Annotated in this window: 40 protein-coding genes (1 of these 40 running past the window's edge); 19 read left to right on the forward strand and 21 right to left on the reverse strand. The window is 61.3% G+C overall.

Annotation, left to right across the window (positions count from 1 at the left end):
- Nucleotides 1-246: 246 nt before the first annotated feature.
- The 6 genes from pdeM to ACYQ1A_RS18530 form a co-directional block, all read right to left on the reverse strand.
- The gene (pdeM, locus tag ACYQ1A_RS18505) at nucleotides 247-951 is read right to left on the reverse strand and encodes a ligase-associated DNA damage response endonuclease PdeM (RefSeq protein ID WP_499364371.1); all 705 of its coding nucleotides are present in this window, start codon (nucleotides 949-951) and stop codon (nucleotides 247-249) included.
- A gap of 6 nt (nucleotides 952-957) precedes the next feature.
- On the reverse strand, nucleotides 958-3567 hold the full coding sequence (locus ACYQ1A_RS18510; RefSeq protein WP_499364373.1) for a ligase-associated DNA damage response DEXH box helicase: 2610 nt from the start codon (nucleotides 3565-3567) through the stop codon (nucleotides 958-960).
- A complete protein-coding gene (locus ACYQ1A_RS18515) occupies nucleotides 3564-5225 on the reverse strand; it encodes an ATP-dependent DNA ligase (protein WP_499364375.1) in 1662 nt (553 codons plus the stop codon). Before ACYQ1A_RS18515 ends, ACYQ1A_RS18510 begins: the two co-directional genes overlap by 4 nt.
- On the reverse strand, nucleotides 5222-6256 hold the full coding sequence (locus ACYQ1A_RS18520; RefSeq protein WP_499364377.1) for a ligase-associated DNA damage response exonuclease: 1035 nt from the start codon (nucleotides 6254-6256) through the stop codon (nucleotides 5222-5224). The genes ACYQ1A_RS18515 and ACYQ1A_RS18520 overlap by 4 nt, the downstream gene beginning before the upstream one ends.
- A 290-nt stretch (nucleotides 6257-6546) precedes the next feature.
- Entirely contained in the window at nucleotides 6547-9228 is a 2682-nt protein-coding gene (locus ACYQ1A_RS18525) for a bifunctional diguanylate cyclase/phosphodiesterase (protein ID WP_499364378.1), read from the reverse strand.
- 118 nt (nucleotides 9229-9346) lie between these two features.
- Nucleotides 9347-9763, reverse strand: a complete 417-nt coding sequence (locus ACYQ1A_RS18530) for a hypothetical protein (RefSeq protein WP_499364379.1) — start codon at nucleotides 9761-9763, stop codon at nucleotides 9347-9349.
- A 440-nt stretch (nucleotides 9764-10203) separates the two neighbouring features.
- Here ACYQ1A_RS18530 and ACYQ1A_RS18535 point away from each other — a divergent pair, with 440 nt between their 5' ends.
- Complete coding sequence (locus ACYQ1A_RS18535; RefSeq protein ID WP_499364381.1) at nucleotides 10204-10698, forward strand: hypothetical protein; 495 nt, start codon at nucleotides 10204-10206, stop codon at nucleotides 10696-10698.
- 76 nt (nucleotides 10699-10774) lie between these two features.
- Here ACYQ1A_RS18535 and ACYQ1A_RS18540 read toward each other — a convergent pair whose 3' ends face one another.
- The 3 genes from ACYQ1A_RS18540 to ACYQ1A_RS18550 all read right to left on the reverse strand — a co-directional run bounded on the left by ACYQ1A_RS18540 (nucleotide 10775) and on the right by ACYQ1A_RS18550 (nucleotide 14796).
- Complete coding sequence (locus tag ACYQ1A_RS18540) at nucleotides 10775-13123, reverse strand: AbfB domain-containing protein (RefSeq protein WP_499364383.1); 2349 nt, start codon at nucleotides 13121-13123, stop codon at nucleotides 10775-10777.
- Between the two features lie 345 nt (nucleotides 13124-13468).
- Nucleotides 13469-14086, reverse strand: a complete 618-nt coding sequence (locus ACYQ1A_RS18545) for a PEP-CTERM sorting domain-containing protein (RefSeq protein WP_062223424.1) — start codon at nucleotides 14084-14086, stop codon at nucleotides 13469-13471.
- Entirely contained in the window at nucleotides 14083-14796 is a 714-nt protein-coding gene (locus tag ACYQ1A_RS18550) for a PEP-CTERM sorting domain-containing protein (RefSeq protein ID WP_499364387.1), read from the reverse strand. Before ACYQ1A_RS18550 ends, ACYQ1A_RS18545 begins: the two co-directional genes overlap by 4 nt.
- 393 nt (nucleotides 14797-15189) lie before the next feature.
- Here ACYQ1A_RS18550 and ACYQ1A_RS18555 point away from each other — a divergent pair, with 393 nt between their 5' ends.
- From ACYQ1A_RS18555 to ACYQ1A_RS18570, 4 genes are all read left to right on the forward strand, one after another.
- Nucleotides 15190-16086, forward strand: coding sequence for a transporter substrate-binding domain-containing protein (locus ACYQ1A_RS18555; protein WP_499364389.1), 897 nt, complete (start codon nucleotides 15190-15192; stop codon nucleotides 16084-16086).
- A gap of 150 nt (nucleotides 16087-16236) precedes the next feature.
- The gene (locus ACYQ1A_RS18560; protein WP_499364392.1) at nucleotides 16237-16848 is read left to right on the forward strand and encodes an NUDIX hydrolase; all 612 of its coding nucleotides are present in this window, start codon (nucleotides 16237-16239) and stop codon (nucleotides 16846-16848) included.
- Nucleotides 16849-17016: 168 nt separating this feature from the next.
- Nucleotides 17017-18114 carry an acyltransferase family protein gene (locus tag ACYQ1A_RS18565; RefSeq protein WP_499364394.1) on the forward strand — a complete coding sequence of 366 codons (1098 nt, stop codon included), beginning with the start codon at nucleotides 17017-17019 and terminating at the stop codon, nucleotides 18112-18114.
- 80 nt (nucleotides 18115-18194) lie between these two features.
- Nucleotides 18195-19073: a polysaccharide deacetylase family protein gene (locus ACYQ1A_RS18570; protein WP_499364395.1), complete on the forward strand. Its 879-nt coding sequence runs from the start codon at nucleotides 18195-18197 to the stop codon at nucleotides 19071-19073.
- 101 nt (nucleotides 19074-19174) lie between these two features.
- Here ACYQ1A_RS18570 and ACYQ1A_RS18575 read toward each other — a convergent pair whose 3' ends face one another.
- Together ACYQ1A_RS18575 and ACYQ1A_RS18580 are read right to left on the reverse strand one after the other, a co-directional pair.
- A complete protein-coding gene (locus ACYQ1A_RS18575; protein ID WP_499364398.1) occupies nucleotides 19175-20332 on the reverse strand; it encodes a Fic family protein in 1158 nt (385 codons plus the stop codon).
- 181 nt (nucleotides 20333-20513) lie between these two features.
- Entirely contained in the window at nucleotides 20514-27674 is a 7161-nt protein-coding gene (locus ACYQ1A_RS18580) for a galactose-binding domain-containing protein (RefSeq protein WP_499364400.1), read from the reverse strand.
- 780 nt (nucleotides 27675-28454) lie between these two features.
- Between ACYQ1A_RS18580 and ACYQ1A_RS18585 the strand changes: the two genes are divergently transcribed.
- The gene (locus tag ACYQ1A_RS18585; RefSeq protein ID WP_499364404.1) at nucleotides 28455-31292 is read left to right on the forward strand and encodes a DUF3857 domain-containing protein; all 2838 of its coding nucleotides are present in this window, start codon (nucleotides 28455-28457) and stop codon (nucleotides 31290-31292) included.
- Here ACYQ1A_RS18585 and ACYQ1A_RS18590 read toward each other — a convergent pair.
- On the reverse strand, nucleotides 31289-32227 hold the full coding sequence (locus ACYQ1A_RS18590) for a LysR family transcriptional regulator (RefSeq protein WP_062225320.1): 939 nt from the start codon (nucleotides 32225-32227) through the stop codon (nucleotides 31289-31291). The two genes, ACYQ1A_RS18585 and ACYQ1A_RS18590, sit on opposite strands and share 4 nt — an antisense overlap.
- Before the next feature lie 95 nt (nucleotides 32228-32322).
- On the opposite strand from ACYQ1A_RS18590, the gene ACYQ1A_RS18595 reads away from it, so the two are divergent.
- On the forward strand, nucleotides 32323-33030 hold the full coding sequence (locus ACYQ1A_RS18595) for an SDR family oxidoreductase (RefSeq protein WP_499364408.1): 708 nt from the start codon (nucleotides 32323-32325) through the stop codon (nucleotides 33028-33030).
- Here the strand turns inward: ACYQ1A_RS18595 and ACYQ1A_RS18600 are convergent.
- Nucleotides 33027-33596, reverse strand: a complete 570-nt coding sequence (locus tag ACYQ1A_RS18600; protein WP_499364410.1) for a DNA-3-methyladenine glycosylase I — start codon at nucleotides 33594-33596, stop codon at nucleotides 33027-33029. The genes ACYQ1A_RS18595 and ACYQ1A_RS18600 overlap by 4 nt on opposite strands.
- A 550-nt stretch (nucleotides 33597-34146) precedes the next feature.
- Between ACYQ1A_RS18600 and ACYQ1A_RS18605 the strand changes: the two genes are divergently transcribed.
- Together ACYQ1A_RS18605 and ACYQ1A_RS18610 are read left to right on the forward strand one after the other, a co-directional pair.
- On the forward strand, nucleotides 34147-34689 hold the full coding sequence (locus tag ACYQ1A_RS18605) for a hypothetical protein (protein ID WP_499364413.1): 543 nt from the start codon (nucleotides 34147-34149) through the stop codon (nucleotides 34687-34689).
- Nucleotides 34690-34918: 229 nt separating this feature from the next.
- Complete coding sequence (locus tag ACYQ1A_RS18610) at nucleotides 34919-35122, forward strand: cold-shock protein (protein ID WP_053936430.1); 204 nt, start codon at nucleotides 34919-34921, stop codon at nucleotides 35120-35122.
- A 60-nt stretch (nucleotides 35123-35182) separates the two neighbouring features.
- Here the strand turns inward: ACYQ1A_RS18610 and ACYQ1A_RS18615 are convergent, their stop codons facing one another.
- On the reverse strand, nucleotides 35183-35569 hold the full coding sequence (locus tag ACYQ1A_RS18615; RefSeq protein ID WP_499364418.1) for a PilZ domain-containing protein: 387 nt from the start codon (nucleotides 35567-35569) through the stop codon (nucleotides 35183-35185).
- Between the two features lie 378 nt (nucleotides 35570-35947).
- Here ACYQ1A_RS18615 and ACYQ1A_RS18620 point away from each other — a divergent pair, with 378 nt between their 5' ends.
- Both ACYQ1A_RS18620 and ACYQ1A_RS18625 read left to right on the forward strand, forming a co-directional pair.
- Nucleotides 35948-36571, forward strand: coding sequence for a trimeric intracellular cation channel family protein (locus ACYQ1A_RS18620; RefSeq protein ID WP_499364420.1), 624 nt, complete (start codon nucleotides 35948-35950; stop codon nucleotides 36569-36571).
- Nucleotides 36572-36586: 15 nt separating this feature from the next.
- Nucleotides 36587-37066: a GNAT family N-acetyltransferase gene (locus tag ACYQ1A_RS18625; RefSeq protein WP_499364422.1), complete on the forward strand. Its 480-nt coding sequence runs from the start codon at nucleotides 36587-36589 to the stop codon at nucleotides 37064-37066.
- On the opposite strand, the gene ACYQ1A_RS18630 is transcribed toward ACYQ1A_RS18625, so the two are convergent.
- On the reverse strand, nucleotides 37029-37490 hold the full coding sequence (locus tag ACYQ1A_RS18630; protein ID WP_062224625.1) for a PaaI family thioesterase: 462 nt from the start codon (nucleotides 37488-37490) through the stop codon (nucleotides 37029-37031). The two genes, ACYQ1A_RS18625 and ACYQ1A_RS18630, sit on opposite strands and share 38 nt — an antisense overlap.
- Before the next feature lie 193 nt (nucleotides 37491-37683).
- On the opposite strand from ACYQ1A_RS18630, the gene ACYQ1A_RS18635 reads away from it, so the two are divergent.
- Nucleotides 37684-38589: an endo alpha-1,4 polygalactosaminidase gene (locus tag ACYQ1A_RS18635; protein ID WP_499364425.1), complete on the forward strand. Its 906-nt coding sequence runs from the start codon at nucleotides 37684-37686 to the stop codon at nucleotides 38587-38589.
- A gap of 145 nt (nucleotides 38590-38734) precedes the next feature.
- Nucleotides 38735-39424, forward strand: coding sequence for a siderophore-interacting protein (locus ACYQ1A_RS18640; RefSeq protein WP_062224623.1), 690 nt, complete (start codon nucleotides 38735-38737; stop codon nucleotides 39422-39424).
- A 15-nt stretch (nucleotides 39425-39439) separates the two neighbouring features.
- Here ACYQ1A_RS18640 and ACYQ1A_RS18645 read toward each other — a convergent pair whose 3' ends face one another.
- The 3 genes from ACYQ1A_RS18645 to ACYQ1A_RS18655 all read right to left on the reverse strand — a co-directional run bounded on the left by ACYQ1A_RS18645 (nucleotide 39440) and on the right by ACYQ1A_RS18655 (nucleotide 42457).
- Nucleotides 39440-39997, reverse strand: a complete 558-nt coding sequence (locus tag ACYQ1A_RS18645) for a GNAT family N-acetyltransferase (RefSeq protein ID WP_499364427.1) — start codon at nucleotides 39995-39997, stop codon at nucleotides 39440-39442.
- 59 nt (nucleotides 39998-40056) lie between these two features.
- Nucleotides 40057-40833: a class I SAM-dependent methyltransferase gene (locus ACYQ1A_RS18650; protein ID WP_499364429.1), complete on the reverse strand. Its 777-nt coding sequence runs from the start codon at nucleotides 40831-40833 to the stop codon at nucleotides 40057-40059.
- Between the two features lie 154 nt (nucleotides 40834-40987).
- On the reverse strand, nucleotides 40988-42457 hold the full coding sequence (locus ACYQ1A_RS18655) for a catalase (RefSeq protein ID WP_499364431.1): 1470 nt from the start codon (nucleotides 42455-42457) through the stop codon (nucleotides 40988-40990).
- Between the two features lie 358 nt (nucleotides 42458-42815).
- Here ACYQ1A_RS18655 and ACYQ1A_RS18660 point away from each other — a divergent pair, with 358 nt between their 5' ends.
- From ACYQ1A_RS18660 to ACYQ1A_RS18670, 3 genes are all read left to right on the forward strand, one after another.
- On the forward strand, nucleotides 42816-43169 hold the full coding sequence (locus ACYQ1A_RS18660) for a YkgJ family cysteine cluster protein (protein WP_062225462.1): 354 nt from the start codon (nucleotides 42816-42818) through the stop codon (nucleotides 43167-43169).
- A gap of 94 nt (nucleotides 43170-43263) precedes the next feature.
- The gene (locus ACYQ1A_RS18665; RefSeq protein ID WP_499364434.1) at nucleotides 43264-45870 is read left to right on the forward strand and encodes a hybrid sensor histidine kinase/response regulator; all 2607 of its coding nucleotides are present in this window, start codon (nucleotides 43264-43266) and stop codon (nucleotides 45868-45870) included.
- A 174-nt stretch (nucleotides 45871-46044) separates the two neighbouring features.
- Complete coding sequence (locus tag ACYQ1A_RS18670) at nucleotides 46045-49290, forward strand: ATP-binding protein (protein WP_499364436.1); 3246 nt, start codon at nucleotides 46045-46047, stop codon at nucleotides 49288-49290.
- 45 nt (nucleotides 49291-49335) lie between these two features.
- Here the strand turns inward: ACYQ1A_RS18670 and ACYQ1A_RS18675 are convergent, their stop codons facing one another.
- Together ACYQ1A_RS18675 and ACYQ1A_RS18680 are read right to left on the reverse strand one after the other, a co-directional pair.
- Nucleotides 49336-49659 (reverse strand): hypothetical protein, encoded by a 324-nt coding sequence (locus ACYQ1A_RS18675; RefSeq protein WP_062224654.1) that lies wholly within the window; start codon nucleotides 49657-49659, stop codon nucleotides 49336-49338.
- A 115-nt stretch (nucleotides 49660-49774) separates the two neighbouring features.
- The gene (locus ACYQ1A_RS18680) at nucleotides 49775-52081 is read right to left on the reverse strand and encodes a PAS domain S-box protein (RefSeq protein ID WP_499364439.1); all 2307 of its coding nucleotides are present in this window, start codon (nucleotides 52079-52081) and stop codon (nucleotides 49775-49777) included.
- A gap of 495 nt (nucleotides 52082-52576) precedes the next feature.
- Between ACYQ1A_RS18680 and ACYQ1A_RS18685 the strand changes: the two genes are divergently transcribed.
- Entirely contained in the window at nucleotides 52577-55168 is a 2592-nt protein-coding gene (locus ACYQ1A_RS18685; protein WP_499364441.1) for a pectate lyase-like domain-containing protein, read from the forward strand.
- Nucleotides 55169-55273: 105 nt separating this feature from the next.
- Nucleotides 55274-55783, forward strand: coding sequence for a GNAT family N-acetyltransferase (locus tag ACYQ1A_RS18690; RefSeq protein ID WP_062225427.1), 510 nt, complete (start codon nucleotides 55274-55276; stop codon nucleotides 55781-55783).
- Between the two features lie 15 nt (nucleotides 55784-55798).
- On the opposite strand, the gene ACYQ1A_RS18695 is transcribed toward ACYQ1A_RS18690, so the two are convergent.
- Nucleotides 55799-56749: an NAD-dependent epimerase/dehydratase family protein gene (locus ACYQ1A_RS18695; RefSeq protein WP_499364444.1), complete on the reverse strand. Its 951-nt coding sequence runs from the start codon at nucleotides 56747-56749 to the stop codon at nucleotides 55799-55801.
- A gap of 98 nt (nucleotides 56750-56847) precedes the next feature.
- On the opposite strand from ACYQ1A_RS18695, the gene ACYQ1A_RS18700 reads away from it, so the two are divergent.
- On the forward strand, nucleotides 56848-57671 hold the 5' portion of the coding sequence (locus ACYQ1A_RS18700; protein ID WP_499364446.1) for a LysR family transcriptional regulator. 82 nt of this gene lie beyond the right edge of the window; 824 of the gene's 906 nt are visible here — the first part of the coding sequence; the start codon lies at nucleotides 56848-56850; its stop codon lies beyond the right edge, outside the window.

Consider the following 57671-nt stretch of genomic DNA (forward strand, 5'->3'; position numbering starts at 1 on the left):
TTTGGCGAAGCAAAGAAAAGTAACGTGCTCCCGGGCACCCCCGGGTATCAAACATGCGCCGCAGGCAAGGCGTTTAAGGTTTGTTCGGCACTTGCCGAACATCTAAAATGCGCCGCAGGCTAAGCGGTAAAGGGTTTACGAGGCGCAAGCCGAACATCAAAACATGCGCCGCAGGCTAAGCAGCTAAGGGTTTGTTAGGCACCAGCCCAACTGCGGCCAATCAGAACATCAAACCCGCGCTGCAACCTAACCCACCCCCACCCCAAAAACCCGCCCCCCTCCCACCACCCAAACCCGCGCCCGCGCATCCCGTGGCATGGTCCAGCTGCCGGTAAATTCGCCAAACGCCGGCAAGATCCCCCCGCGTTCACCAAACCAGAAACACGCCAGCCGCATCCGCTCGCGCGCGCCGCCGTGCAAGGTGATGGCAGGATGCACATGCCCGCACAAGCCATACATACCGTCCGGCAACACCACATCCGGCTCGTGGCACAAGCCCAGCCCCGCCACACACCATGGCTCGTTGACCACCTCCACCCGCAAGGATTGCGGCGGGTCGCCCGCGCGCAGATCGTGGTTGCCGCGCACCAGCACCAACCGCAAGGCGGGCCAGCGCGCACGCCAGACTGCCAGCGCCGCCAGTACTTCGGGATGCCGTGCCGAGCGGGCATGTAAAAAATCGCCCAGAAACACCAAGGTCTCCACGTCGGCGGCCAACACGTGCAGCATTTCGTCCAGCCGGGCCAGATTGGCCTGGGTAGTGCCGTGCGGCACCGGCTGGCCGAGCGCGCGATAGGCGGCTGCTTTGCCAAAGTGCACATCCGCCACCAGCAGCATTTTTTGTGCAGGCCAGAACAGGGCTTTTTGCGGCAGCAGCCATACCGTTTCGCCCGCAAGCTGCGTGCTGACGGCATGGGCCTGGCTTAATCGGGTTACAAGCTCGGCAGGCAAATCAGCTTATCCACGGTTATGGCCAAACACCCGTTTGGGGCGGGCGCGGCGGCCGCCGCTGCGGCTTTGTTTTTTGGGCATGTCAGCCGCCATAAACATGACTGCCGCGTGCGCATCGATGGCGGGGTCGGCCACGCCGCTGGCCGCGCGTTCCAGCGTGGCCACCAGGCGAGCGATGCGGTCGGCCAGTTTCTCCGACGACATACTCTCGCGAAAGCGCTCAATCAGCAGCGGAAAACCCAAAGGCGTTGGCCGAGCCAGTTTCTGGATATCGAGCCTCTGCAACTGCATATGCCGCAGCGTCTGTTGCAGCCGCACCGTTTCCAGTTCTTGCCGCAACACTTCGGTTTGTGCCTGCGTCAGCAGCAGGTTGGCCGGATCGTGTTTGCGGAAGACTTCATAAAACAGGCTAGACGATGCCTGCAATTGCCGCGCGCTTTTGCCGCCGCCGCTGCCGGGATGACCCTGGAACACCAGGCCAGAAATCCGGGCAATTTCGCGAAAGCGGCGTTGCGCCAGTTCGCCTGCGTTCAGGCTATGCAGCACGTCTTCCAGCAGATGTTCGTCGCTCAACAATTGCGGCGTCAGCAGTGCGGGCCAGTCGACGTCGGCGCTGGTCAGCAATTCAAAGCCGTAGTCATTCACCGCAATCGAAAAGGTGGCAGGCTGCAGTTGCCCCACACGCCAGCCCAGCAAAGAGGCCAGGCCCAGATGCACATGGCGTCCGGCAAACGGGTACAGAAACAGATGGTTGCCTTCGCGCGAATGCCAGACTTCCGCCAGCAAGGTGCTGCGGGTGGGGATGGCGGACCATTCTTGTTGCACCTTGAGCAAGGGGGCCACCGCCTGCATTTCCGGGCCGAGCAATGTCCCGGCTGCCGCGTGTTCCAGTTGCTCGACCATGGCGTCGGCCAGTTCAGTCGAGAACGACATGCGGCCCCCGTTCCAGCGCGGCACCGCGCCTTTGGATTTTTTGGCCAGGCGCACCAGCGCCGTCATTTCGTGAACGCGGATCAGCTCCAGCATGCGGCCGCCAAACAGAAAGGCGTCGCCGGGGGCCAGCCGCGCAATAAAGCCTTCTTCCACCGTGCCGAGGCGTTTGCCGCCCATGTATTGCACCACCATGCTGGCGTCGCTGACGATGGTGCCGATATTGCTGCGATGGCGTCGTGCCAGTGCCGCGTCGGGCACGCGCCAGATGCCGTGTTCGTCCGGCTCCACGCGGCGATATTCCGGATAGGCCGTGAGCGCGCTGCCGCCCTGGCGGACAAAGCCGAGCGCCCATTCCCATTCCGGCGCCGTCAGCGTGCGATAACTCCAGGCGGTGCGCACTTCGGCCAGTAATTCGGGCGGGGTAAAGCCGGTGCCCAACGCGATGGTGACCAGATGTTGCACCAGTACATCGAGCGGTTTGTCCGGCGGCAAGCGAGTTTCGAGGTGGCCGGTGGCAATGGCGTGGCGCGCTGCGGCGGCTTCGACCAGTTCCATGCTGTGGGTCGGCACCATGGTCAGACGCGAAGTGCGGCCAGGTTGATGGCCTGAGCGGCCGGCGCGTTGCAATGCGCGCGCCACGCCCTTGGGCGAACCGATCTGCAACACGCGTTCCACCGGCACAAAGTCGACGCCCAGATCCAGACTGGAGGTACATACCACCGCCTTCAACGCGCCCGCTTTCAGGCTGGCTTCCACCCAGTCGCGGACTTCGCGGTCCAGCGAACCGTGATGCACCGCAATCAAACCGGCCCAGTCCGGCCGCGCATCCAGCAGCGCCTGATACCAAAGCTCGGCCTGCGAGCGCGTATTCAAAAACACCAGGGTGGTGCCCGCGTCCTCAATGGCTTCGATCACTTGCGGCAACATGGCGATGCCAAGGTGACCGGCCCACGGAAAGCGCTCCAGCTTGGGCGGCAGCAGCGTATCGATCAGCAAGGGTTTGCCGATATCGCCTTGCACCACGCGGCCGGGGGCGCCGGCCAGCAACACCTCGCGTGCCAGATCGATATTGCCCAGCGTGGCCGACAAACCCCACACCTGCAGTTGCGGATTAAGTTTGCGCAGCCGCGCCAGCGCCAGTTGCAATTGCACACCGCGCTTGTTGCCGATCAGCTCGTGCCATTCGTCCACCACCACCATGCGCGCACCGGCCAACGCGTCTTGCTGCGTGGCTTTGCTCAGCATCAGCGTCAGGCTTTCCGGCGTGGTGATCAGCGCAGTGGGCAGGCGACGTTCTTGCGCGGCGCGTTCGCTGCTGCTGGTGTCGCCGGTGCGCAGCGATAGCGTCCAGTCCAGCTGCGCGCTGTCGATGGGCTCGGCCAGCGCCTTGGCGGTGTCGGCGGCGAGGGCGCGCATCGGGGTAATCCAGATCACCGTCAGTTTGGGCGCGGTCATGCGCGTGGGTTTAAGTGGCGAAGGTTCGATCTTTTTTGCGCCAAAACGCGCCAGCGCCGCCAGCCAGATGGCCCAGGTTTTGCCCGAGCCGGTGGAGGCATGCAGCAGGCCCGAATCGCCCGCGATGATGCTTTGCCACGTGGCTTGCTGAAACGGAAACGGCGTCCAGCCGCGTAAAGCAAACCAGGCGGCCGGGTCAAACGCCGAAGTGGAGGCGGGCGCGTTCATGCCATGCTCGAGGGTGGCCGCGCCGGCGTCAGCAGTTCTTGCAGATCGGCCAGCGTATTGGCTTCTTGCAGCGGTTTGTCGTGCCGCCAGCGCAAGATGCGCGGAAACCGCACCGCCACGCCGCTCTTGTGGCGTGAGCTGGCGGCGATGCCTTCAAAGCCCAATTCAAACACTTGCGACGGGGTTATCGAGCGCACCGGGCCAAATTTCTCCACCGTGGTTTTGCGTACCAAGGCGTCGACCTGGCGTATCTCTTCATCGGTCAGGCCCGAATACGCTTTGGCAAACGGCACCAGCATGCGGTCGGGCGCGCCCATGGGTTTGTCCCAGACGGCAAAGGTGTAATCGGTATACAGATTGGCGCGGCGGCCGTGGCCGGCCTGGGCGTAGATCAGCACGGCGTCAATGCTGTAGGGGTCGACCTTCCACTTCCACCAGGTGCCGACATCCTTAGTGCGGCCAACGCCGTATTGCGCCGCTTGCGCTTTCAACATCAAGCCTTCCACGCCCAAGGCGCGGCTTTGCGTGCGCAGTTCGGCATAGGCGGGCCAATCAGGCGCCAGCAGCAAGGGGCTCAGGCTGAGGGCGGGCGCGTTACAGGCCGCCACCACTTCCTGCAATTGCGCGCGCCGTTCCCGCTGCGGGCGTTGCCGCCAGTCCTGACCCTGCCATTCCAGCAGGTCATACGCCAGCAATACCACCGGCGCTTGTTGCAGCACGCGCGCAGTCAGATTCTTGCGGCCGATGCGTTGTTGCAGCAGGGCAAACGGCGCCACCCGGTCTTGCAGCCACACCACGATTTCGCCATCGATGACGGTGCCATCGGGCAAGTACATGCCCGCCGCGGCCAGTTCGGGAAAGCGATCGGTCACCAGTTCTTCGCCGCGTGACCAGACCCAGGCTTCGCCCGCGCGTTTGACCAGTTGGGCGCGGATGCCATCCCATTTCCATTCTACTTGCCAGTCGCTCGCCGGGCCGAGTTGTTCGGCCATGACGTCCAGTGGCTGGGCATAGGCATGCGCCAGAAAGAAGGGGTAGGGCTGGCCGCCGCGTGCGCCGCCGGTTTCGTCGGGCGGCGCCACCAGTGCCAGATAATGTTCGGCATCCGGCGCCGCCTGGCCTGCGGTGTAGCCGACCAGGCGCTGAGCCACTTCTTTGGGATCGAGCTTGCCGATCTGCGCCAGTGCCCGCGTCACCGTGAGCCGCGATACGCCGATCCGCAAACTGCCGGTAATCAACTTGATGCTGACCAGGCGTTGCCAGCGATCCATGGCCTGCCACATTTCTCGCAGCGCGGCTTGTTGTTGCGGCGGGCTAAGCAAGCGCAGCGCCAGCAATTGCGTCATGGTCTGCGCCAGAGGCACGTCCGTGGCGTGTGTGGGCGGCGGCAGCACCAGCGCGATGGTTTCGGCCAGATCGCCGACGGCGTGGTAACACTCATCAAACAACCAGTCGGCAAGGCCGGACATCGTTTGCGCCAGTTCGCGCAGCAAACGCGTCGGCACCAGCTGGCGCGGTTTGCCGCCCGCCAGAAAATACACCGCCCATGCCGCGTCAGCGGGTGGCGCGTTGCGTAGATAGTCGACCACCGCCGCCAGGCGGGCGTTGTTGGCGGTCATGCCGTCCAGGCTTTCGTACAGCGCGGCAAATTGCTTCATGACGCCCCCTCTGCCGGAGCGGCCGCATCATCGCTGGCCGGTGGGGTGTCGTCCTCGTCGCCGTATTCTGTCTTGAAAATCTGCGCATTCAGCCCCTGGTCGCGCAGATGGCGTACCAGCACATCGGTCGAGCCATGCGTGACATACACGTTCTGCGCACCGGTTTGGGCAATGGCCCAGTTCAGGCCGGGCCAGTCGGCATGATCAGACAGGGCAAAGCCGCGCTCGATGCCACGGCGCCGCCGGTTGCCGCGCACTTGCATCCAGCCGCTGGCAAAGGCTTCGGCGTAATCGGGAAAGCGGCGTAACCACGTGCTGCCACTGGCCGACGGCGGCGCCAGGATCAGCGCGGTGCGGGCCAGCGCCCGGTCTTCGACGTCCCCGGCGTAGCGGGTCTCAGGCAACTGCACGCCTTGCTCGCGATACATGCGGTTCAGCGGTTCGATTGCGCCGTGCATGATCAAGGGGCCGATCGCAGGATCAATACTGGCCAGGATGCGTTGGGCCTTGCCAAAGGCGTAGCAATACAACACCGATGGCCGTCCTTGCGCTGCATTACTGCGCCACCAGGCGTTGACCTGATCAAACAATTCGGTGGGATCTTGCCAGCGATAGATAGGCAGGCCAAAGGTGGATTCGGTGATAAAGGTGTGGCAGCGCACCGGCTCAAACGGCAGACAGGTGGGGTCGTACTGGGTTTTGTAATCGCCCGAGGCCACCCACACTTCGCCCGCGTATTCCAGCCGCACTTGCGCCGAACCGAGCACATGCCCGGCCGGGTGCAGACTGAGTTTGACGCCGTGGTGCAGCAGCGTCTCGCCATAGGGCAGGCCTTGCACATTGATCTCACCCAGGCGCGCGCGCAGGATGCCCAGCCCGGCTTGTGACGCCAGATAATGCGCATGTCCCCAGCGCGCATGGTCGGAATGGCCGTGCGTAATCACGGCCCGTTCTACCGGCCGCCATGGGTCGATATAAAAATCGCCAGGTGGGCAGTACAAGCCTTCGGGGCGTGCGACCACCAGGTTCATGAGCGGGCTCCTGAAGTGGGCGGGCAAGCACAACGGAACGGGGCGTGCGGGGCAGCGATAGTCATGCTTGCATGCTAACCAGATCGCGGGTTACAGCCTGACGGCGATGCGCGCAACCGCGCTGCGGGATAGTGCGGGAAATGGTGACGGACGATTGCCTACATGGCCTGGTTTGCGTCGGCATAGGGTGGTCGAGACCCACCAGACACAGCCGTCGATCCCGTGCCGCGTTGTTCTTGGCCGGCCGCTTTGGGGGGGGGGTCTAGACCCACCCTATGCGAACTGGGCGGTCATGCTTGCCAATGCTCGATTGGCTCGGGGCGGCCGAACAGGTAGCCCTGGCAGACGCGGCAGCCGGCTTCGGTCAGAAAATCCAGTTGCGCCTGGTTTTCTACGCCTTCGGCGATCACCTGCAAGCCTAACGACCGGGCAATGGCGACGATGGCGCGCACAATGGCGGCGTCGTTGGCGGAGGTCATCACATCGCGCACAAACGATTGGTCGATCTTGATCTGGTCCAGCGGCAGCCGTTTCAGATAAGACAGCGAGGAGAAGCCGGTGCCAAAATCATCGAGCGAAAAAGTGACGCCCAGCGCACGGATGGCGCGCATGCGTTCGACCACTTCGTCGACGTTTTCCAGCACCACGCTTTCGGTCAATTCCAGCTGCAAGCGCGCTGGATTGGCGCCGGATTCCTGCAGCGCCTCGCGCACGCGCTCGACGTAATCGGGCTGGTGAAACTGGCGCGCGCTCACGTTGATGGCAATCTTGAGATCGCGTTTGTGCGGGTCGGCGGCCCAGGTGCGCAACTGCTGGCAGGCGGTCTGCATCACCCAGTAACCGAGTGGAATAATCAAGCCGCTGTCTTCCGCCACCGGGATGAATTGCGCGGGCGAAACGGCCTGATGCTGCTCGGGAAACCAGCGCACCAGCGCTTCGGCACCAATCAACCCCTGATCCAGATGCACCTGCGGTTGGTAGAACAGCCGAAAGCCATTGCCATGCAGGCTGTGGCGCAAGGCGGCTTCCATGGCCGAACGCGCATTGATGGACTCTTGCATCGCCGGGCTGAAAAACCGCACCGCATTGCGTCCGGCGGCCTTGGCCTGATACAGCGCGACGTCGGCTTGTTTCAGCAAAATGCTGGACTCCACGGCATGATCGACAAACACCGTCACGCCGATGCTGGCGGTGCTGTGATGGCCCACTTCTTCGTCGAGGATGGAATAGGGCTGGTCGAGGATGCTGCGGATCTGCTCGGCATAGGCTTCGGCTTGCAACTCGGCGCCGGCGCGGTCGCCGCCCAGCATTTCCAGCAACACCACATATTCATCGCCGCCCAAGCGGCTAACGGTATCGCGCGGGCGTAAACAGGACTGGATGCGCTCGGCCACCGCCACCAGCAAACGGTCGCCCACGGCGTGGCCTTGCGTATCGTTCAGCACCTTGAAGTTATCCAGATCCAGAATCATCAAAGCGCCCAGCTCGCCGGTGTCGGCGCTATTGGTCAGTGCCTGTTGCAGGCGGTCCATCAGCAGGCGACGGTTGGGCAAGCTGGTCAGCGGGTCAAAGTAGGCCAGATGACGGATTTGCGCTTCGGTGGCTTTGCGTTCGGTAATGTCGCGCACCACCAGTTGCAGTATCGGGCGGCCGTCCAATTCCAGCGCGTTGAGCAGGATTTCGGTGGGGAAAATCACGCCGTTGTCCAGCCGCTTGAACAGCCATTCAAAGCGCACGCTGCCTTCGCGAAACGCAGTTTTGACCAGCTCACGCCCGCGCTCGAAAGCATCCTCGCCATTGGCCTGGGTGGGCGCCCAGTAATCGCGCATGGTCAGCGCCTTCAGTTGCTCGGCACTTTGCGCACCCAGCATGCGCAAAGCGGCGTCGTTGCAATCGATGATGTGGTCACCGTCGCGCAGCCATACTGCATCGCCGGTGGCGTTGTACAGCGTGCGAAAGCGTGTGCCGGAGCGCTCGGCTTCTTCTTTGCTCTGGCGTAGTTGTTCGATGGTGGCAAGCTCATTGCGGCGGCGCCGATACGAGTTATTGGCCGCGCCCAGCGTGATCAGGGTAAAGCCGCAAGCCAGCGCCAGACTGACCTCCAGTTCGCGATACCAACCGGCCAGATAATCCTGGGTGGCTTCGCCGACAAAGATATACAGCGGCTGACGGTCCACACGGCGAAAGGCCATGCGCCGGCGCACGCCATCCAGCGAGACCACCGTCTCGTAAGTGGCGCCGTCCGGGTGGAGCCGCACCATATCGGCGGTGGCTTGCGATACCGTGGTGTTGCCCGCCGTTGGATTGCCATCACCGACTTCCGGAATCCGGATCCACAAGCGCATTTGCGTATCGCGCAGGGTAATCAAACCGTGCTCGCCGATATCGAGCGGCACAAACAATTCGCGAAAATACGCCAGCGGCAAAAAACCGGACACCACACCGGCAAATTCGCCCTGGGGCCCGGTAATGCGCCGCGCCACCACCATGCCCCAGGTATGGGTAATACGGCTGATCAGCGGGTCGGAAATGACCACGGTTTCAGGCGGTGCCACCGCCAGTTGCTGGAAAAACGGTCGGTCGGCCGAATTAAGCGGCGTTTTGCCGATGGCGCCCTCGGTGTATTGCAGCCGGCCGCGCGCGTCGCTGATGCGGATGCCGTCCAGTTCGGGGCTGAGACGATGTTGCTGGCGCACCCAGTCGGCCAGATGGGGCCACTCCAGTTCGCCGCGGCGTAATTGGCCTTCTACTTCATGCGCCACGGCAAACAGGCTGACGTCGATTTTCTTGAGCGTGCCGGACACGCTGATCGACAGCGTCTGCGCCAGGTTCTGCGTGGAAAGTATGGTCTGGCGTTCATATTGCAGATGGCTTTGATACAGCGCGGCGCCCACCAGCAAATAGACAAACGCATTCATCAGCAGTACGCCCGCAACCAGCCTGATCACAAACGAATTGCGTGCGCGGGTCATAGGCGGGGCGGGCCTTTTTAATAATGGCAATGATGTGTTTTATAGCCGCTGCGAGCGCGCGCGGCGCGTGTTTCCCGCAGAAGCACGCACCGCCTTGTTAACAAAATGCCCATCGCACTTATTGGCCGTTCAGATCGCCTCGGGTTGAACCCCCGTTACCCGGTTGCAAAGTGGCCGGATTAGCGCCGCCCTCGATGCCATTGGTGGCGCCGTTATTGATGGTCGGCGTGCCGCCACTGGTGCTGCGGCCTGGCACCATATTGCTGGTGTTGTCGTTATTGGCCGGGCTGGCGTTCAGATTGCTGTTGCCGTTGGTGGCACCCGGGCTGTTGGCCGCGCCTCCGCCGCCATTGGCGGTGCCACCCACATTGGTGTCCAGCCGTTGCTGGGTCTGACCATTGTTGGTGCCGGCCGTGGAGTTATTGCCAAGGCTGGCGCCGTCTTGCGGTGCCGGAGGCGTGCCAGCGGCCATGGCGGTGCCGCACAACAGCGCGGCGCTACTGAGCAATAGTTTGATGGTGTTTTTGCCTTGCATGATGTGACTCCCGTGTTGGTAGTACGTGTAGCCATGCTGGCACCGGCCGGGTGCACACTGAATAAGCCTGCGCCCGACTTGGCTGTCGGCCGATCAAAAAAACCCGGGCTAGTCTGGCGCACGCGGCAGTCAGTCGCTGCCGCGTGATGTGTCCCGCTCCCACCGATAGCGCCGTGTGCGCTGGCGCATTGCATTTAAAGCGGCATTTAAAACGCATTTGTTGGCGGATAAATCGGGAATTGTGTTTTAAAGAGGACAATGGCAAATGTGTTTCTTGATTTGTCCATGACGTATCTGGCAATGTCAGCGCGTGATTGCAAATACAGGTCAGGGCATCGGATCAGTCGAATTCCAGTGGGGACTGGAAAAAGCAGTATCGGCCGATTCGGTGCGTATTTGCCTTTGCATGCACCAGTATGGACATAACAAGGGGATCAGCAATGAATAAAGTGGTGATCGCAGTCGCGTTATGCGTGGCAGGGGGTGCTTATGCCTACGTCAGCAGTAAAAAAGTATCCGGGGATGGGGTTAAAGAATTCTATAAAAATGATTTTGACAATACGGTGCAAATGCAGACCGATGCCTTGTGCAATGAATATGCAGACAGCTTTGAAGGTTTGAATGTGAGCGAGCAATTCGGCCAGAAAGTCAGCAAGGCCGAAACCTGCGATACGCAAAAAAAGACTTTTGAAGCGATCCGCAAACAACGTGACGCCAACAATGGCGCGGGCGCTATCGCCTACAAGGTGGATATCAAATCAATAACGCTCAGCCAGGATGAACGTTCTGCCACGGTTGAGCTGGCGTACACGTTTAATATGGTGCCGGTCATCAAATCCAGCGGCACGCGTAAAGACGTTATCGAAAAAGTGGATGGGCAATATCAGATTGTGCAATCAACTGATTCAGGCCAGACAGTTTACGGTTCGCAATAAAGCGTTGCTGGAATAAAAAAAACCGGCGCAATAAAAACGATTGCGCCGGTTTTTTATTTAGCTGCGGCAAAGCAGATTAATTGATCACAAAAGTTGCATCCGATTTATCCAGCGCGGATGAGCTATTGAGGATCGGCTCGCTGTATAGCAATGAATCGCGATGGCGCATGAAATTGCCCGGATAGTTATACGATTCAAACGAGATATTGCCCGGATCAGCCCAACCCACGCGCGGCCGCCAGGTGGCATCGGCTTTGAATAAATCGGTGCCGTCATTGGCATCTTTCCAGACTTCGCCATTGCGATGGCGCAAATACTGGCCCGGATAATTAATAGATTCAAACGACACCGCCAGCGGATCGGCCAGACCTGGCACCATACGCCATTGTGAATCGGCGGCCGGTGTCACATTCGGATCAATGCGGGCGCGCGAGTTTTGATGGCGTATGAAATTGCCGGCGATATTGCTGGCGCCAAAGCGCACGCTGGCCGGGGCAAATGCCGGGGCTATCACCGACAGGGCGCGTCGGCTCATGCTGGCGCTGGACCATGTCACGTGCATATTGGACGCGCCGGTGCCATGCACATATTCCACCGTCACCGGGTAATTGGTGTTGGCGCTTAAGGCGATGCTGCCCTGGCTGGTGCTGCGGCCGGCACTGGTCTTGTTGATCACCTGCACATTGTTGATCCAGACCCGCGCGATATTGTCGCTATCGGCGTACACGGTGAAGGTTTCGCTGCTGGTGGGGCGCAAGGTGCCGGTCCAGCGGATGGCGTAATTGGTTTCGCTCACCCCGGCCGAGGCATCGGGCGATGCCGTGCCGCGTTCGGTGTTCAAATCGAAATCAATTAACGGCGTAATCGAGGTCTTGATTTGCGTGGCGAAATTGCCATTGAAATAGGTCACGCCAAACACCGGCATATTGGCCTGCGCGCCATTCAACGCCACCACATCAGCCACTTGCCACGGATGTCCATCGGGATAAACGATGCCGTGGAAAGGCGTGGTCGGTTCTGCCGCACCCTGCGGACTACCCCAGGGAAAACGCGTGTTGGTCCGGCCGATGCCCAGTTCCCACATGATGTAGCCGGTGCCGCGGCCACCGTAATTGGTCACGATACCGGGCACGCTCTGGCTGCCGCGATTCATGCTTTCGGAATTGAGTACGGTGCTGCCATAGGGGCCGGGATAATCGCCGCCATAAGGGTGGAAAGAAAAGAAATCCGAAAAATACGTGGGCTCCGACATCTGCACCGTTGGCGACCCCACCGGGATGCTGGTGCCAGTGTCTTTGATGGCGATGCGGGCATCGTTCATCAAATCGCGCGATTGATCGGGCAAATCGCCGGTACAACCGGCTTCATTAAGTTGTTCCCAGAAGATAATGCGGTTGTCGTTGAGATGCGCGTTGACCACGTCCTGCACATATTGGCGGATTTGCGCCTTGTAGCTGGCGGGATAAACGTTTTTGATGGCGCGGCCTGGCGATTGCACCCAACGGCTGTTATGAATGCCGGGAACCGGCGCGCCCTGAGCGCCTAATGCCGGTTGCCGCACACTGCCGTCGGCATTGGTGCCCCAGCAATCATCAAAGAAGATGGGCGAGACCTTGATGCCGCGCCGATTGGCAATTTGCAGAAAATTTTCCAGCTTGTTGAGCAAGCCGGCTTTGTCGTTTTCCCACAGCAGATAGTGCAGATAAATCGCCACGGTATTGATGCCATAAATCTGCGCATACGCCAGCTCTCTATCCACGATGGCCGAGTCGTACGACTGCCACCACTCGATGTAATTAACCGCATTGGTCGGCGTATAAACCGCGCCTTTCACGCTGGAGAAATTCCACGTGGGCACGGTCTGGCTGCCGTTATCGGTGATGCTGACATTGCTGAAGGTGGCGTTGGTGCCCATGACCCGTAAACCGGCCGCGCCGTTCAGATAGGTGTCATCGGCCGCGCTTAGTACCTGCACGTTATTCACGAACACTTCGATGCGCTTGCCCGCCGTCACCAGTTTGAGGTGATACGCGGTATTGGGATTGATGGTGTAGGGATACGCGATCATCTGCGTCCAGTTATTGTTGGCGCGGCCTAATACCACGGTGTTCTTTTGCGTATTCAGGCCCACGTAATAGCCGGAATACGCATCGGTACCGGTAGCCAGATTGCTGGCATGAAAAATAAAGCCGGCGTCGCCATTGGCGCCCAAGGCAATATCGGCCTCCATGGTTGAGCTTTGATAACTGGTGCCTGCCTGTATGGCCTTGTTGCCGAGACCGGCATCCACGGTGTGCGTGCTGCCGCTATGCGACCAGTTGCCTCCGTAATTGGTCCAGGTGTCGGCATAGGCCGGTAGCGCCAGCAGTAGCGCCGTGGCGCCCCCCGCCAGCGCCTGCAAAGCGCGGTTGTATCGATTTCCCATCTTGTTGATCTCCTCCAGCGGCCCGCCGCAGCGGGCAGGGTTGGATGCCGTTGCGGGCATCCGCTTCTTGCACCGACTTCTGCCGCACGCTGCGCGGCCGTAGTGCAAGCGGAGCTAATAATATCTATAAATGCAGAAAAATATTAATTACGCGCCGACGGGCTGCGATGAGATTTTTTTGACGTCGCGCCTTGCAAATCCTGGCGTGGCATTGATGCTATGCAGCAATTGCGTTCCGGCTGCGCACGGTTTTTACCGGCTTAGATTATTAATATTATTATCTTTGCGGGCATTAAAAAGCCGGGCGGGGCGGCCCGGCACGCTGCAACAATGTGGTGCTGCAGATCAGGGTTTGCGCAAATGGCTGCGCCGGCGGGCAAACACCGCCACCGCGCCTATGCCCAGCAAAGCCCATGTCGCTGGCTCCGGTACCGGGGTGATATTGAGCGCGTCCAGCAAATAGCCCTGGCCTTTAAAGCCGAATGACAGCGGTGTGAAGGCCAGGGTATCGACCGGCTGATCAAAGCCACTGCTGGCGTAATACCAGGCAAAGTCCGGATTGGCCGCGCCGAAATCGTAAGTGGCAGTGGCGATTTTGATGCCGTTGCGGTAACCATCGATTTGCAGACCGTCCGCGGCAAAGCCGTAGTAACCGTCGACCACCAGGGGAGCGACTTCGGCGCTGGCAAAAATAAACGGCGTGAGCCCGCGCAGGGTCTGCACCGGTCCACCCCAGTAAAAGTTATTCGACAGCGCCTGAGTACCGCTCGGAAACGGAACATAGTCGGCAGAGGCCGTCACCGTGCTGAAGAACCCGTCGATTTCCAGCCCCTGATAAGTGGCGGGCTGGCCCATGGTGCTGCCGGTATTGGGCGAAACAAAGTCACTGAAGGTAATCAGTTGCGCCTGCACCGAGGCGCTGGCGGCGCAGGCCAGCAGGCTGGCGATCAATAGCGGTTTCATGGGCGGGCTCCAGCAAGGTGACGCGGGCGGCGCTGACGTGCGCATAGCCCCACTGCGCCCAGCAATAACAGGGCCCAGGTTTCGGGTTCGGGCACGGCGGCGGCGGCGAGCGGGGCGGGCACGATGGGCGTCAAGCCCAGCTTGTCGATCAGCCAGCGCTGCCCCAGCCCGGACGAAACGATATCGATGCGTGTGAGCGCGCTACTTGCAAACGATGCAGCCAGCCAGTCAAACGAGGTACTGCTCAGGTTGAAGCTATCGCTGCCGACCAGGGTATTACCGTTGTAACCATTAAACGTAATGGTGGAACTGACAAACGCGCTGCCGCCGTAATCGGGGGTAAAGGCGGCCGCCTCGGCCCCGGTAAAATAAAACGTGCCGTGCGCGCCGGTGGTCTCGTCCGGCACGGTCATCAGGCTGAAGCTGGAATTGAAATATCTGGCGTTGATCAGGGCGTAGGGCGAGGACGGAAACGCCAGCGCGGCGCCATAAATACTGGCGTAATCCGCCTGCGAGATACTGTTGACCTGGGTGTAGTTGGTGTCCCAGAACTGACTATTGTTGCTGTCGTCCACGCCCGCCAGGATCGAGTAAACCTCGCCCAGCGGTGCCGCGCCTTGCAGATTATTGGGCTGGTCGGGAAACGTGAGCGCCTGCGCATAAGCGCCCAGGCACAACAACGCGCCGGCCATGAAGTGGGCCTTGAACATGTAAACCTCCTCGGTGGTTGCACACTGAGCGGGGGGTCTTTTTGTTCGGATAAGGCTGTTTGCTTGCGCAAAAATTTAAGTTTGAATTAAGTTTTGGGCAAGCAAAAACCTACCGGCGGCACCCGCGTAATGCGCTCGCTGCACGCGCGTTCGCTTTGCGGGTCAGCGACCCTGCGGCGGATTTACCATTTGGTCAGCTATGCAGGTTGCATAAACTACACACTCTGTTACCGATCATCGCCGCGCAACGGCCCAAAGCCGCCGTTTAAAACGAACCAGGGCTAATCGCAATCAACCGGGCAGAGCCTTTGTGCGTTAATACGTCGCCGTGCTCGCGGCCGCATCACCGTTATGCCCGCAATAACAAATAACTTGTGCCTGAGGACTTACCCCTTGTTGATCCATTCCACCGTTTATCGCGCAGTGGGCGCTCTGGCCATGAGCCTGGCGTTTGCGCTGCCTTCCGTGGCGCATGCCGACACGCTCGATACCATCAAAGCTTCGGGCGAAGTCAAAATCGGCTATCGCGAATCGTCGCTGCCGGTGTCCTATCTGCCCAAGGGCCAGACCGAGCCGACCGGCTTTGTGGTGGCACTGTGCAAACAGATCGTCGCGACCAATATCAGCGAAGCGGTCAAAAAGCCGGTCAAGATCAAATGGGTGCCGGTCACCGCGCAAAACCGGCTGACGCTGCTGAAAGACGGTTCGATTGATATGGAGTGCGGCTCGACCACCGTGACGCAAGATCGTCTGAAGCAGGTCGATTTTTCGCTGGTCACCTTTGTGACCACTTCGCGCATGGTCAGCCTGGCCAGCACCAATGCGGCCTCGCTCAAAGGCCTGGCAGGCAAGACGCTGGCCGTAAAGAAGGGCTCCAGCCACGTGGACCTGATCTCGCGCATGATCGCCAACGTCAAGGTCATGGAAGTGACCGATGCCAAACAAGGTATCGAAGCCGTCAATGCCGGCACCGCGCAGGCTTATCTGGACGATGAGGTGTTGATCCAGAGCGCGATCCGCAAAGCCGATCTGGATATCAAATCGTTTGCCTTCAGCACACCGTTTTCGGTTGAGCCGTACGGCATTGCCTTGCGCAAAAACGATGAAGCCTTTGGCAAGCTGGTTAACGCAGGGCTGCGTGGCACCTTTAACCGCTCTGAAAAAGCCATCGCCATGCTCGAAACCTATACCAACGAACTGGGCATTCCGGTCAACAACCTGACCCGTGATGCCATCCGTAGCCCGAGCAAATCACGCCAGTGCAGCTTGCTGGAACAAAGCGGCTGCTAAAGCAATAGTCCGCGCCGTGATCGACGGGCCGATCAGATCGTGTAATACGATTTGATCGGCCCGTTTTGCTTTCTGGTGGCTTGCGTTGCTGGAACGTTTTTATGCGATGCTTGCCCGAACCCTGAACGCCCCGTCGCAAGGACCCCGCGCATGAATGAATACGTAGAGCAAACCCGCCGTCTGTTGGCCATCGCCCAGACCGGCTTGCACTTTGCCACCGACAAATTTGATCAGCAGCGTTATCGCGAGATTGAACAGATTGCGCACGCGCAACTGGCGCAGTTGGCGGATCGCCCGACCGAACAGATCGAAAAACTGTTTGCGCACGAGGACGGCTATGCCAACCCCAAGCTCGATGTCCGTTGTGCGGTGTTTGACGCGCAGGGCCGGGTGCTGCTGGTGCGCGAGGCGGCCGAGGGCCTGTGGTCTTTGCCCGGCGGCTGGGCCGATGTCGGCTCCACCCCGGCCGAATGCGCCGCGCGTGAAGTGCTGGAAGAAAGCGGCTATCGCGTGCGCATTACGCGGCCGTTGGCAATCTGGGATATGCGCAAACATCCGCACGCGCCGCAGTTATTTCATATCTGGAAGCTGGTGTTCCTGGGAGAGATTGTGGAAGCGGGCGAGGGCGACGGGCTGGAAACTGACGGCGTCGGTTTTTTTGATCTGGCCGAACTGCCCGCGCTCTCGACCGGACGCATATTGCCGCAACAGTTGCAGCAACTGGCCGAATTGAGCCGTCTGGGCGGTGTGGTCTTCGATTAGTGCAGTGCAACATAGGGTTGACAGTACACCCGTGTTATCATTCATGCGTTGTAAGAATATGATCACATAGTCTGCATTTTGTTCTTACAGATATGGAAACTCAGATGTGGCAGTATCGCTGCCGTTTACAGGCATCGTCCCTGCCCACCCGTGAGAAGGTAACGCCCCATGAAACTCGCTGACGCCGCGCGCGGTAGAGACAACAACCTGAATCTGATCCGCCTGATTGCGGCATCGTTGGTCATGGTCAGCCATCAAGGCGCGATCGTGGGCGTTAACGCGGCGCCCGGCATGGATTGGCTGGGCATGACGTGTGGTTCGATTGCCGTCGATGTGTTCTTTTTGATCAGCGGCTTTCTGGTCACCGCCAGTTTGTTCAGTCGCCAGGATGTGGTCGATTTTTTCTGGGCGCGGGTGCTGCGCATCTATCCCGCATTGTGGGTCATGCTCGGGATTACCGTGCTGGTGATCGGCCCCGCGCTGGGCACCTTGTCGAGCGGTGCGTTTCTGAGCCATCCCATGACCTGGCAATACGTATTGCATAGCGGCACGCTGGTGGATGGCGTGGCGTTTTCGTTGCCGGGGCTGTTCAGCACGGTGCCTATGCACGATGTGGTTAACGGCTCGCTCTGGACCATGCCGTATGAACTACGCATGTATGGCGTGCTGGCCTTGCTCTGGGTGGTACTGATGGTGGCTGGTGCGCAGCGGCTGGCCCTGCTGCGGAAAGCGGTGGTGGTGTTTGGCGTGCTGGGCATGGCGTTCTATATCTTTATGCATTTCCATGCCATCGAGGCCGACAAGACCGCCAATCCCTTGTACCGCTTTTTTGCCTTGTTCTTTACCGGCGCTGCTTTCCAGGCGCTCAAGCAGCGCATTTATTTGTCCACGCCTGCCTTTGTTGGCGTGTGCGCGGTGTTGCTGCTGTCCTTGATCCACGTCGAATCGTTCTTTGTGGTGTATACGCTCAGCGTGGCCTATATCGTGTTTTACCTGGCCTATATACCTGGCGGCTTTATCCGCAAGTACAACGCCTTGGGCGATTACTCGTATGGCATCTATATCTACGGCTTTCTGATCCAGCAATGCGTGGTCGATCTGATTCCGGATATCAGCATGTACCAGGTCAATCTGGTGGCGTGGCCCATCACCCTGGTGTTGGCGGTGTTGTCCTGGCATTTGCTGGAACAACACGCGCTTAAACTGAAAACCCACTGCGTGCGTCTGAGCCGACGCGTGCTGGGGCGGCATGAGGCAACGGCCTGAATCTGGCCTGGCCGTGGCGTAGGGGCAGCACATCGCGGATAATCGCGGCCCTTGTCCGTGCTGAAGATGTTGCCGAATTCATGTTCCGATTTTTGTTTGCCCTATGCCTGGGCCTTGCCAGCGCGGCCCACGCCGCCCCTGCGCCGGTACGCTTTATCCTGACCTTCGACGATGGCCCCAGCTTGTGGCGCAGCGCGCCCACGGCGCGGATATTGCAGCAACTGCAAGACAATCCGGTGGTGCCGCAGATCAAAGCCGTGTTTTTTGTGCAGACTGCGCATCCTGATCACGGCGGCAGCGTGGCTGGCCAGGCGCTGGAACGGCAGAGTTGTGCGCAAGGCCATGTGCTTGGCGTGCATTCAGGTTCGCCGCGCGGGCATATTCCACATACGCTGATGGCGCCGGAAGAACTGCTGCAGTCGCTGCAGCAAGGCATCCGCGATATCGAGGCGCAATGCGGCACGCAAGCGGGCGTGGTGCGGCCGCCCGATTGGGAATTCAACGACAGCACGCTGGCCACTTATCGTCAGGCGGGCCTGGCCATGCTGCAGACCGATGTCAGCGCCAACGACGGCAAGATCTATGGCTGGAATATCAGCCTGCGTCGGCGCAGCCATATGCATGACTCGCTGGCCGTGGTGCTGCAGGCCTGGCAGGCCGGCAAATTGCCGGAGGTGGCCGGGGTTACGCCGGTGATTGTCGCTTTCCACGACGTCAACCCGTATACCGCCACACATATGACCGAGTACTTGCAGATTCTGGTGGAGGAGGCCAAAAACGTCGGCCTGCCGCTGGATGCCACCCCGTTCTATACCGATACCGCGCAATTACGCAGCGCCACACTGGCCCGCGCTAACGGGCCCGGTTATGTGTGCGAAGGCGCCTCGCGCAGCGTAACCTGGCGCGAGCGTCTGTTTGGCGCGCCCGCCTTGATGAAGAAAGGCTGCCTGCCTGACTAGCGTCTGGCCACCATCCGGCCCCGGCACGCACACCCACGGCGCGTGCCGGTCACCGGGGAGGTCGGCGTCTCCGGCATGGCCCACCCGCTGGACCCACCTTGCTAACAGCGGCTGAGCCATTGGTTTTCAAATGCGGGCTGTAGCGTGCGCTGTGCGGTTTCGATGTACTGGCTATGCGTGGCGCGGACGGTGACGCTGGCGTCGGCAGGCGGCGGCAGATTATTGATCAGTTGCACGATGGCCTGCAGGATGGTCTGCGCCTGGTGGTCAATAAAGTAGGTCAGATCGTATTGGTCGGTTTCGGTGTACTGATAAGCCAGACCATATTGTCTGGGCCGTGCCTTCAATTGCAGGCTGATCGAGATATAGCGAAACCAGCGGTAGCGCTGCTTGAGCACAAACCAATAGAACAAGGCGCGCGCGGTGCGGCCGTTGCCATCGCGAAACGGGTGCTCATACGCCAGCATAAAGTGCAACATCATCGCCTTGACCACGTGATCAATCTCCAGCCCGGTGGCGTTCAGCAGCTTGATGCTGTGATCGGTATTGGCAAAGTCGCACAAGGCCTTCAGCCGTGCGGGCAGCAGCCTGGCTGCGGTCGGGCGATAGCTGCCTTCCGGGTCGCCGACGTCGATGTCATCCGTGCTGCGTAACACGCCCGGTTGCACATCGTTGCCGTGAGTGCCCACGGTGGCGATGCGGTGCAGCCGCAATATCAACGCCAGGCTAAGCCGCTCATCGCGCAGTTGTTCTACTTCGCGCAGCAGCATCAGGTTGTTGAACACCATTTGTTCGTCTTCCGTGCTCGGGCTGCGGCCTTCGGCCAGCATTTGTTCGGCCTGGGCGCGTGTGGTGGCGGCGCCTTCAAGTTGCGCGCTGCTGATGGCTTCTTCTTCATCCCACGCCAGGTCAGCGTGATCGGCGGCCAGCGCGGGCCAGCGGATGTTTTCGTGGGCCACCAGTTGATTGATGCAGTTGATCCGCCAGAGCAAACGCGGGTGCAGGCACCAGGTAAAGGGCTGGCCGTTTTGCGCCCGCAAGGGCAACACCTGACTTTGCAAGGCCCGTTTGAAGCGGATGGCTTGCCACACGTCGCGCGCTTGCGCGCGCGGCAGCCGCCACTTGAGTTGGCACCATGGCAGATAGCGGCCCTGCGCATCAATGATCTGGTGCTGCGCCAGCCACTGCGGCCAGTCCGGCAGAGTCTGCAAGCGGGTTAGATCAAGCGGTGGTGCGGCTTCGACGCGGGGTTTGCTCATGCTGCGAGGGCCTCGGATTTCAGAAAGTGACGATGGTTCAGTCGCCAAAATAGCCCTGTCCCCCCGGGGCCGGTCAAAGGCATTACTGGGCTGGCACAAATAAAAAACCGGGTCCACTGAGGGTGGACCCGGTGATTACTGCAACAGCAAGTACCGTTGGTTTATGAGAGGCGTGCCCGCCTTACCAGCCGATGCCAAACACCATATGTTCCGGCGTGGGCGACATGATGGTCGAGCTTTGATCCGACACGTCGTCATAGGCAAAGCCGTACGCCAGACCGCCCACGCTGTGGCTATGCCAGAACTTCGCATAGAAGTTGGCCGGGGCCGCGCTATACCACGCGGACGGGGTGGCCCACTTGCTGCTGTCTTGCATGATGTGGCGGTTAAACGCCGCGCAAATCTGGGCTTCAAGGGCCAGCTCGACCGAATTGCCGGTGGCCAGCGTGCCTTTGCCTTCCAGAATGTCTTGCGTGGTGGGTTTGCTGACGTTGTACGTGCCACCCTGATACGCGCCGTTGCCCAGATTGACTTCGGTAAACACCAGCGTATTACCTTGCACGCGGCCGCTGAAGCGACGGCTGCCGCCCCACATGTCCACGGTAAGCGTGTTGCTGGTGTAGTAGGTCCACATCTGGTTTACATAGCTGTCAAAGTAGTTACCGTTGGCCTGACCGACATCGAACGTCGACTTGCCCGGCGCCATGATGCGCGGCAGGGCAGGGGTCGGCGTATGGAACTCGGCCGGGGTCTGGCTCACGTACTCGTTGTACAGCGCCGACACCGATTCGGTGATGCCGGTTTGAGCGTGGAATGTCTGGTTGGCGCCGTACACATCCAGCAGCAGCGGCACGCCGAATTCATCCACCTGGGTGGTGTTGATCCACAAACCCGTGGTGTTGTAGGTGAATTCATACCAGTCAAAGTTAACGGCGATATTGGGGTCGGTCGGGTTCAACGGATTGGGCCCGGCATAACCGATATTGCCGTTTACATCGCTCAGTACCTTCAGATAAACCGGTTCGCCCAGCGAGATGAAGACACGGCCGGAATCCATCTTCGGCAGTTTCAGCAACTTGCTTTGCGCCAGCGTGAAGGCGTAGTTGGGATAGTTGACGCCATTCTTGATCAGATGGCCGTTTGCATCGTTATCGGCCACTGCAGCATGGGTTAACGTTCCGTCCGGCTTCAGCCAACTGAACACGCCGCTGGCCGGATCGCGACCCAATACGGTCACATAGATCTGGTCATCGCGCCATGCGCCTTTGGTGTTGTTTTGCAGCTCGGTGCCCACAAAGCCCGGATAGACCGTGTACGCCGGATTGCTCGTACCCGTGCTGCCCGAATAGACCTCGAACTCCCACAAGGAATAGCCGTATTGCGTGGCGCGCTGCGTGCCATACATGCGCACATAACGGGCCGTGGTGCTGGCAAAGCTGAGGTCTTCCACGCCGCCTTTACCGGCGGTTTGGGTATAGACCGTGCTCCAGTTGGCCTCATCGTTCGAGGTCTGGATCTGATACGCCTTGCCGTATGCGGCTTCCCAGCGCAACACCACGCGGCCCACGGTTTGCACCGAACCCAGATCGACTTCAATCCAGCCCGGATCAACAAAGGCCGAACCCCAACGCGTGCCGCTGTTGCCATCGACGGCGTTAGTGCCCGCCAACGTGGCTGCGTTTTCGCTACCGCTGACTTTCACCACCTTGTTCAGCGCAAGATTGACGCTGGCATCGGCGGTGGTGGCGGCGGCCGTGCTCTGGCCGCTGCCCAGCGTGCTGCTGCTGGTGGCGGTGCTGGCCGGGGCGGTGCTGCTGCTGGACGATGTGCTGGTTTTGCTAGCGCTGACGCTGGTGGCTGCGCCGGTCTGGCTGGCGGGCCCGAACACCTGGAATTCCCACAGCGAGTATCCGTACTGCGTGCCGCGCGCCGTGCCATACATGCGCACGTAGCGGCCAGATACCGTGTTGAACGTCAGGGTTTCAGTACCCCCCGCGCCATTGGCCTGGGTGTACGCCGTGGTCCAGTTGACGTTGTCGGTCGAGACCTGAATCTGATAGGCCTTGCCGTACGCGGTTTCCCAGATCAAAACCACCTTGTTGATCGATTGCGTGCTGCCCAGATCGATCGTCACCCACGACGGGTCTACCACCAGCGAGGACCAACGGGTGGTGGTGTTGCCATCCGCCACATAGCTGGCATCCGAGAACGCCGGGTTTTCGTTGCTGCTGGCCGTGGCGGTATGGCCCAGCGCCAGGTTGGTGCTGCCGCTACCGCTGCCGCCAGTAACGGTTAACAAGGCCTGATTGCTGGTGGTCTTGTTGCCGCTGCTGTCGGTGACGATAACGGTAAACGCCGCGCCATTATCGGTGGCGGCAAGGGCGGGGGTGGTGTAGCTGGCGCTGGTCGCGCCATTGATCACCGCACCGTTCTTGAGCCACTGATAGGTCAACCCACTGCCCGAAGCCACCACGCTAAACGTGGCGGTCTGGCCCACTGCGGCGGTTTTAGCGGCCGGCTGCGTGGTAATGGCCGGGCCGCTGGCGGCGCCATACACCTCAAACTCAAACAAGGAATAGCCATATTGCGTGGCGCGCGCCGTGCCATACATGCGCACATAGCGGCCCGATACGGCGTTAAAGCGCAGGTCTTCCACACCACCCACACCGGCCGATTGCGTATAGGCCGTGGTCCAGTTGGTGTTATCGGTGGACACCTGAATCTGATAGGCCGTGGCGTATGCCGCTTCCCAACGCAGAATCACGTGGTTAACCGATTGCACCGAACCCAGGTCAACGCTGATCCAGCCCGGATCAACAAACGTCGAAGACCAACGGGTGTTGACCGCATCGCCATCGAATGCCGCGCTGGCCGGGTTGACCGTTGCGTTTTCGGTGCTGCTGGCGCTGGCCGGGCGGTTGAGCGCCAGGTTGACGGTACCGCTGCTGCCGCCACTGGTGACCGTCAGCGTCACCGTGCTGCTGGTGGTGCTGCCGCCCGCTGCATTCAACACCACAACCTTGTAGGTCGCGCCATTGTCTGCGGTGGTGGTAGCCGGCGTGTCATAGGCGCCGGTGGTGGTGGTAGCGACCAGGCCGCCGTTCTTGTACCACTGATAGCTGGTGGCACCCGATGCCGTCACCGTAAAGTGCGCGCTTGCGCCCACGGCCACCGTCAGACTGGTGGGTTGCGTGGTAATAGCCGGACCGGCAATCGAAGTCCCTTGCGTGCACAACGCCCATCCCGGGAAGTTGGTGGCCACGCCGATATTGGACGTACCCGTTGACGACACCCAGTACGCATACGTGCTGTCTTGCTCGTAGCTGGTGGAAGTCCACGTGTTCCATGCGGCCGGGAAGGCGCAAGTGGAGGCATTGGCGCCAGAAATCGCCAGCGCTTCGTCCTTGGTCGGCAGACGCCAGCCACCGCCCATATTGGCGCAGTAAGCCGTTGCCAGCGGTTGGGTAAATTGCGCACCCGAATCGCTGAGGGTGTACTGCTGGCGTTTCCAGGTCAGCCCGGTGACGTTGTCTTTCACGGTGGCCGGATCGATCACCGTATAACGCTCGCTGGCATTGCCGCAATTGGCGCCGTTGTACACCTCGAACTCGTACAGCGAATACCCGTATACGGTGCCGCGGGTCTTGCCATACATGCGGATATAACGTGCTTTCTGGGTGGGGAAGGTAAAGTCCTCGACGCCACCCGCGCCCGCATCCTGGCCGTAAACCTTGGTCCAGTTGGCGTTGTCGTTGGAAACCTGGATTTCGTACGACGAGGCAAAAGCGGCTTCCCAGCGCAGGATGACGCGGTTAAACGTCTGCACCGAGCCCAGATCAACTTCAAACCACGACGGATCAACAAACGCCGAGCCCCATTTGGTGGTGGCGTTGCCGTCCACCGCATTGCTGGCCGGGTTGCCGGCCTGGTTCTCGTAGCTGCTGGCGGTCGCCACCTTGTTCAGCGCCAGATTAACGCCCGGGGGCGCCATCTTCAGCGTGACGGCTGCGCTGGTGACGCTGCCGGCCAGGTTGGTGACGGTCACGCTGTAGCTGCCCGCGTCACTGTTTTGTACCGCAGCGATGCTGAAGGTGGCGCTATCACCGCCAATGGCCGCGCCATCTTTCATCCACTGATAGTGGAACGGTGCGGAACCTGCCGCCACCACGGTAAACGTCGCAGGTTGGCCGGGGATGGCCACCACGGGCGTCGGTTGCGTGGCAATGGTGGGTACACGCGCCGCGTTGACCGTCAGCCGTACTTGCGCCGAAGTCACCGCGTTGACCGGGTTGGTCACCGTCACCGAATACAAGGCGCCGTCATCGCTCAAGGCCAGGATCGGGGTGTCGTAGGTCGGGTTGGTGGCGCCCTGAATGGCGCTGCCGTTTTTCTTCCATTGGTAAGACAAGGTGGGCGAACCGCTGGCCGTGACGCTGAAATGCGCGCTCTGGCCCACATCCACCGATTGCGCGGCCGGGGCTGCGCTGAGCGTGGGCGCCGCAGCGGCAAATACCGACAACGCGGCGGCCGACGACGTTACCGTGCCCTGGCTGTTGGTAATGGCCACCGAATACGTCGCGCCATTATCGCCAGAGGTGGTGGCGGGCGTGTCATACGTTGCGCCCGTTGCGCCGCTGATGTTGCTGCCGTTTTTCTTCCACTGGAAGCTCAACGTGGCCGCACCCGTCGCCGTCACCGAGAAGTGCGCCGGTTGGCCCAGGGTGACCGACTGCGCCACGGGTTGCGCGATGATCACCGGCGCGCCTTGTACCGGCGTGGTGTGTGTCACCGGCTGCACCACAAAGGTGGTGGTACCCGTGGTCAGACCGTTGGCGCTGGCGCTGACCGTGACGGTGCCGGTGGTGAACTGCGTGCGCAGCGCCACCTTGGTCATGCCGCCTTCAGCTTGCAGTTCGTGATCGCCGGGCGAGTGGTACGTCAGCGCCTGGCCTGCCGTCACGTATTGCTGCGTGCCGCCCATATACGTCACCGGGCCGCTGACTGCAAACGTGATGTTGTTGCTGGCGGTGGGTACGACCACACCATTGGCGTCGGTGACGCGCGCTTCCACAAAGGCGGCATCCGAACCATTGGCGGTAGTGGCAAACGCAGTGCCATCCGGCTTGACCAGATTGGGCACAACGGTCAGCACGATTTTGGCAGCCGGGCCAGCGGTAGTTTTGCTGTCGGTGGCCACGACGTTGCCAAACGAATCCAGACACTGCGCCGTTACCGTACCCGATTGCCACGTCACGCCATCCCAATGCACCTGGAACGGCATTTTGGTGGTGTTTTGCGACAGGTCGGAACGGCTGTCGCTGTTCCACGAGTTAGGCGTCTGGTCTGCGCCTTGTACGGTGCCGTTAACCAGCAGGCGTACTTTGGGGCAGTTGCTGAACGCATTTACGCGGACGCTGCCGGAGCGGTTCCAGTGATGTGCCAGTGCGACCACGGGCTTGGTGGCGTACGGCGTCCACGCGGCCTTGTAGATGTAATACAGCAGCTTGGGAAAGCGGTTCTGATCCACCATCGACGCACCCAGCGAGCGCACGTTCGATTGCGGAATATTCAGCGCCGGGCCTTCGGCAAAGATGCTGCTTTCGCCCGGAGTATCCGCGAAATACCACTGCGCCATGCCGAAGGCGTTGACCGCGACGCCTTGCCGCCAGCTATCCAGAAAAGGCGCGGCAAAGGCCAGTTCAAAATCCCATGCGCCGCGCGCCGAACCGTTGCCCCAATATTCGGAGCCCCACGCCGGTTTGTTCGGATAGGTTTGTTTGGTCAGCACCTCGCAACCCTGGTTGGTACAACCGAGGATGTCGCCATTGGCCGGGTTGGGGGTGCGGTCCGCCTGCGCGCGCGTATTGATCGGGTCCCACACTTGCGACAGCGTCTTCAGGCTTTGCGCAAAGGTGGTATCGGTGGCGCCGTTATCGGCCTCCCACGCCAGAATCGACGGGTGGCTGCGGTCGCGCACGATCATTTCGCGGTGCAGTTCGGTCTTCAGGATCTGCTTGTTGCACGGCGGGGCGGTGCAGGCGTCGGCAAAGCCGTTTTCGCCATCCCCGCTGGGCTGCACGATAAACACGCCCAGCGCATCGGCAGCATCAACAAACTCGGGGCTGGAGCTGGAATGCCCAGGCCGCCACAGATTGCCGCCCATGGCTGCCATCTGTTGCAGATCGCGCCATTGCTGTTCTTCGGGCACCGAGGTGCCGAGCGCCGGATAGTCATAGCGCCCCGAACCGCCCCACAAAAAGTGGCGCTGCCCGTTGATCAGCGGAAAGTCCTTGTCCCACGTGATGGTGCGGATGCCCAGTGGGCTTTGTACCGCATCGACCACCGCGCCGTTGATGCTGACGGTGTGGAACACCTTGTACATATAGGGCTTGCCGTAGGGCGAATTGTTGGGATACCACAGCGTCGGGTTGGTCACCGTCAGCGTCTGGTCAAACAATTGCGGATGCAGGCCCGGCGCCACGTTGGCGGCCACGGTTTTATTGTCTTGCGCCGTAGCGACGACATTGCCGTTGGCGTCGACGATCTGCGTGGTCAGGGTGACCTGTTGCGCCGTCGTGCCTTCGTTGACCACGTTGGTCTGCACCTCGATCTGCGCCGAGGTGCTGCTGGCGCTGACGGTGGCCACGTACGTCCCCCACGTGCCCAGCCCCGCATACACGTTCTGCGGAATGTGCACCTTGTCGGTGATGTACATGTACACCGGCCGGAACAGGCCGGCATCGGACTGGCCAAAGCGGAACGCCTGCGAGAAGCCGGGCGAGGCAAACCAGTTGGCGTTTTTGGCGACGCGGATCGCCAGCACGTTATCGCTGCCGTCAAACTTCACATACGGCGTCAGATCAACCACCACGGGCAGGAAACCCACCACGTGCGTGGCTTGCGGGTTGAGCTGGCTGTTACCGGGCAAGAAGGTGCCGTTGATATACACCTGCACGCCGGTGTGTGCGCCTTCCAGTTCCACCAGCACCTTGCGCTGGGCGTATTGACTGCCCAGGGTAAAGTGCTTGCGATACCACTGCGTGTTACCGCTTAAAAAGCCTTCGCCACCACCTGATTCGGTGTTGATAAAGGTATCCAGCTGGTCGGCCGAATACGGCACGCCCACTGAAATCCAGCCGCTGTCATCAAAGCCCGGCTGATACGCCGTGGCCGGGTCTTGATCCTTGATGTATTTCCATGGCGTTTCGCCAAGATTGATGGTCACCCGCTCGGACGGGGCTAACGTCACCGCTTCTGCGGTTGGCGCTAACCCCGCGAGCACATAGACGGCAGTCAGGGCGGCGCAAAGCCGCCCCCATGCCCAGGCTCGATCGTGTTTCATGGACAACTCAGCTCCTCGTGTGATGGATCGGCATGGCCGAGCTGCGCCGGCCTTACCGGGGACTGCAAACAGCGCCATAGCCCCAACACCGGCGATGACTTGCCGCCCTAAATGCGGACGGCTGGAGTGCCGACAAAATGAAAGCGATTTCAAAATAGCGGTGTGGTCGCACCTACATGATTCGCCTTATCCAGCCTGGAATCGTGGCTGTATCAGGCCTTGAAGCGCGCCGTGCACCGCTGCGTAATCTGAAATCGATTTCACAAGCAGGCGTAACAAAGGCGTACAGCGAGCACGCCGGGCAAGCGCAGCCCGGCGCGCGCTGGCGCCCTGGTTTTGTGCGTTACTCGATACATAACGCTACATGACGGGGATTCTAGTGCAGGCTTTGCGCGTTTGTGGTCTCAGCGCGGTGCAGCAAAAATGCCTTTTCTGACAAATGGTTGAACCCGAAATTTGCTGCGCCGCGTCATTGCATGACGCCATGTGTCGATTTTGTGAAAGCGATTTCACAGTGCAGCCCGCATCAATCCTTGCTTTGGCGTGGATGGCAAATGCAGGGTGCGCGGCGATGCTGCATCAGCACCGACTTATGCAACCGTTTCGACGAAATGGTTTAAAAAGGTGGATTTTTCAGCCGGGCGGCGGGGCGGCTACAGACTCGGTTTGCGCCGCACACGCGCCATGCTGCGCCGTACAAAACAGCGTGCGCGCGATACCAAACTGTTCACAGAAAACGCTAAGATGCCTGGGGCTCCCGTATCGACAAAGGCAATGCAAGTGAACGGTTTCAAGCATCAGATGGTGGCAATTCTGGGTACGGCATGGCTGCTTGCCAGCGCCGCAATTCTGGCCGCACCGGCCGCCGCGCCAACGGCCGTCGCCACGGCGGGGCAGGGCCTGGCGCAAGTGGATCAGACGGTGGACAAAGAAAGCGCACAGGCGCGCGCCGCGTTCTATCTGCAAGACCCGGTGCCGGCCTGGGTGAGCCCGGCCACCATCCCGGCCGCCAGCGCCCAGGACGTCGATCCCAAAGTGTATTTGCTGGCCGATACCCAGCTGCAGGCGGGCAGCGCGCCTGCGTATTACGTGCACCGCGCCGAACAGATCAATAGCGCTACCGAGCTGGAAGCGGCCGGGCGGCTTGAGATTGAATTCATCCCTGATTATCAGAAACTGCATTTGCACGGCCTGCACATCTGGCGCGGCGGCAAAATGCTCGACCGCACCCAGACGGCGCATATGCGTTTTTTGCAACGCGAAGACGGGCTGGAACAACAGCAGATGTATAGCGGCGCGGTCACCGTGTCGATCCTGATCAACGACCTGCGCGTCGGCGACACGCTGGAATATGAATACACCGTCACCGGGCAGAACCCGGTATTTGGTGGCCGCTTTGTTGAGAACTCGGGCTGGGGTGATAGCGCGCCCGTGGTGTGGCGGCGCGTCATTTTGCGTTCGCCGGTGGATACGCCGATCTACTGGCGCTATCTGAGCGACAGCAAGGTGGCGGCGCCCAAGCCGAGCGAAACCGTGGCCGGCGGCTGGCGCACGCAGATTTTCCAGACCCGGAATCTGGCGGCGGTACGCAGCGAAGGCGATGTGCCGTCGGATTACATCGTCGGTGGCTGGCTGCAGTTCTCCGCTTTTGCCGACTGGAATGCGGTGGCCGTATGGGCCGACGGTTTATTCACCGTCAAAGAACCGTTAGGGCCGGAACTGCAAGCGGTGGTGGCGCGGCTGAAAGCGTTGCCGACGCCCGAACAGCAGGTGGTGGCGGCGCTGGAAATCGCGCAGACCGACATCCGGTATTTTTCGGTGGCACTGGGCGAAAGCTCGCATCGCCCGGCCTCACCCAATGTGGTGTACCAACGCCGTTATGGCGATTGCAAAGACAAAGCGCTGTTTCTGCATACGCTGCTGGCGCAATTGAATATTCCCAGCCGGCCCGTCTTGCTGGATGCCACCAGCCAGGGCTTGCCGCAGCGCATGCAGCCCAGCCCGCTCGCGTTTAATCACGCCATTCTGCAAGTCAGCCTGAATGGCAAGGTCTGGTATCTCGACCCCACGCGCCAGGGCCAACACGGCACGCTGGCCAATATGGGTCAGACCTATGGCGACGCCCGCGTGCTGGTGGTTGATCCGGCCAGCAACCAGCTGGCGCAAATCCCGCCCGACAATACCCAGCGTATTGATATGGCGCGTGACGAAGTATTTGTGCTGCCGCAATGGGATGCCCCGGCGCAGCTGACCGTTACCGAAACCTGGCGTGGCGACAACGCCGAAAGCATGCGCACCAGCGCGGCTTCGGCCGCGGCAGCTGATATGGCCCGCTTTGTGACTGACCCCATCACGCTGCGCTATCCCAAAGCCAGACTGATCGGCACGCCCACGCTGCAGGACGATATTGCGGGCAATAGCTATACCGTGGTGTCGCATTTCAGCGTGCCCGAGCTGGCGCACGAAGAAGGCAGCGCCTGGCAAGTGCCGTTTGATGCCTCTAACTTCCGCCATACCTTTACTCGTTTGTCGTCGGCGGTGCGCACCATGCCGTTTGTGGTGGGCGCCAATGCACCTGAGCATCTGCGTTATTCGGTACAGGTGACGCTGCCCAAAGAAGTGGCCGGCCAGGTCGATCCGGTGGTGACCACCCTGCATCGCAAACTGTTCAACTACGATGCCACCTACAGCATGCGTGGCAATGTGGCGCGCCAGGTCGAAGATCTGGTGCTGACCAAGGCCAACGGCGAAGCAGCCGATGCCTCCGGCTTTGTCGCTGATTTGCGCGCGCTGTCGCAGCAAAGCAGCGATATCTTCATCGTGGCCAAAAGCGATCTGACCACCACCAATCTGGCCAAGGGCGACCCGATCCAGCAGCAAATCGCCACGCGTTCGCAACGTCTGGTCGACAGCATCAGCAAGGCCATGGCGGTGGGCAAGCTGGGTAGCGATGATCTGGCCGCAGCGTATTGTTTCCGCGCGGCGGCCTATCGCGATCTGGGGCAGGGCAAGGCGGCCGATGCCGATATCGCCATGGCGCAAAAGCTGGGCGGCTCGGCGCCGGTGGCATTGCGCTGCCGCACCGAATACGACTTTAACGAGGGCCGCTTTCAGCAAGCCATCGAAAGCAGCAGCCGCGAAATCAGCCTCGGCGGCACCGCACCGCGTCTGTATTACAGCCGCGCCGTGGCACAGTTCTTTAATGGCAACACCACGGCTGCGCTGGCCGACGTCAACCATGGCTTGCAACTGGTCGATGGCTTGAGTGATCCGTACGACCAGATCTGGGCCGCCTGGCTGCTCAAGCGGCAACATCAGCCGCTGCCCAGCGCATTGAGTGCCCGTGCGGATGCCAGCCAGGACTGGCCGGCGCCTGTGCTGGCCTTGTTTGCCGGCAAGGCCACGCCCGAGCAGGTGCTTAAAGCCGCGCAAAGCAAGGCCGGGCTGGAAGGGCGTATGGCCAGCACCGAAGCCAACTTCTATGTTGGTGAGTTCTATCTGGCCGCAGGCGACAACGCGCGCGCACGCACGCTGTTTGAACAAAGCCGGCAGCAGGGAGTGACCAACTTTTATGAATACGCGATGTCAGGGTTTGAGCTGAAACAGCTGCAGCATTAAGTCCGCGCCGCCGCGCTGCCGCAACTTTGCGCCACCAGCGTACGCAACCAGATGTGGCCTGCATCGCGCGCATGCGTGGCGGGCCACATCTGGCTGACTTCGTATTCGGGCACAGCAAACGGCAGCGCACACACCGCCAGCCCCAGCGCCTGGCGCCACGCCTGCGCCACAAAGCTGGGCACCGTGGTCAGCGCCGCCATCTGCTGAACCAGCAGCGGGCTGGCGCCAAAATGGCGGCTCGACAAGATCACCCGGCGTTGCCGCCCTTGCGCGGCCAGATAATCATCCATGACGCCCTGTAATTCGCCATTAAACGACGTGAGTACATGCGGCCACGCCAGGTAATCATCGAGCGCAATCTGCGCACCGGACAGCGGCACCTGCGCCGGGTGATAGACGCACTGGAAAGTCCATTTGAACAAGGCGCTGGTCTGTAACCAGGCAGGGTGCTGCAAGAACACGCCGATGGCCAGGTCGATCTGGCCGGCATCGAGTAATTGCACTGCATTCTGGCCATCGGCATTGATCACGATGATCTGCACCCCAGGCGCTTGCTGATTGATGCGCTGCATGATGCCGGGCAAGAGCGCGACTTCGAGCGCGTCGCTTAAACCAAGCCGGAACACGCGCTGCGCCTGTGCGGGCTCGAAGTCCGCTGGCTGTTGCAGCGCTTGCTGCACGCTCAGCAATACCGGTTCAATCTGCTGGCCGAGTGCCAGTGCGCGCGGCGTCGGCACCATGCCGTGTGAAGTCCGCACCAGCAAATCGTCATCAAACACTTGCCGCAATCGTCGCAACGCCGCGCTCAGCGCGGGCTGGCCGATAAACAGCCGCGCTGCCGCCCGCGTCACATTGCGTTCTTGCAGCAACACATGCAGCACCAGCAGCAAATTCAGATCAAGCCGGCGGAAATCATTTTCGTTGATGACAGGCATGATTCCAAACGATTGGAGTGATAACAGCTTGCCAACTTATCCTGCTTGCGTGGCTGCGGCAAGTCGCTGCTGGCCGGTGAATCAGGAGCAAGCAAATGCAAACCTTGCAACAACAACGGGTGGTTGTGATGGGCGGGTCATCCGGGATAGGGCTGGCTACGGCAAAACGCATGGCCGCCGCCGGGGCAGAGGTGATCGCAACGGGCCGTAGCCTGGCCAGGCTGCAGGCCGCCTTGCCGGGGCACCTCACCGGCGTGGCGGTCGACGCGACCGATCGCGCGGCGCTGGACGCCTTCTTTGCCACCACCGGCCCAATCGACCATCTGGTCCTCGCCCTTGGCGGTGGCGCGGGCGCGGGTGAGTTTCGCGAGCTTGAGTTGGCGCAATTACGCCATGGTTTCGAGGCCAAATTCTGGCCGCAGCTGAATGCGCTGCAAGCCAGCCTGGCGGTATTGCGCGGTAGCGTAACGCTGATCTCGGCAATCTCGGCCCGGATGGCGATGCCGGGCGTGGCCGGGCTCGCTGCCATCAATGGCGCGCTGGAAGCCATGGTGGGCACGCTGGCGCGCGAATTGTCGCCGCTGCGCGTCAATGCCGTTGCGCCGGGCGTGGTGGATACGCCGTGGTGGGATGACAAACCGGCCGGATTCAAAGCCGCCGTGTTTGACCAGCAGGCGGCGACCTTGCCGGTACGTCGCGTCGGCCAGGCGGACGACATCGCGCATGCCGTGCAATTCTTGAGCGAGAACGGCTTTGTCAGCGGCACGGTGATCGAATGCGACGGCGGGCTACATCTGCTCTAAGTCGTCGCTGCGCGTGGGCCGTGGCGGCAAATGCAGTCGGCGGCGTGGTCATTGACCATGCCGACCGCCTGCATCCATGCATACACCACCACCGGCCCGACAAACTTGAAGCCGCGTTTTTTAAGCGCCTTCGAAATCGTCACCGACAGTTCGGTCTGCGCGGGCACCGGCCCACTGTTCTGCAGCGGCTGGCCCTGCACAAAATCCCAGCACCAAACGCCGAAATCTTCGCCGGCGGCTTGCATCGCCAGCCAGGCCCGCGCGTTGCCGATGGCGGCTTCAATCTTTTGCCGCGAGCGGATGATGCCCGCGTCCTGCAGCAAACGCGCCACGTCGGCCTGGGTAAACGCCGCCACCGTGGCGGGATCGAAACCGGCAAACGCACGGCGAAATGCCTCGCGCTTGTACAAGATGGTGCGCCACGACAATCCGGCCTGAAATCCGTCGAGGATGAGCTTTTCCCATAAGGCGCGGCTGTCGCGCTCGGGCACACCCCATTCTTCATCGTGATAACGCTGCATCAGCGGATCGTTTTGTGCCCAACTACAGCGCGAAAATGCGTTCATGACTAGCTCGTGGATGGCTGGCTGAAAGCGGCAGTCTAGTGCAAACCCGACCACGGCGGGCGTAGCGTAACGGCAGGGGGTCGACTACCGCTGAGGCATACTGCGGCCCCGGCGCGCTTCTGTATTTTGCTTAGGCAAAAGTTGCTTGCAAAGCGACAAATGGTGAGCGCGGACCGAGCGTCCGTTTAAGCCAGAATGCAGGCTTTTGCTTACAGCCGATTTTGTTGCTCAACTACGTAATGAGCGCCGGTTTTTGAACGCAAATAGACTTGCATGCAAGCAAAGGCGTCGATAAGTCTGCCCGGGTCAATCATTTTTCTGACAGAAGCACCCAGGACCACACCTGGGGTGTTTGCTGAATTAAAACAACGATATCGCTTTCGTGTAACTGAAATATTGTACGCAATCAGACACTCGGCAAACGGCTGTCGGCGCTAGCCGTCCGCTCAGTCGGCAGGAGGCGGCTGAGGTGTTTTCGCGGTCAGATCGGGCGATTTATAGTCTGGCCATGTAAGCGAGAAACACCCACTACACAGCGAGGGCCGCCACCATGAAAAAACTCCTGATCGCCATTGTGACTACAGTGTTGGCTACGGTCGCCCAGGCTGATCCGCCGCATCTGAATACCGCGCCGTTTGTGGCGCTGCTCGACCGCATCGGCCAAGTGGGTGTTAACGGTAATCTGTCTGACCCGCATTACGTGGGCGAGGCATTGCAATGCCAGGTCAGCGAGCGCCATATTCCGGCGCAAAAGGTGCGCGGCACCGAATTGCCCGCTATCGATTTTGGCTATCTGTTGACGAATTGCCCCTTGCCGCAGGCGGCCAACCGCTCGTTTCTGTACACCACGCAAGGCGAAGACAACAACCAGCCGGGCAAGGTAACGATCTTGCTGCACCCGTTTGATGACGGCAGCCGCTTGCCGCTGCAAAAGGTGGTGGATCTGGCCACCAGCGAGTTTGGCCAGCCCGAATGCAAAGGCGATGAAGACAGCCCGCAGTATTGTGTGTTCCGCCTGAAAGGCGAACACAACGCCACTTTGTTGATCCTCGGCATGCGTGGCGTATTGATGAATATCGCCTTGCAAAACTGAGGCTTGCCCGGCCTGCGCGGGCGGGCGCGCGCCGGGGCTTTTGAATTTAATTGGCGTAGAACGTTGACGCGGACAGCATAAAAGGGGATAACGGCGGAGCAGGATCTCAAGCGTGAAGTGATCGTTACATTGTCAGTACCCCAGTGGCACCCCTTGTTACCTTATTTTCCTTGATGTTCGTGCGCTTCTTTTTCGAGCGACATGCTCTACTACGTATCAAGGAATCAAAATGGAACAAGGTATCGTCAAGTGGTTCAACGACGCTAAAGGCTTCGGCTTCATCACCCCGGCTGACGGCGGCCCGGATCTGTTCGCTCACTTCTCCGAAGTGAAAGTCGACGGCTTCAAGAGCCTGCAAGAAGGCCAGAAAGTGACCTACTCCAAGGGCATGGGTCCGAAAGGTCCGCAAGCCACCAACATCCAACCGGCCTGATTGCTGCGTTGCTTGTTAAGAAAAAACCCCGCATTGCGGGGTTTTTTTTCGTCTACCGTTTCAGGCCTCTGCCACGCTGACCGGCCGTGCCCGGTGAAAATACGCCTTGAAGGCGCGCTGCAAGGCGTCGCGGCTAAGGTCATCCAGTTGCAGAAACTGGATGCCGGTACGGAACTGGCTCATTACATTGTCGTGCACGGTGTACACCACACGACAAGGAATCTGCACTATCTGCCGCTCGATCCCGTCGGGTCGCGCCGGAATTTCCAGGTAGAGCAGCGCCTCGGTGTGCATCTGCAAATACAGATCCAGATACACCGATGCCCCACTGATGGATAGATCACCGCTACGGCCAAAGGCCTGGCGCCCGTCTGTGGTCAACAAGACCACGCGCCAGCGCACGCTATGGCGGGTGGCCCGCTGCGCTTTATCTGAATACTCGTTCATGGTTCTGGCCTGCCCGGTGCGTCCTTGCGCAACCGCTTGCCGTCGTATGCGGCTGTCATATATCAGCGCATTCTTATATGCGGTGAGCGCGCTCACTACCAGGAGCGCTCCTGGCTTGCCAAACGCCGGACAAAGAAAAGCCCGCCACCAGGGCGGGCCCAACCAAAGCCAAAAGGAGAGAGTAACGCGCCTGCCTGCGCGTTGAAGACATCATGCCTGCGGCAGGCTCTCCTGCCAGCCAGGCCCCCACCTGGGGACCGCTCCTGGTGGGGCCGGGCCGCTGGCGTGGCGCGGATGCCACGCTGCGCATCAGCGCAAGCCAGGGCAGTGGCTGTCTCGCTATATGATGGCTGCGGCTCACACAACCCGGTACGTGCAATGCGGCTCCGCGCAGAAAAGCTGGTACTGATCGCCGACCTGGTCGGCACGCTGGTGTTCGCCATTGAAGGCGCGCTGACCGCCATGCGCGCGCATCTGGATTTGTTGGGCGTGATGCTGATCGCCTTTATCGTCGCCCTGGGGGGCGGCGTCATCCGGGATGTGTTGATCGGCGATACGCCCCCCAGTGCCATCCGCGACTGGCGTTATCCGGCGCTCACCTTCGCCGCTGGCTTCATCAGCTTTGTCTGCAGCAGCGTGGTGTTGGCCTTGCCGCCGCTGTTCTATACCGTGCTTGATGCGGCCGGTCTGGCCTTGTTTGCTGTGGCCGGGGTGGAGAAAGCGCTGTTGCACGGCATACGCCCGTTTATTGCCGTGCTGCTGGGTACTGTTACCGGCACCGGCGGTGGGGTGGTGCGCGATATCTTGTTGGCGCGTGTGCCGCTGGTGCTGTATGCCGATATCTACGCCACCGCGGCGTTTGTGGCAGGCGTGTTGGTGGTCAGTGCCCGGCAACTGGGCCTGCCGCCCACCGTTGCCGCCATGGCCGGCGGTATCGCCTGTTTTGTCTTGCGCATGCTGGCCGTGCAATATGGCTGGCACTTGCCGCGTGCCACCTTGTAACCAGGATACCAGGCCATGAACCCGATCGTCCCGCACTCACAAGACCTGCAGTTTCGCTTTGCTTCGGTGGCTGATGTCAGCGCACTGGCCATGCTCAATTTGCAGTTGCTGCGCGATGAAGGCAACCACGTCAGTCTGAGTCTGCCCGAGCTGCAGGCGCGCATGGTGGGATGGCTGTCCGACAAGGATTATCGGGCCGTGTTATTTGAATACCGCGATCAGCTGGCCGGCTACGCCTTATTTGTGCATGAGCCGGATCAGGTGTTTTTGCGCCAGTTTTATGTGCTGCCGGAATTCCGCCGTGGCGGTATCGGGCGCGGCGCGATGACGTGGCTGTGGGCCAATCCGTGGCGCAAAACGCCGCGCTTGCGGCTGGATGTGCTGGCTGGCAATGCCGCCGCGCTGGGCTTCTGGCGCGCGGTCGGCTTGTCAGACCATTACATCGCCATGCACATGGCTAGCCCGCTGTCGGCCGCTCCATCACCAGCAAGGTAGAGGTGGCGGAGGCATACAGCTTGCCTTCGGCATCGGTGATCTTGCCTTCAGCAAAGGCGGCGCGGCGGCCAATCGAGATGACCTTGCCTTCCGCGCGCAGCAGGCCGGTGTCGGCCGTGATGGGGCGGTGATAGGCCACTTTGAGTTCAAGCGTGGTATACGCCTGGGTGGCGCTCAGGCTGGCGTGCACTGCGCAAGCGCAGGCCGAGTCGAGCAGGGTGGCCGCATAGCCGCCGTGCACCGTGCCGATCGGGTTATAGGCGTGATGGCCAGGCGTGCCGCTGAACACGGCGCGGCCCACTTCTACTTCGACAAAATCAAAATCCAGCGATACGGCAATGCCCGGTTTGCGCCCGGCTGCCACCAGTGCTTTCAGCTGACCAAGACCATCCAGTCCGGCACCGACTTGTTCAGACATATTCATCTGCTGCGCTCCTGTTTGAGTTGTTGGATGGCGATCATAAAACGCTTGCGGGCTGGCGGTGGAATCCAACGGTCGTTTTAAACGCAAGGGGGTGTCTCTTCCCAACCACGGGTAAAGGTCCTGGCGGGCAAATATCTATGCCATCTGGATAATGACGGTCTGATCAAAAGAATTGTTCTGTGGAAATGTCGAGATGAAGCAAGCTGTTTTGAGTTGGCTGGCCGGGGCCAGTATTGCTGCCCTGCTCAGCGCATGCGGGGGTGGCGGCGGTAGTGACGGCAGTTCTGCGGCCACCAACATCCCCAGCCCGACGGCCACGCCGACTTCGACGCCGACGCCAACCCCGACGCCAACTCCGACCCCCACATATTGGGTGCCACAGCAGGGCAGCAGTTGGCAAATCCAGCTTAGCGGCACGCTCAATACCAGTTACGACGCGTCAATGTATGACGTCGATCTGTTCGACACCCCAGCCACCACCATAGCCGCACTCAAGGCGCAAGGGCGCCACGTGGTCTGTTATTTCTCCGCTGGCACCGCCGAAAACTGGCGCAGCGACTACAGCCAGTTTGCCGCCAGTGATATGGGCAATGAGCTGGCGGCATGGCCGGGCGAATACTGGCTGGATACGCGCTCCGCCAATGTGCGCGCCATCATGCAAGCCCGGCTGGCACTGGCGCAAAGCAAGGGTTGTGATGGCGTCGATCCCGATAATGTTGATGGCTACAGCAACACGCCCGGCCTTGCGCTCACAGCCACCACGCAACTGGATTACAACCGCTTTATTGCCGCCCAGGCGCATGCGCTCAATCTGAGCGTCGGCCTTAAAAACGATCTGGATCAGGCCGCCAGCCTGGTCGCCAGTTTCGACTTTGCCGTGAATGAACAGTGCTATTCGCTGAATGAATGCAGCCGCTACAGCACTACCTTCACCAGTGCGGGCAAGGCGGTCTTCAATATCGAATACGACCTTGCTTATCGGCAGAACACCGACGGCGCACGCGATGCGCTGTGTGCTGCCACGCTGGCTGCCCACATCAGCACGCTGGTGCGCAAACAGCGCCTGGCCGATGACTACCGCTACAGCTGCACAGGCTGACGAGGCGCCGGATGCTATGCCATTGGCATCCGCTCGTCTTGCACCGCTTGGCGATTCGTATCTTTAGATATATCTTGCGACCTATATCGTACGATATGTTTCAAAGTGCGAACCATAACGCCTGCCTGTCTGCCGGAGACACTTCATGAGCATGCTCGAAACCGTTAAAACCTGGGTCAAACACGAAAGCCAACATCGGGCTGCCGTGGTACAAGTGCGCACATTGCAAGGCAGCTTGCGCCATATCACGCTTGAAGCCGAAAGCTTTAAAAGCATGAGCGGCTACGCGCCGGGCCGGGCGGTCAGCGTGTATATCGATGGCGCCAACCTGCGCATGGCGCGCAAATATTCGGTCTATCGCTTTGACGTCGAACGGGGCCGTATCGAACTGCTGGTGCATCTGCACGGCCGTGGTCCTGGCAGTGCCTGGGCCAGTTTGCTGGCTCTCGGCGACAACGTCTGGCTACGCGGCTTTTCCGGACGTGTCACGCTCGACGTCACGCGGCATACCCACTGGTTCTTTGGTGATGCCACCACTCTGGCCCCGTTTGCGGCCATCAGCCAGGCGGCACATGGCTTGTGTGAAGGATTTATCGAAGGCGACGCGCGCATCGCTGCCTTGCTGGAGGAACTGCAATTGCCGTTTACCTGGCTGGACCAGACGGCGAGCAAACGCTCTCTGCTGCCTGCGATGGCCCGCATGCTCGACCTGCCGGCACCGGCCGCCATCTATGTGGCCGGCGCCGCGCCCACCGTGCGTGCCGTGCAAGACATCCTGTTATTTGAACGTGGCCTCGACCGAGCCTGCGTGCGGCCTAAACCGTTCTGGGGTTGAGCCAGACAGCCTCAATCAAGACGCATGTGCCGGGTTGAGCAAGGACGTCAGCACATGGTCGGCCCACTGCCCATTAATTTTGAGATAAGCGCGGGCAAAGCCTTCGCGCTCAAAACCCAAGCGGCGCAGCAATTGCGCGCTGCGCAGGTTTTCCGGGCGGTAGTTGGCCATGATGCGATGCAGATCGAGCTCGGCAAACGCGTGCTCAATCACGCTGCCGAGCGCCTCCGCCATCAGACCCTGACCCTGGGCGCTGGCGGCCAGGGCAAAGCCCAGATGGCAGGCCTGAAATACGCCGCGCGCCAGGTTGGTCAGCGCGCATTCGCCGATCAGTACATCGCGCTGTTTGCACACGATCAGCCAATGCAACGCAGCGCCGGAGGCGGTGGCGTCGGCTTGTGCCTGCAGCCGTGCGCGCTGCGCCTCCAGCGTATAAAACGCATCGGCGCGCAGCGGCTCCCACGCTTGCAAATGCGTACGATTGGCGCGCTGCCACGCCAACACGGCCGCCGCATCTTCGGCCGTGGCGGGGCGCAATTCCAGACGGACAGTGCTGAGCGGTGGGGCAGGCATGCGCTTCCTTGATGGTTGGGGGACGGACGATCAGACGGCGCACCGTGGGGTGCTTCGCGTCACTCGGCCGGGTATTTGCGTCCCCACACCGCAAACACGCGATGCGGCGTCAGTAATTGCGGGCCGGGGAAGTTGGTTTGCAGCAGGGCGGCCAGCGCCGCGTCAAACCGCGCCACCGTTTCTGCATCCAGACTGGCCGCCACGCCCGCACTGGCACGGATGCGGCCGCGCCAGGCTTTGGGGCTGTAATACACCGGCAGGTCAAAGGAAAAAGACTGGATACCGCTGAACCCGGCCGTGGCCAGATCAGCAAACCAGCGCGGATGGATGCCGCTACCACCCGCTGCGCTCCAGCCGGGATTGTATTTAAGGATGAGGTCTTCCGTCGCTGCCACTACATTGCCGGGCAAAGGCAGCCAGTCAAAGTGCGCCATCATCAAGGTGCCGCCGCGCCGCAATACCCGCCACGCTTCTTGCGCGGCGGCGGGACGGTCGAACCAGTGCCAGCATTGCCCGGCGCTGACCACGTCCAGCGATGCATCAGCCAGCCCGGTCTGTTCGGCGCGGCCGACGCGGAAATCGACGTGTACGCCTTCTTCCTGCGCCATGCCGACGGCTTGTTCCAGCAAAGCCGTGGCCGGGTCCATGCCGATCACCTGCGCGCCGCGTTGGGCAAACCCGCGCGCCAGGGTGCCGGTGCCCGTTCCAATATCAAGTATCTGTTGTCCGGCCAGCCCCACGCCATGCGCCGCGGCCTGGGTAAAGAATTCGATGGGAAAACCGGCCCGATAGCGGCGGTAGTCTTCTGCGGTATTGCCGAAATTAATGCTGCCCATGCCCACTCCATGTGCTGACTGAAGAGCGCTCACCATACCCGCAAACCGCGCATCCCGTCCGCACCCAGCGCAACAATCGCCAAGTTGGCAGCGTGCATGAAAAACGCCCCGGCCGGGGCAAGCCGGTCGGGGCGCGGGACGAGCTGGATTGCGCTTAGCGTACCAGGTGCGGACAGACCTGGGCCAGATCAATGCCCACCGCCTTGGCCACGCCCAGGCCATACGCCGGATCCGCCTTGTAGCAGTTGGTGATGTGGCGCAACTGGATCTCCTGCGGCACGCCAGCCATGGCGCTACCGGTGTTTTCAAACAGGATTTGCTGCTGGGCTGGCGTCATCAAGCGGAACAAGGCGCCCGGTTGCGAGTAGAAATCGGTGTCCAGACGGTTATTCCAGTGGTCGCCAGCGCCCTCGATGGCCAGCGGCGGCTCGCGAAATTCGGGCTGTTCCGCCCATTCGCCCAGGCTGTTGGGTTCATAGCCTATCAAGCTGCCGTTATTGCCATCTACGCGCACGGCGCCATCACGGTGATAGCTGTGGAAGGGGCAGCGCGGCGCATTCACCGGAATTTGATGGTGGTTAACGCCCAGGCGGTAGCGTTGTGCATCGCCGTAGGCAAACAAACGCGCCTGCAGCATGCGGTCCGGCGAGAAGCCTATCCCTGGCACCACCGCTGCCGGGTTGAAGGCGGATTGTTCGACCTCGGCAAAAAAGTTTTCCGGATTGCGATTCAGCTCAAAAAAGCCGACTTCAATCAGCGGGTAATCCGCGTGCGGCCAGGTTTTGGTCAGATCGAACGGGTTATACGGGGTGGTGGCGGCTTCGGCCTCGGGCATGATCTGCACATACAGCGTCCACTTGGGAAAGTCACCGCGCTCGATGGCTTCGTACAGATCGCGCTGATGGCTTTCGCGATCTTTGCCGATCAGGGCTTCGGCTTCGGCATTGCTCAGATTCTTGATGCCTTGTTGCGTCTTGAAATGAAATTTGCACCAGTAGCGTTGGTTGTCCGCGCTGATAAAGCTGAACGCATGCGAGCCAAAGCCATGCATATGGCGATAGCTGGCCGGAATGCCGCGATCACTCATGATGATGGTGACCTGGTGCAGCGCATCCGGCATCGACGACCAGAAATCCCAGTTGCTGGTGGCGTTGTGCATATTGGTGCGCGGATCGCGTTTGACCACGCGGTTCAGGTCCGGAAACTTGAGCGGATCACGCATAAAGAAAATCGGCGTGTTATTGCCACACATGTCCCAGTTGCCTTCCTCGGTATAAAACTTGAGGGCAAAGCCACGGATATCGCGTTCGGCATCGGCGGCGCCGCGCTCACCGGCCACCGTGGTAAAGCGGGCGAACATTTCAGTCTTTTTGCCGATTTGCGAAAAAATCTTTGCGCGCGTGTAGCGGGTGATGTCGTGGGTGACGGTAAACGTGCCATACGCGCCCGAACCCTTGGCGTGCATGCGGCGTTCCGGAATCACCTCGCGGTTGAAATGCGCCAGTTTTTCCAGCATCCAGACATCTTGCAACAAGGCCGGGCCACGCGGCCCGGCAGTCATGATGTTCTGGTTGTCCACCACCGGCGCGCCGGCGGCGGTAGTGAGTTTTTTCTGTTCAGCCATGATCTGAGTCCCATAAAAGTTGAACCCATAACCGGGGCAGGCGATGTGGAGTCGCTTGCGGTGTCAGGGTTGATAGCTAATTACAATCAAAACGGCTAAATCGATTGCCGCGTTGTATTAAGTCGTAGGCGTGGCCCGCCAACATTGATCCAGATCAAGTTTTACAAGGATCAGCCCGCCCGACCTCCGCCAACGGGTGGGGCGCTATGCCCGCTTTTTAACCGGTGACGTGACTTAGCCTGGTACGGCTGTAGAACAACATAGGCGTGGCTAGACGCGCGGTTTGTCGCCTCGCTGCGGCAAGGCCCGGGCGGCACCGTACAATGCGCCGATTCGTCCCCTCAGCCCCGGCCGCCGCATGCCAGACCGCGTTCAGCAAATTCGTTTCTTCCGCAACCACATCCCCGCATTTGCCTGTAAACCGGGTTGCCATGATTGCTGCGGCCCGGTCACTGCCAGCTCGGTAGAAATGCAGTGGTTGCCGCGCAAAACGGCCGCCGAACACGCGGCGGCGCTGGATCACCTCGATTGCGTCTACCTCGGCGCGGACGGTTGCACGGTGTATGCGGAGCGGCCGCTGATCTGCCGCTTGTTCGGCACGGTGCCCAGCCTGCCGTGTCCGCACGGCCTGGGCCCGGCCACCCCCACCGAACCCGCCGTGGAAGCGGCTTTGCAACTGTTTCAACGGCAAACACGCCAGGTTTTGTTGTAAGAGCTGACGCTGGTCGCCGCGTGGTTTCGCATGGCCGCACTTTGCCTATAACGGGCGATACGCCGATGCGGGCGCAAGCACACGAGGCCGGAGGGTGGGCACAGATCAGGCGCAAACCGTTACGCCGCAACGCGCGCGCATTACCCGACGCGGTCGCTGGGTGTTTCGCGGCCTGTGGCTGGGCACGGCGCTGTTATTGCTGTTGTTTACGCTGGCCTTTGCCGCCTGGGTGCAGTTTTTGCGCGACGAAACGGTGGCACGGCTGGTCGTGCAAGCGCAGACCCGGCTTGAAAGCCTGGCCGAGGCGCGCAATATCTACACGCATTTTCTTGATACCAGCGCGCGCCTGCTGCAGGAACCCGCGCATGTGGCTGACGCGGCCAGCGCGGCGCAATGGGCGGCCACGCTAGACCAGATCGCTCCCGGCCATGCCGGCCTGGTGCGGATAGAGCCCGCCAGCACGCCGCTGTTGTTGCTGCGTAGCGTGGGTGCTCCGGCGTTGGATGCAGCCGAGGCGCGCACCATCGCACGCTTGCATCTGATCAGCCGGGTGTCATTTCCAGGCAATGCGGATGGCTATGTGGCGTGGCTAAGCCCCGACGCAGCCAGCGCCGTGCTGTTTGCCAAGCCCGAAGTGATGCAGCGCCTGGCCAGCCAGCCCTTGGCGGTGGACGCCGTGCTGCAGCATCTGGCGCGCAGCGTGCACGCCGCGCAGCTCGCCCAAGCCGATAGCGAAACCCGCGTGCTGCGGGACGACATCAGCGGCGACAGCGTAATCCGCCGCATCACGCCCTTGCATAACGCCACAGGCGAGCCGGGTGGCGTGCTGATCGGCAACCGGCTGCTCAGCCTGATGCCGCTGCAATTGCGCGCCAGCCTGAATGAGCATGCGGTCGCCGGGCGCCTGATCCTGGCCGCACCCGGCATGCCGGCACCCGCTTTGCTGTTTGATCCCGACGCGACTTTGCATCCGGCCAGTGCGCGTTTACTGGCCCGCGATGGCCCGTTGTTGGCAGCGCCTGGTTATGCGTGGCAGGCCGGCCGGATCTGGGTGGGCGCGCGCACGCTGGCGCCCGCGTGGCAGGGCGTCGCCGCCTTCGATGCGCAGCAAGTCATACGCGCCCAAGCGCTACCGCTGGCGGCCGGCTTGCTGCTGTATTTGAGTGCCGCGGGTTTGATCGTGCTGGCGGCGCGCTGGGTGGGGCGGCGCGTGTTATTGCCCGATTTGCGCGCGCAGCACGCGATCGAAACGGCCCGCCGCGCTGCCGAGGCCGCCAACACCGCCAAATCGTCTTTTCTGGCCAGCATCAGCCACGAAATCCGCACGCCCTTGTTTGGCATGCTCGGCACCCTGGAATTGCTGGAGCGTAGCGCCTTGCAGCCCGAGCAACTGGCGCAGCTGGCGATGGCGCGCACCTCGTCCACCGCGCTGATGCAGATCATTGACGACCTGCTTGATTTTTCCCGGATCGAGGCGGGCGCGATGCCGGTGCAACTGGCGCCGTTTGATCTGAACGCGCTGCTCGACAGCACGCTGGATGGCTATCAAGCGCTGGCGCTGCAGAAAGACCTGGCGTTACGGCGTGACTACCACGCAGATTTGCCCAGCGTGGTGAGCGATGCGGTGCGTTTGCGGCAGATCCTTGCCAATCTGATCGCCAATGCGCTCAAGTTCACGGCACATGGCAGCGTGACGGTCAGCGCGCGCGTGATCCCCTTGCAGGCCGAGCGTGCGCGCTTGCGCCTGGCGGTGCGCGACACCGGCATCGGCATCGACGCCAGCACCGCCGCGCGCTTGTTTCAGCCGTTTCAGCAAGCCGAGGCCAATCCGGCCAGCCGCTTTGCCGGTACCGGGCTGGGCTTGTCGATCAGCCAGCGCCTGGCCCGCTTGCTGGGCGGGCAAATCACCCTGCAATCGGTGCCGGGGCAGGGCAGCAGCTTCAGCTTGCAACTGGAGGTCGCCACCGCCGCGCCAGTCAGCGCCGAAGCCGCGCCCCCCGCCAGCGCCCGCCAGTTTGCCGCGCATGTGCTGGTGGCCGATGACCATCCGGTCAATCAACAAGTATTGCTGCAGCAATTGCAGGCGCTCGGCTGCAGTGCCGAGGCGGTCAGCGATGGGCAACAAGCATTGCAACGACTGCAAGCGGAGGACCATTTCGATCTGTTGCTGACCGATTTCAATATGCCCGTTCTCGACGGCCTGGCGCTGACGCAGCAACTGCGGGCGCAGGGCCAGACCTTGCCGGTCATCGGCATTACCGCCAGCCTGCTGCAGGGCGAAATCGAACGCGGACAACGCAGTGGCATGACGCTGTGTCTGGCCAAGCCGGTGTTATTGCCGACACTGGCGGCTGCGCTGGCGCAATTGCAACTACCCGCCGCCGCGCCCAGCCCGCAGCATCGGGCGCCCACGCCGGTTGATCTGACGCAGCTGCGCGTGCAGACGCTGCAAGCCGATCTGGCCGCGCTCAAGCAAGCGTTGGTGTCGCTGGATCCGGGCAAGGTGAAAGCCCTGGCGCATCGCATTCGTGGCGCTTTTGTGCAAGCGCCGGCCGGTGAAGACATTGCCGACGCCAGTGCGCAACTCGAAGCCAGTGCCACGCGCGCCGTCGACGAACTGGGTGTGCATGGCGCTGCCACCGTGGCCTATGCCGAGCTGTGGCTGGAAGAGCACGCGGCGGCCGCGCCACGTACGAGTTAAGAGTTTTAGGAATGCGCTGATTAACGTCGCCGGGGTCGACTGTAGAGAATGGCGCTCTTTCCCAGACCTTGCGTCGGCTCCGGCGCAAAGAGAACACACCGTGCCCCGTGCGTATTCCCGTCCGACCTTTCCTGTGTTTTCGAGCGCGTGCCTGCTTGCCGCAAGGTGCCACGCATGAACCGCCGTCCCTTGCTCGACAAATGGCCGGTGCTGTCTTTATCGGTGCGCCAGATCCGCGTGCTGGTCATGGCGTTTACGTTACTGGGTGGCTGTATCGGTCTGATCGCGGCGGGCGTGGTCTTGCATTACCAGGTTCGCGCCGCCGTTGAGCATTACGCCGCCGCCTTCGATATCAGCAGCGGCAACGCGGCGTCCCGCCTTGCGGGCAGCCAGGCCATGTTGCAACGTGCCCGCGCCGCCATCGACGACTTGCCACTCCATTCATCCTTACCGCCACGCCCGGCCGCTAACGCCAGCGTGGTTTTTCGCGTTTCGGCGGCGCAAAACGCCGATGGCGCGCCCGATGCGGTGCGACAACTGGCCGACATCATTGCGTTTTCATGGCGTCAGACCGGTGCGGCGGAAGGGCAGGACGGCAATGCCTGGCTGGTGGGCCTGGCCGACGAGCCCTTGTATGTGATTCCGCAAAATCCCTTGATGGGCCGCCTGAAAGTGGCCGAAGCCGACTGGCAGCAACGCTTTGGCAGCAGCATGCGCCAGGCATTGCTGGACCCGGTCTTGCTGGCCCGGCTGGCGGCCTCACCCGATAAACCGGTGCTGCTGACCCCGGCGCACGATGCCTTCAATAACGCGCCCATCCTGCGCATTGCCACGCTGCTGCAGTCGGCCGAACATGCGCCCGTGGTGGTCGGGCTGGACCTGCCTGCCAACCATATCGCTCCCCGCGACCCGCGCTTTGCTGAAGATTTTGATCTGGTTTTGCAGGACGGCACGCGCTGGCTGCCGGTCTACAACAGCTCGCCCGCTTTACACAATCTGTACCAGCGTCTGAGCCAGCAGCAACGCGGTCTGGCCGGGCAAACGCAGTGGCAGTGGGTGCGCGGCCCCGGTCTTGAGCTGAATGTGTTGCTGGTGGCGCCTTTGGGGCAGCCCGATTGGTATGCCGTTGCCCGCATCGGCGCCAGCCGCATCGTGGCCGATGTGCGCAGCGGCGCGCTCACCGTGGCCCTGTTTGCTTTGGCACTGGTGACCGGGCTGGCTGCCTGGTTGGTCTGGATCGATCGGCGCTTGCTGCGCCCCACAGAGCAACAGACCCAACGCATGGAAGAAAGCGAAGCGCTTAACCGCAGCATCTTCCAGACCGCACCGGTTGGCTTGCTGGTGGTAGAGCGTGAGAGTGGTGTCATTGTCGAGATCAACGCGCTGGCGCAGCACTATCTGCATCTCGGCACGGCCTGCGATGACCTGATTGCACTGTGCCGTGAACGCATGCACGCCTTGCCCGCCGCAGCAGTAACTGAATTTGAAACCGTGCTGCCTGACACTGACCACGGCCGCGTGGTTACCGTACGCCTGATTGCCACGCTGGCCGGGGGCAAGCCCGCCAAATTGATTACGTTGCATGACACCACCGCCATCCGCGCCAGCGAAACCCGCATGAAGAGTGCATTGGCCGAAACCGCGCGTGCCAACCGCGCCAAGTCGGAATTTCTGGCCACCATGAGTCATGAAATCCGCACGCCACTCAATGGCATGCTCGGGGGCATCGAGCTACTTGGCCTGACGCCACTGGACCCGCAACAGCGCGACCGGCTAGGCATCATCCAGCGCTCGGCGCAGGCGCTGCTCGGCACCATTAATGACGTGCTCGATTTCAGCAAGATCGAGGCCGGTGAAATGGTCATCCATCCCGCGCGTTACAATCTGCTGGAGTTGCTGGAGGACGTGGCACGCAGCTATGAACCGGCGGCGACGGCCAAGCAGCTGGCCTTGTATCTGGATATTGATCCTGCCCTGCCGCTCGAGATTGAAATTGATGGCGGCCGCGTCCGGCAAATGCTGAACAACCTGCTTAACAACGCAATCAAGTTCACCGCCCGTGGCGCGGTTCGCGTGTCTGCCGCGCAGATGGACCAGACCCTGGTGCTGCGCGTCATCGATAGCGGCCCGGGTATTGCACTGGCCGACCAGTCGCGTCTGTTTGACCCCTTTGTGCAGGCCGATCAGTCGGATACCCGCCGCCACGATGGCACCGGCCTCGGCTTGTCCATTTGCAAACGGCTGGCGGCTTTGCTCGGCGGCAATATCACGCTGACCAGTGAGCCTGGCCTTGGCGCCTGCTTCAGCTTGCATCTGCCGTATCAAGCCGTGATCGGCGCAGCGGCGATGGCCCGACCCGATCTGAACGATATTCGCGTCTATACCCAGATCGCCGATGCTGAACGCCACGCCGAAGTAACGCGCTGGCTGCAAGCGGCGGGCGCGCTGTATGTCGACGACCCGCGCGTGGCGCGGGTGCGGATTATTGATGGCCGGGACGCTGACGACGGCATCCTGCCGCACGCCACCATCGCCTTGCGCCAGGACGGCCCGGTGTTGCTGGATCCGGGCACGCAGCCGGTGCTGTGCTCCAGCCTGGCGCATCTGGAATGGTTAACGCTGGTACAGCAACTGGCGCAGGCACCGGGCGCCACCAGCACCGCATCAGCGCTTGCCCCGGTTACAGCGAGCAGCAGCCCGCTCAATGGAAGGGTGTTGCTGGTGGAGGACCATCTGATCAACCAGACCATCATGCGGCAGCAATTGCAGGCGCTGGGTGTGGAGGTGGATGTGGTCGCCGATGGCGCGGCCGCGCTGGCGCAGATCGGGCGCGCGGATTATCAATGGGTGATCACCGATATCCAGATGCCGACCATGGATGGTTATGAAATGGCGCGACGCTTGCGTGCGCAAGGCGTGCAGCTGCCCTTGATCGCGATCAGCGCTTGCGTGCTGCAAGATGAACGCCAGCGCTGCATCGAGGCAGGCATCGACGTCTATCTGAGCAAGCCGGTTAACAGCAGCCAGTTGGCCGATGCACTCCAGCTGTTTGATCCGCGCCTGCGGCACCCGCTGCCGTCCGCCACACCCGGCATTGAGGTGGCAACGGGCGGCGCGCTGGAGCCCGCCCCGCTGGATACGCTGCATCTGGACAACATCACGCGCGGCGCGCTACTGAATGATCTGCAACAGCTCCGCCAGGCCTACCAGGCCGCCGATACCGGGCTTTGGCGTAGCAAATTGCACTCGCTGGCGGGCGCGCTGGCGGTGCTGGGTTATCCGGTAGAAAGCAGTCATTGCCGGGATATGGAAACACGCGCAGTCAGCTGCTTTGCGGATTTCGAACCCGATTGGGACGAGCTGCAAGACATGCTGGCCGACATCACCGGCATCGCGCGCGCCGAGGTGGCCACGGCGTAGCGCCGGCCGCCGCCCCGGTGGGCCAGCGCTAAACGCCAGGCACGTTCAATGATGGGAGTGGGCGCGCGCAGCCGCATTGCGTTTGCGCGTTTCCGCACCTTTACGTGCCGAAGCTGAACGCTCTGCCGCGCTGCGATGCGCTGATGCGGCGCCGCCAAGGCGGCCGCCTTTGTGTTCCGGTTCGTGGTTCTCGACTTTGCCCACGCCCGAGCCCGACTTTTTGCCGCCGCCGCTGGTCTTGTTCACCGTGGCCCAGGCCCGCCGTTCTGCTTCAGCATCCGACAGGCCACGCTGCTCGTAGCCTTCTTCGATATGTTCAGCTTGCCGTTTCTGCTTGTCGGTATAAGCCGATTTGTCTCCGCGTGGCATGGTCATGCTCCTGTCGATGAATACGACTGCAGCATGCAATGCAGGCAGCGCCATTGCAGTCAGTCCAGCGCGGCGCCTTGTGTAGGCGCCTGCTGGAATGACTGGCACGGCTGCTTCAGGGATGGACCATAGGCGCTGAGGCGTAGCGGTTTTTGCCCGCGCGCTTGGCGGTATACAAGGCTTCGTCCGCCATATTCACGCACATGCGCGCGTCCTGGCCGCAGGACTGAAAACTGGCGATACCTATGCTGGTCGACAGCGTCAGCGCCTGGTCATAGGCAATCAGCGGCTCGCGCATTGCATCGATAATCTTGCGGGCCACCGTTTCGGCGTCGGCCATGCCCTGGCTGAGAAATTCCAGCACCACCACAAATTCATCCCCACCCAGCCGCGCCGGAATATCGGACTGCCGTATGCATTGAGTCAGCCGTGCGGCAAAGGCGATCAATACGGCATCGCCCACATCGTGGCCGTAGCTGTCGTTGATGCCCTTGAAGCCATCCAGATCCAGATACAGCAAGGCGCATTCCTTGCCCACCCGTTTGGCGCGTTCGGTGGCGCGATGCCAGTGCTGCTCAAAGCCGCGTCGATTAGACAAACCGGTCAGCGCATCCTCCATGGCCTGGCGGGACAAAGAATTTTCCAGTTCTTTACGCGCGGTAATGTCCTGCACCATCACGTAATAGCCGCCCACCTTGCCATCCGCATTCGGGCGCGGCACGGCGTCGTAATGCTCCCAGTGCTCGCCGTCTTCCTGCAGGGTTTGTACCTCAAGCGTGGCGTAGGGATTGTCACGCAGCCGGGCCAGGTATTGCTGCAACTGCGGGCTGTGCTGCAACGGCGGCGCTTCGCCAAACTTCAGCCCGATCAGCGAACCCGGCTCAACGCCATACCAGCGATGCCAGGTGGCGTTGGCAAACCGATAGACGCCGTCAGTGTCGATTTCGGCAACCAGCACCGGCAGGCTGTCGGTAATGGTGCGTAGTTCTTGCTGGCTACGGCGCACGGCCGCCTCGGCTTCCTGGCGGGCCGAGACATCGCGCAAAAACGCGTTAAAACGCACCTGGCCATCGACCGCCACATGCGAAATGGTCATTTCCACCGGAATATCCACGCCGTCGCGGCGGCGTGCTGGCAATTGCAGCACGCGATCGAGCACCACGGCCTGACCGGTATGCAAAAAATTGACCAGGCCGCGACTGTGCCGTTGTCGGTAGGCGGGCGGAATCAGGGTTTCTTCGATTAACTGGCCCAGCACTTCAGCGCGCGACCAGCCAAAAATCTGTTCCGCTTTGCGGTTCCATTCAATGATCAGGCCGTGGTGATCGATGCTGATAAAGGCATCGGCCGCGGTCTCCAGCACACTGCGATGCAGCGCTTCGCTGCGGCGCAATTGCGCTTGCGCCTCAAGCTGCTGGTTCACTGCAATCGATAGACTCTGATTGGCCTGCTGCAACGCAGCGGTGCGTTCGCCCACGCGTTGCTCCAGCGTATCGCGCAGATTTTTCAGCGCCGATTCCGAGGCTTTGCGGCGCTGGATGTCCTCGATCACCGAGATGTAATGCTGCGGCGTGCCATCGGCGCCGCGGCGCAAAGACACGGTGAGCTTGGCCCAGACCACCTGGCCGTCTTTGCGCACATAGCGCTTTTCCAGCGTGTAGTGGTCGATGTCGCCGGCCAGCAAATCCTGCAAGGTTTGCAGATCGATGCGCAGATCGTCGGCGTAGGTAATGTCCTGGAAGGTCAGCGCCATCAGTTCTTCGCTGCTATAGCCCAGAAAATCACACAGCGGCTGATTGACGCGCATCCACGTGCCATCCAGCGCCACCCAGGCCAGGCCGGTGGCGGCTTGCTCAAAGGTCACATCCAGATCGTCACGGCTTTCCAGCACCTGCTGCAGGCCTTTGGCGTGCGATTCCATCGCCACCCGTGCAGTTTCGCGGTGGGCAAATTCGCGTTCGACCAGGCCGCCCAGGTCGCGCAGCATGGCCGCCTCGGATGACGTCATATGGCGCGGGCGCGGATCAAACACGCACAAGGTGCCCAGCCGGATGCCTTCCAGCGAGCGGATGGGGTAACCGGCATAAAAGCGGATATAGGGCGGCTGCGTGACCAGTGGATTATCAAAAAAGCGCGGGTCTTGTTGCGCATCGCCAATCACGAACAGCTCGTCGCTGAGGATGGCATGACCGCAGAACGAGATATCGCGTGGCGTCTCGCTCACTTCCAGCCCGACTCTGGATTTGAACCATTGCCGGTTGGTATCGATCAGCGACACCAATGCGGTTTGCACATTCATGGCTTGCCGTGCAACACGCGTGATGCGATCGAATTCTTCTTCGGGCGCGGAGTCGAGGATGCGCATGCTGTTGAGCAGCAGCAGGCGGCTCGCTTCGTCAAAGGGGATGTCCGGTGCGATCAACGACCTTTCCTTCGAGGCGTAGGAACAGGATGTAAGCATAAACGAGACGCAAGCCACGCGGGGCTGCTATGGCGTTTGCATAGCGGGATGTGTGGCTGAACGGCGTCAGGGCAGGGGCAGAATGTGATCTGTTTCGCTCTGTTTTGGCTGCGACTACATACTGAAAGCGCTTTCTGCAAGTCGCCGATTGCTGCGCTGCAGTAGGGCAGAAACGCATTATTAAACGCTAACATACTGATTCTACAAGGCCTGCGGCGTGAGTTACGCTGGTGCGTGGCGCGCCGCCAACGCACCGAAACATGACGTTCGTCGGCTGTACACGTGTAGTCAAATTGCCGCGCCTACGCGGCAAACCCGCATGGCGTCACGTTTTGTATCTGTTTATGGCTGTCAGGTAGGGTAAAGCATTTACTTGTTTCCAATGGAACCTCCCATAACCATGAAAGCGATTTCATGGCAGTACCGTAGTACCCGAAAAACCGGAGGAGACAAAAAATGCAAAGTAATACGCAGTACAAACAAGGCCGCCAGCGTGTGCTGGCGCTGGCATTGGCCGCAGTGACCGCCATGCCGGCACCCCTGGTGGCGGTCGGCCTGATGGCTATTACCCCCAGCGCACAAGCAGCTGCCACCACCGGCTACACGCAGCAGTCGGGCGGTAGCGTGCAGTTTTATGTAAACGGCGCGGCATGGGCCGACATCCACTACACGATTAATGGTGGCGCGCAGTTGAACGTGCGCATGACCAATAGCGGCACTAACAACACCTATACCGTGACCGGTATCCCCGCCAATGCCACGGTCAAGTTCTCGTATACCGTGGGTTCGAGCGATGGCTCCGCGGTCGACACGGCGTGGACCACCTTCACCTATACCGGCACGGCCAGCCCGACGCCCGCACCCACGCCTGCCCCCACGCCAGTCCCGACCCCGGCGCCGACGCCGGTACCCACACCTGCACCCACTCCTGCGCCCACCCCGGCCAGCAGTTACGGCGCAACCGCACTGGCTGGCGGCGTGGTGGCCTTCTACGCCAATGGTGGCGCGTGGGCTGATGTGCATTACACGATCAATAATGGTGGCCAGATCAACGTGCGCATGACGGCCAACAATGGCAATAACAGCTACCAGATCACCGGTGTGCCAGCAGGTGCCGTCATCAAGTATTCGTTCACCATCGGCCAGTCGAATGGCTCGGCCGCGGATACGCCACAACAGACGCTGACCTACGCGGGCTCGACCCCTACCCCGGCGCCGACGCCAGCCCCGACGCCAGCGCCCACCCCGGCACCGACGCCGGTCCCGACCCCGGCACCCACCCCGGCACCGACGCCGGTCCCCACACCCGCGCCCACACCGGCACCGACGCCCGCGCCAACGCCCACTTCGGATAACCCCGACTTTGGCGCCAATGTGCAGGTGTTTGATACCAACACGCCGATCGCCACCATCCAGGCCGCCTTCAATGCTGCCTTTGATGCGCAGAATCAAAGCCCGACCGCGCAGTTTGGCGCACAGCGTTATGCCTTCCTGTTCAAGCCGGGTACCTACACCGGTGTCTACGCCAATCTTGGCTTCTATACGTCGGTCGTCGGCCTCGGCCAGAACCCGGATGACGTCACCATTGGCGGCAATATCAATGTCGATGCGGGCTGGAACTACGGCGATACCTCCAACGCCACACAGAACTTCTGGCGTTCGGCCGAAAACCTGTCGATCCTGCCTGATGGCGGCACCGATCGTTGGGCCGTATCGCAGGCCGCGCCAATGCGGCGTATCCACGTCAAAGGCAATCTGACGCTGGGTCCGTCCAACCAGGGCGATGGTCAGGGCTATGCCAGCGGCGGTTATATCGCCGATAGCAAGGTGGATGGCCAGATCACTTCGGGCTCGCAACAGCAGTGGTACACGCGTGATTCCAATATCGCCGGTTGGCAAAACGGCGTGTGGAATATGGTGTTCTCCGGCGTAGTCGGCGCACCGGCGCAGTCCTTCCCGGCCACCTGGGGTGCCGCCGCACCGTACACCACGCTGGCCACCACGCCGGTCTCGCGTGACAAGCCGTATCTGTACGTTGATAGCGCAGGCAAGTACCGCGTGTTTGTGCCGTCGTTGCGCACCAATGCCTCCGGCGCCAGCTGGGCCAGCGGTCCGACCGCGGGTACCTCGCTGCCGATGAGCCAGTTCTATGTGGTCAAGCCGGGCGCCAGCGCTGCCACCATCAATGCCGCGCTGGCCAGTGGTCTGCACCTGTTCTTTACGCCAGGTACCTACCATCTAAGCCAGTCGCTGCATATCACCAACGCCAACACCGTCGTGCTGGGGATCGGCTTCCCGACCCTGGTGCCGGATAACGGCGTAACCGCGGTGACGGTGGATGATGTGGATGGCGTACGTCTGGCCGGCTTGTTGTTTGATGCGGGCACCACCAACAGCGCTTCCTTGCTGCAAGTGGGCCCGGCTGGCGCCAGCGCTTCGCATGCCAGCAACCCGACCACCATCCAGGATGTGTATTTCCGCATCGGTGGCGCGGTGGCGGGCAAAGCCACCAACAGCCTGACGGTGAACAGCAGCAATGTGATCATCGATCACATCTGGGCATGGCGCGCTGACCACGGCCAGTCGGCTACCGGCTGGAACATCAATACGGCTGACACCGGCGTGATTGTGAACGGCGCCAATGTGCTGGCCACCGGCCTGTTTGTGGAGCATTACGAGAAATACAACGTGCTGTGGAATGGTCAGGGCGGCAAGACCATCTTCTTCCAGAACGAGCTGCCGTATGACGTGCCGGATCAGGCGTCGTGGATCAGCCCGGCTGGCAATGGTTATGCCGCGTACAAGGTGGCCGATAACGTCACCACGCACGAAGGCTGGGGCATGGGTAGCTATTGCTACTTTAACGTCAACCCGGCGGTGAATGCGTTGCACGGCTTTGAGGTGCCGAATGTGGCCGGCGTCAAATTGCACGATGTGTTTACAGTGTCGCTGGGCGGGGTAGGGACGATCACGCATGTGGTCAATAACACCGGCACCACCGCGCAAGGCACTTCGACCATCCCGCAAAACGTGGTCACTTATCCGTAAACAGTGGGTTTGCACCCCGGCGCCCGGTGCGCCGGTGGTAGACTCCTTGGCCCGCATCACTGATGCGGGCTTTTTTTATGCCCGAATGCTCACTACGGTAAGACCATGCGCCCGCTGACCACCGACCGCCTGACCCTGGAACCGCAACTGGCCAGCCACGCCGAAGAGATGTTTCCGGTGATGTGTGACCCCGCCATTTACGAGTTCGAAAACGCGCCGCCCAAATCGGTGGAGAGTTTGCGCGCGCTCTACAAACGGCTGGAGTCACGCCAGTCGCCCAATGGCTTTGAGCAATGGCTGAACTGGATTTTGCGCTTGCAGGATGGCACCGCCATCGGCTACGTCCAGGCCACGCTGGACGCGCCGGGCCGCGCCACCATCGCCTATGAACTCGGCAGTAACTGGTGGGGCAAGGGTTACGCCAGTGAAGGCGTGCGCGCGATGCTGGATGAACTGCTCAGCCAGTACGGCGTGTTCGATTTCTATGCGACCTACAAGGCGCGCAATCATCGCTCGGCCAAATTGCTGCGCCGACTGGAATTCCAGACCTGTCGGCCCGGGCCGGAAACCCCGCACGTCTTAAGCGATGAAGTGTTGATGTACAAAGGCTTATAAGCGCGGCGGCCCGCTTCACAGGCAATCGAGGCCTTTGAGCGTCGCGCGCACGGCCTCGTCCAGCGGCGTATGCGGCTCGCTGCCCAATTGCGCCAGCAACTGGCGGTTATCCATCTGCACCGACTGTTGCCACAGATAACGCATCTCGCGTAATTCGCGGAATACCGTCACCAGCGGCGATGCCAAGGTCACCAGCCACCACGGAAAGCGCTTGATGGCAGGCGTCTGGTCGCTTTGTTGTTGCACCACGCGCTGGATGGCGGTCGCCATTTGCGTGCCATCAGCATCCCAATGTCCGCCAAAGTGGTAGTTGGCAAACGGCGGCAAGTTGTCCTGGGCCAGCAAGCGCAGCACCGTTTGCGCGGCATCGGGCACATAGGCCCATTGATGGCCCGCGCCGGGGCGGGCCGGGTTGGCGATCGAAGTCACCGCTTTGCCGGGCTTGACCAGGCCTTGCGCAAACCAGCTATTGCCCACTTGCGGACCAAAGAAATCGCCAAAGCGCACAATCAGCACCGGCGTGCCCGCGCTGGCGGCCAGGCGCAAGCGGCTTTCCATTTCGGCGCGGATTTTGCCTTTGCGTGTTTGCGGGTTTTGCGGCGCGCCTTCCAGGATATGGGCCCACTGGTCCGGACCAAAGTTATAAACCGTGCCGGGCAAGACCACCCGCGCCCGGCTGACCGCGGCGGCGGCCAGCGTGTTGTCCAGCATCGGCAACACCAGTTCGGACCAGCGCTGATAACCGGGCGGGTTAACCGCATGCACGATCACCTCCGCGCCCTCTGCCGCGCGCAGTACATCGGCGCGTTGCATGGCATCGCCGGTCATCCACTCGATGCCGCTCTGATCCGGCCCGCCGGCTTTGCGACGCAGGCCGCGTACGCGCCAACCTGCGGCGACCAACTGCCTTGCGATTTCGCCGCCGATGCCGCCGGTGGCACCCAATACCAATGCTGTTCTGGCCATGACTTGTTGTCCTTGTGGGGGATGAGATGTCGTCAGTCTGGCCGCTGCGTGGCTAAAAGAAAATTGACGAAAAGCGGATAGCCGATATACAAATTTGTATGACCGTAGCCACCTTACCCATCCAGCCCGACTGGACCCTGTACCGCACGTTTCTGGCGGTTTTGCGCGAAGGCTCGTTGTCGGGCGCGGCGCGGCAACTGGCGTTAACGCAGCCGACTGTGGGCCGCCATATCGAGGCGCTGGAAGCGGCGTTGCAGATTGCGCTGTTCAGCCGCTCGCCCTCAGGTCTGGTGCCGACCGATGCGGCGCTGGCCTTGCGGCAATATGCCGAAGAGCTGGACGCCACCACCGCCGCCCTCAGCCGCGCGGCCACCCGCCTGGGCGACGGGGTACGCGGCACGGTGCGCATCAGCGTTAGCGAAATGATCGGCGTTGAAGTGTTGCCACCGCTGCTGGCGCAATTGCGCGCGCAGTGGCCCGAGCTGGTGCTGGAGATCATGCTCAACAATCGGCTGGAAGATTTGCTAAGGCGTGATGCCGATATCGCCGTGCGCGGGGTGCGGCCGCAGCAGGACGCGCTGGTGGCGCAGTTTGTCGGCACCATTAATATCGGCTTGCACGCCACGCCGGACTATCTGGCCCGCCACGGCGCGCCGCAGCGTTGGGATGAACTAGGCAGCCATAGTCTGATCGGCTTTGATAGCGAGACGCCGTTTATTCGTGAGGTGCAAAGCCGCATCGGCGGCCTGCGCCGCGAGCGCATGGCGTTGCGTGCGGACAGCGATGTGATGCAGCTGGCGGCCACGCGCGCGGGTTTCGGCGTGGGCGTGTGCCAGGTGGGGCTGGCGCGACGGTACGGCCTGGTGCGGGTGATGGCGGATGAATTCAACTGGCCAATGGACACCTGGCTGGCCATGCACGG

It is taken from the genome of Silvimonas sp. JCM 19000, from assembly GCF_054652575.1.

Bases quoted from the DNA above. Each gene is read 5' to 3' on its own strand.
- ACYQ1A_RS18510 (WP_499364373.1), bottom strand. From the start codon at position 3,567: ATGAACGCGCCCGCCTCCACTTCGGCGTTTGACCCGGCCGCCTGGTTT.
- ACYQ1A_RS18515 (WP_499364375.1), bottom strand. From the start codon at position 5,225: ATGAAGCAATTTGCCGCGCTGTACGAAAGCCTGGACGGCATGACCGCC.
- ACYQ1A_RS18520 (WP_499364377.1), bottom strand. From the start codon at position 6,256: ATGAACCTGGTGGTCGCACGCCCCGAAGGCTTGTACTGCCCACCTGGC.
- ACYQ1A_RS18525 (WP_499364378.1), bottom strand. From the start codon at position 9,228: ATGACCCGCGCACGCAATTCGTTTGTGATCAGGCTGGTTGCGGGCGTA.
- ACYQ1A_RS18530 (WP_499364379.1), bottom strand. From the start codon at position 9,763: ATGCAAGGCAAAAACACCATCAAACTATTGCTCAGTAGCGCCGCGCTG.
- ACYQ1A_RS18535 (WP_499364381.1), top strand. From the start codon at position 10,204: ATGAATAAAGTGGTGATCGCAGTCGCGTTATGCGTGGCAGGGGGTGCT.
- ACYQ1A_RS18540 (WP_499364383.1), bottom strand. From the start codon at position 13,123: ATGGGAAATCGATACAACCGCGCTTTGCAGGCGCTGGCGGGGGGCGCC.
- ACYQ1A_RS18545 (WP_062223424.1), bottom strand. From the start codon at position 14,086: ATGAAACCGCTATTGATCGCCAGCCTGCTGGCCTGCGCCGCCAGCGCC.
- ACYQ1A_RS18550 (WP_499364387.1), bottom strand. From the start codon at position 14,796: ATGTTCAAGGCCCACTTCATGGCCGGCGCGTTGTTGTGCCTGGGCGCT.
- ACYQ1A_RS18560 (WP_499364392.1), top strand. From the start codon at position 16,237: ATGAATGAATACGTAGAGCAAACCCGCCGTCTGTTGGCCATCGCCCAG.
- ACYQ1A_RS18565 (WP_499364394.1), top strand. From the start codon at position 17,017: ATGAAACTCGCTGACGCCGCGCGCGGTAGAGACAACAACCTGAATCTG.
- ACYQ1A_RS18570 (WP_499364395.1), top strand. From the start codon at position 18,195: ATGTTCCGATTTTTGTTTGCCCTATGCCTGGGCCTTGCCAGCGCGGCC.
- ACYQ1A_RS18575 (WP_499364398.1), bottom strand. From the start codon at position 20,332: ATGAGCAAACCCCGCGTCGAAGCCGCACCACCGCTTGATCTAACCCGC.
- ACYQ1A_RS18580 (WP_499364400.1), bottom strand. From the start codon at position 27,674: ATGAAACACGATCGAGCCTGGGCATGGGGGCGGCTTTGCGCCGCCCTG.
- ACYQ1A_RS18590 (WP_062225320.1), bottom strand. From the start codon at position 32,227: ATGCCTGTCATCAACGAAAATGATTTCCGCCGGCTTGATCTGAATTTG.
- ACYQ1A_RS18595 (WP_499364408.1), top strand. From the start codon at position 32,323: ATGCAAACCTTGCAACAACAACGGGTGGTTGTGATGGGCGGGTCATCC.
- ACYQ1A_RS18600 (WP_499364410.1), bottom strand. From the start codon at position 33,596: ATGAACGCATTTTCGCGCTGTAGTTGGGCACAAAACGATCCGCTGATG.
- ACYQ1A_RS18605 (WP_499364413.1), top strand. From the start codon at position 34,147: ATGAAAAAACTCCTGATCGCCATTGTGACTACAGTGTTGGCTACGGTC.
- ACYQ1A_RS18610 (WP_053936430.1), top strand. From the start codon at position 34,919: ATGGAACAAGGTATCGTCAAGTGGTTCAACGACGCTAAAGGCTTCGGC.
- ACYQ1A_RS18615 (WP_499364418.1), bottom strand. From the start codon at position 35,569: ATGAACGAGTATTCAGATAAAGCGCAGCGGGCCACCCGCCATAGCGTG.
- ACYQ1A_RS18620 (WP_499364420.1), top strand. From the start codon at position 35,948: ATGCGGCTCCGCGCAGAAAAGCTGGTACTGATCGCCGACCTGGTCGGC.
- ACYQ1A_RS18625 (WP_499364422.1), top strand. From the start codon at position 36,587: ATGAACCCGATCGTCCCGCACTCACAAGACCTGCAGTTTCGCTTTGCT.
- ACYQ1A_RS18630 (WP_062224625.1), bottom strand. From the start codon at position 37,490: ATGAATATGTCTGAACAAGTCGGTGCCGGACTGGATGGTCTTGGTCAG.
- ACYQ1A_RS18635 (WP_499364425.1), top strand. From the start codon at position 37,684: ATGAAGCAAGCTGTTTTGAGTTGGCTGGCCGGGGCCAGTATTGCTGCC.
- ACYQ1A_RS18640 (WP_062224623.1), top strand. From the start codon at position 38,735: ATGAGCATGCTCGAAACCGTTAAAACCTGGGTCAAACACGAAAGCCAA.
- ACYQ1A_RS18645 (WP_499364427.1), bottom strand. From the start codon at position 39,997: ATGCCTGCCCCACCGCTCAGCACTGTCCGTCTGGAATTGCGCCCCGCC.
- ACYQ1A_RS18650 (WP_499364429.1), bottom strand. From the start codon at position 40,833: ATGGGCAGCATTAATTTCGGCAATACCGCAGAAGACTACCGCCGCTAT.
- ACYQ1A_RS18655 (WP_499364431.1), bottom strand. From the start codon at position 42,457: ATGGCTGAACAGAAAAAACTCACTACCGCCGCCGGCGCGCCGGTGGTG.
- ACYQ1A_RS18660 (WP_062225462.1), top strand. From the start codon at position 42,816: ATGCCAGACCGCGTTCAGCAAATTCGTTTCTTCCGCAACCACATCCCC.
- ACYQ1A_RS18670 (WP_499364436.1), top strand. From the start codon at position 46,045: ATGAACCGCCGTCCCTTGCTCGACAAATGGCCGGTGCTGTCTTTATCG.
- ACYQ1A_RS18675 (WP_062224654.1), bottom strand. From the start codon at position 49,659: ATGCCACGCGGAGACAAATCGGCTTATACCGACAAGCAGAAACGGCAA.
- ACYQ1A_RS18685 (WP_499364441.1), top strand. From the start codon at position 52,577: ATGCAAAGTAATACGCAGTACAAACAAGGCCGCCAGCGTGTGCTGGCG.
- ACYQ1A_RS18690 (WP_062225427.1), top strand. From the start codon at position 55,274: ATGCGCCCGCTGACCACCGACCGCCTGACCCTGGAACCGCAACTGGCC.
- ACYQ1A_RS18695 (WP_499364444.1), bottom strand. From the start codon at position 56,749: ATGGCCAGAACAGCATTGGTATTGGGTGCCACCGGCGGCATCGGCGGC.